Source organism: Pseudomonas sp. TE3728 (assembly GCF_056279145.1).
In genome coordinates this window covers 515,128-572,798 of record NZ_JBWBQT010000001.1, presented here as the reverse complement: position 1 = coordinate 572,798, position 57,671 = coordinate 515,128, and the positions used below count along the sequence as shown (strand labels likewise).

Genomic DNA, 57,671 nt, shown 5'->3' with positions numbered 1-57,671 from the left:
TCGCCTACCTGGGCCGCCAGCGAAACCCGCGCATCATGCCAATCATCCACGCGCGCCTCGACCCGCGAACTCGCCGCTTCGTTGTTGCGTCGCAACTTGCCGAACAGATCGACCTCCCACGCAGTATCGAACTGGGCAGAAGAGCCTGAACCCGTCAGGTGTTTATTGCCGGTTTGTTGTCCGCCACGGCCCTTGGACAACTTACCGTCAAGACTCGGCAAGGTATCCGCGACATTCCCGGCGAGCGTCGCGCGGGCCAGGGCGATGTTGGCCCAGGCCTGATCCATTGATGGGCTATCGGCTTCGGCCAGACGCAACAACTCGGCCAGCGCCGGATCGTCGAACTGTTGCCACCAATCGGTCAAGGCTGCCACGGACGCACCATGGGGTAACGGCGCCTGCCATTTGACGTCGACCGGGACCGTTGGCACCTGATAGTCAGGCCCGAGGACGCAACTGCTCAGGGCCATTGCACACAGTGTCACCAGTAATACTCCACCTGGAGGCTTGAAGACATGCATAGCGTTCTCTTGGTGCCTGACAAAAAAGTGGAAAAACAGCGAGGCACCCGATACAGGCACGGCTCGGGGAGACGGAAGGTTGATAGTGATGGGTTTGATGAAGCTCGTGTGTCAGCTATTTAAACCTGCGTCTCATTCTGTGTCTGGCATGGAAAACAGGGACAGGTGCCGGTAGAAAAATTAGCGGTTCATGCGGGGCCCTGTTGAAATGACTGGAACATGTAACTCGCCTGCCAAATAAGGCAACACGTCCTGCTGAGCGTGAGGCACAACACCGCTCGACTCTCTTTCCTAGGGCCAATGGGTGATCGAATATGGAAGAACTAAGCTATCTCAAGAAAGTCGAGTCGAACGCACGAACCTATGCGCAGACATTCCAGCGGCTGTTCGTCAGCGGCAAGGGAATGCGCATCAAAGATGCCAGCGGCCAGGAGTTTCTCGATTGTCTGTCGAACGCCGGCACCCTGGCCCTGGGTCACAATCCGCCTGCCGTCAAAGACGCGGTAATGGACTTTCTCGGCGGCGATCACCTGCAGCAAGCGCTCGACCTGGCCACCCCGGCCAAGCACGCTTTCGTGCAGGAATTGTTCTCCATGCTGCCGGCGAAAATGCGCGACACGAGCAAGATTTTATTCTGTGGCCCCAGCGGCTCGGATGCGGTCGAGGCGGCCATCAAACTGGCGCGCCACTACACCAAACGCTCGACACTGATGGCCTTCCACGGTGGCTATCACGGGATGACGGCCGGGGCATTGTCCGCAATGGGCAACCTGTCCCCCAAGGCCGGTAACGGCCTGATAGCCCAGGGCACTCACTTTCTCCCGTTCCCCTATCGCTTTCGTTGCCCGTTCGGTACCGACGGCGAACATACCGACCAGTTGTCCATCGACTATATCCGTACCGTCCTGTCGGACCCTGAAGGTGGCGTCACCAAACCCGCTGCCGTGATCGTCGAAGTCGTGCAAGGCGAAGGGGGTTGTATTCCCGCCTCGGCACACTGGCTGAGGGCTTTACGTGAAATCACCCTTGAGCAAGACATTCTGCTGATCGTCGACGAGGTCCAGACCGGTCTGGGGCGCACCGGCACCACCTTCGCCATCGAGCATGCCGGCATCGTGCCCGACGTTCTGGTGCTGTCCAAAGCCATCGGTGGTGGCTATCCATTGTCGGTGATCATGTATGCCGATCACCTGGATACCTGGAGCCCGGGCATGCACGCGGGCACTTTCCGTGGCAACCAGGTGGCGATGATCGCCGGTGCGGCAACCATGCGCCAAATCAGGCAAGACAACCTCGTTGCCCATGCCGCCCATATGGGCAAACGGCTGGAGAGCGGTCTTCATGAAATTGCGCGACGCTTTCAGTTCATAAGTGATATTCGCGGTCGCGGGCTGATGATTGGGGTAGAGATTACCAAGCCTGGCGCGAATCAACGTGCCGGCCAGGCGGACGGTGCCCGTGCACGCGCCATCAAACTCAACTGCTTCGACAACGGACTGATGATGGAAACCGGCGGACGCCATGGCGCGGTGCTCAGGTTCTTGCCGCCATTGACCATTACCGAAGCCGAGGTCGGCATGGTGCTGGATCGCTTCGAACAGGCAGTCAGGAAGGCCGGCGAAACACGTCCACACTATGCGCGCGAGGCGGTATGAAGAGCAGTAGATACCGAGCCTGACGACTCGGTTTCGTTGGTTATTTCCCGCCGCACTCGGGCGGCGGGACTTGAGGTTAGTCAATCGCGCGCCAGCGCATCGATCGGATCGAGTCGCGCGGCATTGCGTGCAGGCACGAAGCCAAACACTATACCGATCAGCGTCGAACAGATGAAAGCCGTGATGATCGATCCCATCGAGAACACCATCTGCCATTCCTTGACGAAGATCGAAAACACGTAGCCAATACCAAACGACAGCGCGATGCCAATCGTCCCCCCCACGAGGCATACCATCACCGCCTCGACCAGGAACTGCTGGCGGATATCCGACTGACGTGCGCCGACCGCCATGCGGATACCGATTTCACGCGTACGCTCGGTCACGGAGACCAGCATGATGTTCATCACGCCAATGCCACCCACCACAAGCGATATGACAGCGATCAACGAGAGCAGCAACGCCAGCGACTGGCTGGTCTTCTGCACCGTTTGCAGCACGCTGTCGAGGTTGTAGGTGAAGAAGTCCTTGGTGCCATGGCGCTGTTCCATGAACTTGACGACGTTGTCTTCGACCACTTTGCTCGGTTGCCCGTCCTTCACCCGCACCGTGATGCTGTCGAGGTAGCGCTGGCCCAGCAACCTCCCGGCTGCGGTTTCATAAGGCATCCACACGTTCAGGTTCTTGCTGGTGTTGAATACGCTTTTCTTGTCTTCGGTCACGCCAATGATGGTGCACGGCAAGTTGTCGACCAGAATCACCTGGCCCAACGGGTCTGCGGTGGGGCCAAACAGCCTCAGACGCGTATTGTGGTCGATCACCACCACCTGCGACTGCCGCCGGGCATCATCTTTGCCAAACGATACACCCGCGCCCATTTTGATCCCGCGGACCTGGAAGTAACTCTCGCTCACACCGTTGACGGTCGCTGTCACATCAATGTTTTCATAACGCAGCAACAGGTTGCGGCCCACATTAGGTGTGGCGCTGTCGATGTAATACTGCTCGCTCAAGGCTGTGACGTCGGGCATCACCAGTGTTTCGATAGCGGCGGAGCGGCTGTCCCCCCAGTCGCTGCCCGGATAGATCTCGATGGTATTGCTGCCGATCGCTTCGATGTCCTTGAGCACGTAGCGCTTGGCCCCTTCGCCGATGGCCACGATCGAGACAACAGACGTGATGCCGATGATGATGCCCAGCATGGTCAGCAGGGTTCGCATCCGGTGCGAGACCAGCGCAACCCAGGCCATGTTGAACGCTTCGCTGAACAGCCCGAAGCTGGCCAGCAAACGGTTCGTCTGCTTGACCTTGGCCGGGCGTGCTCCCTGCGCCGGTTGATCCTCCACGGGACGCTCTGGATTGACCCGGTCGCTGACGATCTCGCCGTCACGGATCTCAATGATGCGCTTGGCATTGGCCGCCACTTTCTCATCGTGGGTGACAATGATAACGGTATGCCCTGCCGCATTGAGCTCGAGCAGAATCTTCATCACCTCCTTGCCGCTGGTGGTGTCCAGTGCACCGGTCGGTTCGTCGGCCAGAATGACCTCGCCGCCGTTCATCAATGCCCGGGCGATACTCACCCGCTGCTGCTGACCACCGGAAAGCTGGCTCGGCCGATTGCGCAAGTGACCCGCCAACCCCAGGCGAGTCAACAGTTCCCCGGCACGGCTATGCCGTTGCGACTCGCCGGTACCGGCATAGATGGCCGGCATTTCGACGTTGTGCAAGGCGCTCAGATGCGGCAACAGATGGTAGCGCTGGAAAATGAAGCCAAAATGGTCACGACGCAGCACCGCCAATTCATGGTCGTCCATGGCGCTGGTTTCGCGCCCGTCCACTTTGTAGCTACCGGCGCTCGCATGATCGAGGCAGCCGAGCACGTTCATCAACGTGGATTTGCCTGAGCCGGAAGCGCCGGTGATCGCAACGATCTCGCCAGCGTTGATCGTCAGATCAATGTCCTTGAGCGCGGTGAAATCCTTCTCGCCGGCGAGAAAGCTGCGGGTAATACCCTTGAGCTCCAACAGTGGTCGCGTCATCGTCAGGCACCCGCCACGGCTGGAGCCGGTTCACCAATGATGACCTTGTCACCTTCTGCCAGGCCTTCTTTGATCTCGGCCCTGACGTTGTTGTTGATACCGGTTTGCACATTGCGCATCTGCGCCTTGCCTTCGGCGTCCACCACACGGACCACGACGCTGCCATCCTTGTTTTTCGCGCCCAGCGCGGCGACGGGAATCGTCAATACGTCCTTGGCTTTATCCAGGACGATACGTACCTGGGCGGTCATTGAAATACGCAGGCGATGGTCGGGGTTCGGCACGTCGAACAGACCGTTGTAAAACACCGCGGTGTTCTGCTTGGTTGTCCCGGCGGCCTGTGTTTCGAGGAAGTTTTGCGGCGCGGGCTCAGTACCCCGCAGCTTGGCGTAGTAGCGTTTGTCCGATTCGCCCAGGATGGTGAAGTACACCTCCTGCCCGGGGATGATGTGAATGACGTCGGCCTCCGACACCTGTGCCTTGACTGTCATGGTGTCCAGGTCGGCCAATTTGAGCAGTACCGGCGCCAGTTGCTCGGCGATCACGGTCTGGCCCTCCTGCGTCACGACCCCCACGACATAGCCGTCGATCGGCGCGACGATGTGCGTGTAGGCCAGGTTGACCCGCGCCGTTTCCACCTGGATACGGGCATCCTTTATCTGCGCATCAAGCGAAAGCAGATTGGCCGCCTGCACCTTGTAGTTCGACTCGGCGGTCTCGTACTCCTGCTTGGAAATCGCGTCGTCCGGTTGCAGTTTTCTGTAGCGATCGTAGGTGGCTTTCGCGTCCTTGAGTTGCGCCGCCGTGGCCTGTTTTTTCGCCACCAGGTTTTCTTCATTGACCTGAGCCTGACGCAGTGAATTCTGCGCCAGCATGGGATCGATTTCCGCCAGCCACTGGCCCTTCTTGACCTTGTCGCCCAATTTTACCTTGAGCGATTTCAGCTGGCCTGAAACCTGAGCACCGACATCGACCTGTTTGACGCCCTGCAGAATCCCGGCCGCCAGCACCGCGTTCTCGATGTCCGTGCGCTCGACCGTGGCGGTCAGGTACTCCGGCGGTTTGCCCGGGGACTGAGCGCTGTAAAAAACCAGACCGGCCACCACGACCAGAACGAGCACGATAGCAATTTTGCGAAACTTCGACTTTTCCATAAATAACCATGAGTGCGTTGATTTCAGGCCCGGCCGATATGGCGCCGGGCTCCATGGATTCGCGCGAAGGGAGGACGGCTATACGCAATCACTGGCGGCCTCCTCATCGAGCATGGGAAGGCTGTCCTGCCACCAGGCTGCCAGGTTATGTACGTGAGGTGCCTTGAGGATCGTGAAGTGGTTACCCGGACCGTACCAGATACTGAGGTCAGGCACGTGCTTACGCCATCCTTCGATCATTTCTTGCTGCTCGCGTTTGTTACCGGCCGTGTCCAGGGTCGGATCGTTGGCCAGCACCAGGCGCACCGGACCGGTGTATTGATGTTGAGGTTGGTAAACCGTGCGCAGTGCCGTGCCGAAGGCCCGCGCCGGGCCACGCATCGAGTCGACAGCCGAGCGCTGCGGCAGCATGCCGGCGCGGACCATGCCCGCATGCAGCAAGCGCATCTGTGCGGCATCGTCCTGCGTGCCGAATACCGTGGCATCGATGCCGAGCGACTTGCCAGAGGCTAACTGCATCGCTTCAATCAAGCGTTTCAATACCCCCGTCGCGGTATAAGGTTTGCCCACCACACCGTTGCCACCCGGCGACTCGCTGTCGATCAACGTCAGCGACGCCACTTTGCGGCCACGCGCATTCAAACGAGCCGCCATCTCGAACACGATCCAGCCGCCGAAGGAGTGCCCGAGTAAATGCACCGGGCCATCGGGTTGCACCTTGTCAATCGCGTCGAGGTACGCCTCGGCGGCGGTTTCCACAAGGCTGAAAGGCTCGGTGCTGCCATCCAGTCCACGGGGTTGCAGCCCATGGATCGGCCAGTCCGGGCCGAAGGCATCGGTCAGCCCGATGAAACCGGTCACACTGTCTCCGGCGCCAGGCACACAGAAGATCGGAGCCCGATCGGCGCGCCCGCCCTGGATCGTCAGCAGCGGTTGATAGCCAGTCTTCGATGGCATCGGCGCCGGACGTGACGCGACGGCGCGAAGTGCATCGTTGATGGCTTGACCCAGTGTCTGGATATGCGGGGTCTGCATCATCGTCTGGTGATCACCCGGTACGCTGATGCAGTGCATCTGTGTTTTGGGCAGGACAGCGTCCCACCCCAGATAGCCGGAATGTTCGGACGCGTCTTCCTTGCGCTCGTCGGCCATCAACAAGTGCACTGGGGCGGAAATCGGATACACCGTGTAATGGGCCAGTGCATGGCCATGCGCGACTTCGCGGTCAAGGTAGTGCCAGAGCTGGGCTGCGCTATAGACAGCCAGCTCTTGATGCAGCACCCCTTCGTCGCGACACCGCTGTACCAGGCCTTCGAAGTCGAATTGGCTCATCTGCGTCTGCAAGCACGTCAGTTTTGCGAGGATCGACGCGACGTCCACGTCATCGGGTGCCTGGGCCTTCCAGAAGACATCGCAGCGGTCCAGCAAGTGGAGTTTGTGAGCTTCGTCCGGCGTCCAGCGCGCCCGGCCCTGATCCACCAATCGCGGCAGGTAGCTATCGATCAGGCCGACGAACTCGACCTCCTCGTCCAGGCCAATAAGCTGGATGGCGATCTCGTAAGCCAGCACACCGCCGAACGACCAGCCGGCAAGCCGGTAAGGCCCTTTGGGCTGCACTGAACGCACGATGCCCACCAGGCGCGAGGCCAGGCACTCCATTGTCTGCAACTGCTGCTCTCCCCACGCAATGGCAGGCAAGCCATAGACAGGGATATCCGGATCGATATGTTTGCCCAACGCGGGGAAGTAGAGGTCCAGCCCACTGAATTCATGCACCAGGAACAGCGGGTTTTGCGTGCCGGTCTTGCGCACCGGGACAATCGAGCCGAGCAGCTGAACATCAGTGGTGCGGGCCTGCAGCATCGACGCCATCGACACCACGCTTTCATGCTGGAACAACTCGGACAGCGATACCGTCAGGTTGGCCTGCGCCAGCAGTCCGACCAGTCGGATCGCCAGCAGCGAATGCCCGCCCATTTCAAAGAAATTGTCATGACGGCCAATCCGTTCCAGCTTCAATACCTCGGCCCACAGACTTGCCAGCGTCGTTTCCAGTGCGCCCTGCGGTGCTTCGTAGTCGCGGGTCACATAGGCACCGGTTTCCGGTGCCGGCAGCGCGCCGACATCGACCTTGCCGTTCAGCGTCAGGGGCAACGCCACCAATTGCACATAAGCCGCCGGAATCATGTACTCCGGCAATAGTGAATGCAGGTGCATGCGCAAGGTTTCGGCATCGGGTATTTCACCGCTCGCCTGCACGGTGTAGTACGCCACCAGACGCTTATCGCCAGGGCCGTCTTCTCGCGCCACCACCAAGGCTTCGCGCACCCCGTGGCATTCGTGCAAGCGCGCCTCGATCTCACCGAGTTCGATGCGGAAACCGCGGATTTTTACCTGCCCGTCATTGCGATCCAGATACTCGATGGTGCCGTTCGGCAACCAGCGCCCCAGATCACCGCTGCGGTACAGGCGTGCATCCGGCCGATCGCTGAACGGGTCGACGATAAAGCGCTCTTCGGTCAAGTCCGCACGGTTCAAGTAACCGAGGGCCACCCCCGCGCCGCCGATATGAATCTCGCCCGTGACCCCGACCGGTACCGGTTGCTGTGCAGCATTGAGGATATAGATCCGGGTGTTGGCAATGGGACGGCCGATCGGAATACTCATCGCGCCGTCAGGCACGGCTGTCACCGCATGGGTCGTGGCGAAGGTCGTGGTTTCGGTGGGGCCATAGCAATGCACCAGCCGCAGTGACGGAGCATGCGCCAACAGACGCCGGAACGAGGCCGGATCACCCCGCTCGCCACCACACAGCAAGATGCGAAGACGTGCCAGGGCATCCGGGATCAACATCAGGTACTGGTTGAACACGGCGGTGGTCACGAACAGCACCGAAACGCCCGTCCCTGTCAGCACCTGAGCGAATTGCGTCGGGCTGAGCAGCGCTTCGTGATCAATGATCACGATCCGTCCACCGTTGAGCAACGCGCCCCATACTTCCATCGTACTGGCGTCAAAGGCCGGGTTAGAAGCGAAGGCCACACGGTCGTGTGCGCCAAAATCTGCATAGCCGTTGTTGATCACCAATCGGCCGATGGCCCGATGCGGCACGATCACGCCCTTCGGTTGGCCCGTGGAGCCGGAGGTATACATGATGTACGCCGGCGTATCGCTCGCTTGGGTGGACATTACGGCAGGCCGTTCATCGCGGGCCAGCCGCAAAGTATCCAGGTCCACTCGCAGGATGCCTTCAGGCACCACCCTATCGCTCGTCGTCAGAACCAGTGCCGCCGCGCTGTCTTGCAGCATGAAGCGCTGGCGTTCCTGCGGCGCATGGTGATCCAGCGGCACATAGACGGCGGCGCACTTGAGGATCGCCAGTTCGCTCACGATAAGATCGAACGAGCGATTCAGCACAATCGCCACCCGTGCCTGGGGCGTGACGCCTTGCTCGCGCAAGTAATGCGCCAGGTCATTCGCCCGGGCATTCAGTTCCCGATAGGTGAGTTGTTGCCCCGCCTGTTCGACGGCAATCGCGTCGGGCCGGGCCCTGGTCTGAGCGTCAAACAGGTCCTGAACTGTCCGTTCGTGAGGGTAGACCGTGTCAGTCGCATTGAAGTCGAGCAGCAGTTGCCGACGTTCTGCCAGCGGCAATATCGCCAGGTCGCGCAGCGGTGCTTCGGGGGTACGCTCAAGCGCATCAACCAGGCTTTCCAGTGCGGCATTCATATAACCGCAGACACGCTTCGCCCCGACCCGAGATACCACCAAGGCCGTCAGCACGAACGGTTCGCCGAGATCGTCGACGTTCAGCGACAGCGGATAGTTGCTCCACTCTTCACCACCCAGCCCTTCGATCCCGCTCCACGCCGACAGCGCGTCACCGGTGACCTGCGTTGCACTGTGCCGGTAGTTCAGCAACGCGCTAAACAGCGGCGCGGGCGCCGCCACACCACTGCAACGTTGCGCCAGGGCCAGCGACGCGTGTTCGTGCCCGAGCAGTGCGGTGAGGCTCGCATGGGTCGCCTTCACTCCCGCACGAGCCCCCGTTGCTCCGACATCAACCCGCAACGGTAAGGTATTGATGAACAGTCCCAATGCCCGATCGGCACCTTCGCCACCCTGCATCCGTCCCATCAATACCGTGCCGAACACCACATCCTCGCGACCGGACACGCCTGCCACCACTTGCGCCCATGCCAGGTGATGCAGACTCGCCGCACTCACGCCGAGCAAACGTGCCTGCGTGCGCAGGCGGCGACTCAAGGCTTCGTCAACCACCCACTGTGCTTGCTCGATGCCGGTACCGTCGCCCTGCACATCGTGCAGACCGAACGGTAACGTCGGCTCCTTGATGTCCTTGAGCATGTCGCTGAAGAAGGCCTCATGGGCGCTTTCACTCACCCCAAGTCGCGCCTGCGCCACATAGTTGCGATACGGCACGGCATCGCCCAATTGCGCTTGTTGCCCCAGCAAGTAAGCCTGCATTTCGTGCTGGATCACTTCCAGCGCGGTGTGATCGAGAGCGATGTGATGAAACAGCAGTAAGGCCACCCAGCGCTGGTGTTCGCCGTCATAGGCACAGGCAAGACGCAGCAGCGGTGCCTGGCGTACATCGAGCCGGTAGTGTCGCGGATCGAAACGCTCGCGAAGTTGTGCGGCGACATTACCCGGCTCGCAAACACATTCCTGAACAAGCAGTTGTACTTCGCGCAAGACCACTTGCACCGGCTCGCGTAGCCCTTCCCATAGCACTGCAGTGCGCAGGATATCGTGCCGACCGATCACACCCTGCAACGCGTCCACGAAGGCATCCAGCCGGGCACGATCCTTGAGATTGAACAGAGCCTGCTGCACATAGGGATCGCCCTGCTGCGAAGCGAGGTGGTGATACAAAATCCCTTCCTGCAGCGGCGCCAGTGCGTAGATGTCCTGCACATTGCCAACCCCACCGGGGATGAGCGCGACAACACGTTCGATCTCTTCCGCCAACAGCGTTGTCAGCGGCAACATGTCGGGCGTGATCCGCTGGCAGTCATGCGCAATGCCGTTGTCCGGCACCACGATTTCCGTACCGTTCCCCACGGCCGCCGCCAGTGCCGCCAGCGTTGGCTGGCCGAACAGCACCCGCACATCCGCGCTCAAACCGACCTCACGCATGCGTTGGATCAGCGTGACCGCCAGCAGCGAGTGACCGCCCAATTCGAAGAAATGATCGTGGCGCCCGACCCGCTCGACCTTGAGCAACTCGGCCCACAGCTGTGCCAGTGTGGTTTCGATTGCTCCTTGCGGCGCCTCGTAATCACGGGTGATCACCGAGTCCGGATCCGGCGCGGGCAACGCCTTGCGATCCAGTTTTCCGTTCGGCGTCAGCGGCAGCGCGTCGAGCGCCACGTAGGCGGCCGGCACCATGTACTCCGGCAGGCGAACCTGAAGATGACCACGCAAGGCCTGGATGTCGAGCATTTCGCCCTGCCTGCGCGGCGTATAGTAAGCCACCAATCGTTTGTTGCCGGGTTCGTCTTCGCTCACCAGCACCACCGTTTCCAGTACCGCCGGGTGCTCGGCCAGACGCGCCTCGATCTCGCCCAACTCGATACGGAAACCGCGAATCTTGACCTGATCGTCATTGCGCCCCAGGTACAGAATGTTGCCGTCCTGCACGTAACGCCCCAGATCGCCGGTGCGGTACATCCGGGCATTCGGAGCATCGCTGAACGGGTCTTTCAGGAAGCGCTCGGCCGTCAGTTCCAGACGGTGCAGATAACCTCGTGCGACTTGGACCCCGCCGATGTAAATCTCGCCTGCCGCCCCCATGGGCACCGGCTGCTGGCAGCCATCGAGCAGGTAGATACGCGTGTTGGCGATCGGTTTGCCGATTGGCGTGCTATCGGGTGTGTCAGCACCCGCGCAGTCCCAGGCAGTCACGTCGACAGCCGCTTCGGTCGGCCCGTACAGGTTGTGCAACGATGTCGCCGGCAGTTGCGTTTTGAAGCGCCGCACCAGGTGACCCGGCAACGCCTCGCCGCTGCACATCACACGCACCAGCCCTTCGCACTCGCTGACATCGCCATGGGCCAGGAACACGTCCAGCATCGAGGGCACGAAGTGCATCGTGGTGATACCTTTGGCTTGAATCACCTCGCGCAGATACGCAGGATCCCGATGACCGCCCGGACGGGCCATCACCAGACGCGCGCCGCAGAACAGTGGCCAGAAAAACTCCCACACCGATACGTCGAAGCTGAACGGAGTCTTTTGCAGCACCGCGTCCGCAGGGGTCAAGCAATACTCGTCCTGCATCCACAACAGACGGTTGACTATCGCGCCGTGCTCGTTGATCACGCCTTTGGGCAGCCCGGTCGAACCCGAGGTATAGATCACGTAGGCCAGGTGTTCCGCACACAAGCCGTCCACCACAGGATCGATGGTTGGCTGCGCCGAGAAATCGTCCTCGTCGGTGGCATCCAGCAGCAACACCCTCGCCGTCGTCGCTGGCAGGCTGGCCTGCAAGGCACGCTGGGTGAGGACCACTGCCGGGGCGCTGTTTTCCAGCATGTAGGCCAAACGGTCGGCCGGATAATCCGGGTCGAGTGGCACATAACCGGCACCGGACTTGAGAATGCCCAGCAGGCCCGCGAGCATTTCGAGACTGCGGTCCACGCAGATCGCCACGCGGTCGTCCGGGCGGATGCCCAGCGCGATCAAACCATGGGCGACCTGGTTGGAGCGGCGGTTCAGCGTGTCGTACGTCCAGTGACTGTTTTCGTATGTCACCGCGATTGCGTCGGGACGCGTAGCGACTTGCGCTTCGAACAGCCCATGCAACGTCAGGCCCTGCGGATACGCGACCGCGGTGGCATTAAAGGTTTCCAGCAAATGATGGCGCTCGTGATCGCCCAGCAGCGGGATGTGCGCCACCCTTGCGTGCTCGTCGGCAACCATGGCTCGCAGTACGCACTCGAGGTAACCGAGGTAACGTTCCATCGTCGCTTGGTCGAACAGCGACGTGGCGTATTCCAGCGACCCGTACAAGCGGCCGCCGATTTCCGCCATGTCCAGCAACACATCGAACTTCGCGGTACGGCTGGTCACACCCAGCCCTTGCAGCGCTATGTCGCCCAATTCCAGGCCGACGTTTTCGTTGTTCTGCCATGACAGCATGGCCTGGAACACCGGGCTGTGGGACAGGCTGCGTACCGGCCGAACCACCTCCACCACCTGTTCGAATGGCAAGTCCTGATGCGCCTGAGCGTTCAGGAGTTGAGCCTTCACGCGTTGCAGCAAGGCTTCGACCGTCAGTTCGTCCGACACGTCGACGCGCAGTGCCAGCGTGTTGACGAAGAAGCCAATCATGCCTTCGACTTCAGAACGCAAGCGGTTCGCCACAGGGGTACCGATGACGACATCGCTCTGCCCCGACAGACGACTGAGCACGGTGGCCCAGGCGGCCGTCACGGTCATGAACAGCGTGGTGCCATGGCGGTGACTCAGCGCCTTGAGGTCGTCGGTCAGGGTTTCATCGAGTGCGAGGCCGACGGCGTTGCCTGAATAGTTTTGCTGCGCGGGACGTGGCCGGTCAGTGGGCAACGTCAACAGCCCCGGTGCACCGGCGAGTGCCTGCTGCCAGTAGCTCTCCTGTTGTTGTAACACCTCGCCCGTGAGCCAGCAGCGTTGCCAAATGGCATAGTCGGCATACTGAACCGGCAAGGCCGGCAGCGGATCTTCCTGCCCTTGGCGGAACGCCTCATACAGCACGCCCAGCTCACGTGTCAGAACGTCAGCGGACCAGCCATCCGACACGATGTGGTGCATGGTCACCAGCAACACATGATCGTCATCGGCCATGCGAACCAGTCGGCCACGCACCAGCGGACCGCGCACCAGATCGAAGGCTTCGCGAGCCTCCTCCTCGGCCATGATCAGCAGTTCAGCTTCCGCGTCCGGGTGGTCGGCCAGTACGTGCAGTTGCAGCATGAACCCTATATCGACGGAGGCAATGCGTTGCTCGGCCTCCTCCCCTTGTTCCTGCACAAAGGTGGTACGCAGGACTTCATGACGGGCCACGATACGATCCAGCGCACGGGTGAGCGCGATGGCATCCAGCTCGCCACGCAGACGCAGGCCCGTGGGAATGTGATATGCCGCGCTGCCGCCTTCCAGTTGCGCCAGGAACCACAGACGCTGTTGGGCAAATGACAGCGGCAAGGCCTGCTCGCGCGACACCGGCACAATGTGCGGCTGGGTGCTGCGTGCCGCCCGAGAAAGAACCTGCGCCAGCGCACTCAGATCGGGATGTGCAAAGACATCGTTCAGGCTCAACTCCACGCCCAGGTGCTCACGCACCTGCGAGATCAAACGCATGACCAGCAATGAATGCCCGCCCAACTCAAAGAAGTGGTCGTGACGCCCCACCGATTCGATTTTGAGCAAGGCCTGCCAGATCTGCGCCAGTGCGATTTCGGTGGCTCCTTGCGGCGCTTCGCGGGTGCGGCTGGCATAGGCCTCGGCGTCCGGTGCCGGCAGCGCCTGACGGTCGAGTTTGCGATTGGGTGTCAGCGGCAACGCTGTCAGGCTGACGAACGCACTGGGCAGCATGTATTCGGCCAACAGGGTCGACAGCTGCGTGCGCAAGGCCGCCGCGTTCAGGGTTACTTCTTTCTGCGGCACCACGTAGGCCACCAGACGTTTGTCGCCCGGGGTGTCTTCGCGCACGATCACCGCCGCCTCCTTGACCCCGGCGCAGTGGCCCAGCTTCGCTTCGATCTCGCCCAGTTCGATACGGAAACCCCGTACCTTGACCTGGAAGTCGTTGCGGCCCAGGTATTCGAGGCGCCCGTCCGGGCGATAGCGCGCCAGGTCGCCGGTCTTGTACATACGGCCATCGGGCTGCTCGCTGAACGGGTCGGCGAGGAACCGTTCGGCGCTGATCCCGTCGAGGTTCAGGTAACCGCGAGCGACGCCGTCGCCGCCGATGAAAATCTCGCCCGTCACCCCGAACGGCACCGGCTGGCGGTGCGCATCGAGCAGGTAGATGCGGGTGTTGGCCATCGGCGTGCCGATGCTGGCAATGCCACTGGCGTCATGATTGGCGTCGTGCGTCACGTAGGCCGCAGTACAAGACACCGTCGCCTCGGTCGGGCCATAAGTGTTGATCAGTTGCGTGTGCGCCGGGCGTACCTCATCCCACATTTGAAGCTTGTGCGTCGACAAGGCATCGCCAGTGACGTTGATCAGACGCACGTCGCGCAAGTGTTCCCGGGCCAGCGCCGGTGTGTAGTGCCATTCGGCGGCCAAGGTGTGCCAGTGCGCCGCCGTCAAGTGCAGGAACGTCGGCCGGATGTCGGCGTCGTGTGGCGTGCCGACGGTACCGAAGATATGCCGGCTGGGCATCAGAGTGGCGCCGGCGATCAGCGCCGGGAAGATCTCTTCCACCGACAGGTCGAAGTTCAGGGTGTTCTGTTGCAGCACCGTGTCGGCCGGTGTCAGGCCGAACAGGCGGACCGCGTCGACGCTGTAATTGACCAGGCCGCGGTGTTCGATCATCACCCCTTTGGGGGTGCCGGTCGAACCCGAGGTGTAGATCACGTAGGCCAGGTGACGCACGCCCAGGGACGCAATGACCGGGTTGTCCTCGCGGCCGACGGTGACGCCGCTGCGCACGCGTTCCGAGTGATCGAGCAGCACCCTTGGCGCCGCCAGTGTTGGCAGACGATCTTGCAGCGCGCGCTGGGTCAGCACCACCACCGGGCTACTGTCAGCGAGCATGTAGGCCAGCCGTTCGGTCGGGTACGCCGGGTCGAGCGGCACATAACCGCCGCCAGCCTTGAGGATCGCCAGCAGGCCGACCAGCATTTCGGCACCACGCTCGACACAGATCGCTACCCGATCGTCCGGGCGGATACCCAGCCCAATCAGATGGTGCGCCAACTGGTTGGCCTGGCGGTTCAGCTCGGCATAACTCATGCGCTCACCCTCGAACACCACCGCGATGGCATCCGGCCTGACGGCGACTTGCGCTTCGAACAACTGGTGGATCGTCTGTTCGTGGGGATACGCCGCCTGCGTGGCATTGAGGCCCACCAGCAAGCGTTGAAGCTCGACCTCGTCAAGCAGTGCAATCCGCTCGACCTGGGCCTGGTCGTCGGCCACCATCGCCCGCAGCAGCCGCTCGAAATAACCGAGAAAACGCTGCACCGTGGCCTCGTCGAACAACGCCGTGGCGTATTCCAGAGTGCCAAGCATTTGCCCCTGCACCTCGCCCAGTTCCAGCGACAAGTCGAACTTGGCGACGCTGTTCGTCACGCCCAGGCCTTCGAGTTTCAGATCGCCCAGCACCATTTCGGCGCTGTCCAGGTTCTGCCACGACAGCATGGCCTGGAACAGCGGGCTGTGGGCCAGGCTGCGTACTGGCTTGAGCACTTCCACCACTTGCTCGAACGGCAGGTCCTGATGCGCCTGCGCCCCAAGGGTCTGGGTCTTGACCCGCGCCAGCAAGGCTTCGACGTTTGGCGCGCCCGAGACATCAACGCGCACCGCCAGGGTGTTGACGAAGAAGCCGATCAACCCTTCGACTTCCGAACACATGCGATTGGCCACGGGTGAACCAATCACCACTTCGTCCTGGCCCGAGAGTCGGCTCAATAACGCCGCCCAGCCGGCCATCAGCGTCATGTACAGCGTGGTGCCGTGGCGTTGGCTCAGGGCTTTGAGGTCCGCGGTCAGGCCTGCATCGAAGACCACCGACAGCGCGGCCCCGGCGTAGTCCTGCTGTGCCGGGCGCACCCGGTCGGTCGGTAGCATCAACAGCGCCGGCGCCTCGACCAGGGTTTGCCGCCAGTAGGTGCTCTGGGTTTCCAGCACCTCGCCGCTCAACCAGCGGCGTTGCCACACTGCGTAGTCGGCGTATTGCACCGTCAGCGCCGGCAGTGGATCGTCCAGGCCATGACGGTAAGCCTCATACAGCGCCGCCAGTTCCCCGGTGAGGACGCCAATCGACCAGCCGTCCGAGACGATGTGGTGCATGGTCACCAGCAACACATGGTCCTGGGGATTCAGACGGATCAGTCGACCCCGGATCAATGGGCCATGTTCCAGGTCGAAGGTGTCTGTCGCTTCCTGAGCGGCCAATACGTTCAATTCACGTTCGGCGTCGACCTGATCGGACAGATCGTGCTGAAGCAGGGTGAAACCGATGTTGGCGGGTGCAATACGTTGCCGCGCTTCCTGACCTTGGTCTTGCACGAAGGTGGTGCGCAGAGCCTCGTGGCGGGCGACGATGCGATCCAGTGCGCGCTGCAGGGCGATGCTGTCCAGGGTGCCGCACAAGCGCAAGCCGGCGGGCATGTGGTAGGCCGCGCTGGCGCCTTCCATCTGCGCCAGAAACCACAGGCGCTGTTGGGCAAACGACATCGGCAAGTCTTCATCGCGGGAGACCGTGACGATCTCCGGCAAGGCGCTTCGACTCGCCCCGGCCACGGCTTGTGCCAGTGCTGCAAGCTCGGGATGAGCGAACAGTTCGGTCAGGCTCAATTCCACGCCCAGGCGCAGACGCACCTGGGAAATCAATTGAATCGCCAGCAACGAGTGGCCGCCCAGTTCGAAGAACTGGTCATGGCGACCGACCTGTGGCAGACCGAGCAGGGTCTGCCATATCTGCGCCAGGGTGATTTCGACCTCGCCTTGCGGGGCTTCGTAACCACGGGTGATCAGCGCATCGAGGTCCGGTGCCGGCAGTGCCTTGCGGTCAAGTTTGCCGTTGGGGGTCAGCGGCAGTGCGTCGAGTCGCACGTAGGCGACGGGCACCATGTAGTCGGGTAACTGCGTTTGCAGGTGCGCGCGCAGGGCTTCAGGGTCCAGCGCAACACCCGGTGTCTGTGGCGTGTAATACGCCACCAGACGCTTCTCGCCCGGGATGTCTTCGCGGGCCAGGACCACGGCTTCCTTCACCGCCTCGTGTTGCGCGAGTTTGGCTTCGATCTCGCCCAGTTCGATACGGAAACCACGGATCTTCACCTGATCGTCATTACGCCCCAGGTATTCGATATTGCCGTCCGGCCGGTAACGACCGAGGTCGCCCGTGCGGTACATGCGCACATGCGGGACGCAGCTGAACGGATCGCGGAGAAAACGCTCGGCGGTGAGGTCGTCGCGATTGAGGTAACCCCGCGCCACGCCCGCACCGCCGATGTAGATTTCCCCCGGCACGCCCAGCGGCACCGGTTGTCCGTGCTCATCCAGCAAATAGAACTGGGTGTTGGCCACCGGTTTGCCGATGTGTGCGGCGAAGCCGTCTTCACGGGCCATCGATACCCAGCTCGAGTAGGTCGTGGTTTCCGAGGGGCCGTAGAGGTTGCACAGGCGCTTGACGTTGGTCTGCTGGAACAGGCTGTCCACCAGGCTGCGCTTGAGCGCTTCGCCGGCGACGTTGACCGTGTCGACACCATCGCTCAGCCCGCCGGATTCCAGCAGCGCCTTGAGCGCCGAGGGCACGGTGTTGATCAGGCTGATGTCGTGCTCGCCTTGTTGCAGTTCCAGCACATTGCTCACCACCTCGATGCGGCCACCGCAGGTCAGCGGCGCGAAGCATTCGTACACCGCCAGGTCGAAGTTCAGCGAGGTGGAGAACAGGGTTTTCGCCAGGGTTGCTGCATCGAACGAACGGTGCGCCCAGGTGAGGAAGTTCACCGTGTTGCGGTGTTCGATCATCACGCCCTTGGGCAAACCGGTGGAACCGGAGGTGTAGATCAGGTAGGCCAGGTGCGATGAGGTCAGCCCCTCGATCTCCAGATTCAAGACGGATTCGTCCTGCCAGACATCGCTGTCGAGGTCGATCACCGGCACCGATGTCTCGGCCAGCAAGCCACGCGTGGCCGCTTGCGCCAGGATCGCCGTCGGGGCGCTGTCCGCCAGCATGTAGGCAATCCGGTCGGCCGGATAAGCCGGATCCAGCGGCACATAACCGCCACCGGCCTTGAGAATCGCCAGCAATCCCACGACCATATCAACGCCGCGTTCGACGCAGATCACCACCCGCGAATCCGGCTGTACGCCCTGCTTGCGCAGGTAATGCGCCAACCGGTTGGCGCGTTCATTCAGCTCGCGATAGCTCAGGCACTGTTTGCCATGCAGCATCGCCGCAGCGTCCGGCGTGCGTTGCACCTGGGCCTCGAACAGCCCGTGGATGGTCTGTTCCTGCGGGTAATCCGCTTCGGTGGCGTTGAACGTCACCAGCAACTGTTCACGTTCCGCTGCCGGCACAATCGACAACTCACGCAATGACGCGTCAGGCGCCTGTTCCAGCGCCTCCACCAGGGTTTCCAGCGCCGTGTGCATGTAATCGCAGACACGTCGGGCGCCGACCTCGACCACGGCCTGCGCCGTGAGCATGAAGTCCTCGCCAAGGTCGTCCACATTCAGGCACAGCGGGTAGTTGGTGCGCTCTTCCATGCTCAGCGTGTGAATCCCGTGCCAGGCCGAGACTGCCTGGTCGGATGCGGTTTCAGCTGCGCTGTGCCGGTAATTCAACAAGGTGCTGAACAGTGGCAGCGAGGCCGGCACACCACTGCAACGCTGGGCCAGGGACAACGAGGCATGCTCGTGCCCCAACAAGGCCGATAGCCGCGCATGGGTCGCCCTGACCCCGGCGCGCGCCCCTTGCGCACCCACGCTGATGCGCAACGGCAAAGTATTGATGAACATCCCCAGCGCACGGTCGGCCCCTTCGCCGCCTTGCATCCGGCCCATCAGTACGGTGCCGAATACCACTTCTTCGCGGCCCGACACACGGCCGACCACTTGTGCCCAGGCCAGATGGACCAGACTTGCCGCGCTGACACCGAGCTGACGCGCCTGCGCGCGCAGGCGTTGGCCGAGCTTGACCGCCACACGTTGTTGCACTTCCTCGACACCACTGCCGTCGCCCTGCACATCCTGCAGACCGAAGGGCAGCGTCGGCTCATCGATATCACCGAGCATGTCGCGGAAAAACGCTTCGTGTTGCTCACGACTCACGCCCAACCGCGCCTGCGCCACGTGGTTACGGTACGGCACGGCGGGAGCAAGCTGCTCCGCCTGGCCCAACAGGCTGGCCTGCATTTCGTGCACCACGACTTCAAGGGCGGTGTGGTCCAGCGCCATGTGGTGGAACAACAAGATGCCGACCCAACGCTGATTCGCCGTGTCTTGTGCATAGGCCATCCGCATCAACGGTGCCTGAGCGATATCCAGACGGTAATGACGCGGATCGAAACGATGGTGCAGTTGCCGCACGACATCGCCCGCCGCCGGATCCGTCTCGATTTCCTCAAGCGCCAACGTCGCATGGCGCCATACCACTTGCACGGGTGCGTCCAGGCCTTGCCACACTATGCTGGTGCGCAGGATATCGTTACGTGATACCACGCTCTGCAAGGCATGGGTGAAGGCTTCCACCCGTTCACGACTGTCAAAGCCGAACAACACCTGCAGCACGTACGGGTCACCCTGCGTCGCTGCAAGGTGATGGTAAAGAATGCCTTCCTGCAACGGCGCCAGCGCATAGATATCCTGCACATTGACAACCCCGCCCGGTACCGTCGAGACGATCCGGTCGATGGCGTTCTGATCCAGATCGGCCAGCGGCAACATGTCCGGAGTGATTCGCGTGCAGCCGTGCGGGATGGCGTTGACCGGTACCACGATTTCAGCACCGCCGCCGACTGCGGCGGCCAGCGCCGCCAGTGTGGGCTGGCCGAACAAGACGCGTACATCGGCGCTCAGCTCGACCTGACGCATGCGCTCGATCAGCTTCACCGCCAGCAGCGAGTGGCCACCCAGTTCAAAGAAATTGTCATGTCGACCGACCTGCTCGACCTTCAGCAAGTCCTGCCAGATCCGGGCGATGGCAGTCTCGACCTCGCCTTGCGGGGCTTCGTATTCACGGCTCGCTACCGACGATTGGTCCGGCGCCGGCAGTGCCTTGCGGTCGAGCTTGCCGTTGGCAGTCAGCGGGAACGTTTCAAGCACCACGAACGCGCTTGGCACCATGTACTCGGCCAGCGAGCCCAGCAGTTGAACGCGCAGGTCGGCGGCCGACAGTTGCGCGCCTTCTTCGGCAATCACATAGGCCACCAGACGCTTGTCGCCCGGTTCGTCTTCCCGAGCGATCACCACGGCTTCACGCACACTTTCACAAGCCGTCAGCTTCGCCTCGATCTCGCCCAGCTCGATGCGAAAACCACGGATCTTCACTTGCTCGTCGTTACGACCGAGGTATTCGAGTTCACCGTTCTCCAGCCAGCGGCCGAGGTCACCGGTCCTGTATAACCGTGCCTCCGCACGCCCGCTGAAGGTGTCGGTAATAAAGCGCTCCCGGTTCAGTTCGGGACGATTCAGGTAACCCCGGGCCACACCCGCGCCGCCCACATACATTTCACCGACCACACCCACCGGCACCGGCTCACGCTGGGCGTCCAGCACATACAGTTGCAGATCGGGAATGCGCCCACCGATCGGACACACGCCTAGCTGCGCATCGGCCGCTTGCAGCGCACGATAAGTCACATGCACCGTCGTTTCGGTGATGCCGTACATGTTGACCAGTTGCGTCTGCGCATTGGCCTCACGGGCATACCAGGGTTTGAGCATCCCGGTCTCCAGCGCTTCACCGCCGAAGATCACCTGTCGCAGGTTGTGACTCAGGTCGCTTTCGCCCTGGGCCGCAATCAACTGGCGGAAGGCGCTCGGCGTCTGGTTGAGGACAGTGACACCAGCCTCACAGAACAGCGCGTAGCAGTCTTGCGGCGAACGGCTGACCAGCTGCGGCACCACCAGCAAGCGGCCGCCGTGGGTCAGCGCGCCCCAGATTTCCCAGACCGAGAAATCGAAAGCGAAGGAATGGAACAACGCCCACACGTCTTGCGGGTTGAAGTCGAACCAGGGCTGCGTCGCCGAAAACAGCCGTGCGACGTTGCGGTGCTCGACCATCACGCCCTTGGGCAGGCCGGTCGAACCCGAGGTGTAGATCACGTAGGCCAGATGACTGGAGTCCAGACCTGGCACTTGCGGGTTGGCAACGGATTGGCTGTGCAACGCATCGCTGTCGAGGTCGATAACTCGCACCGACTCTTCGGCCAACCGCTCCCGTGTGGCGGCGTGCACCAATATCACTACGGGCGTGCTGTCCTCAAGCATGTAGGCGATGCGTTCTGGCGGATAGACCGGATCAAGCGGCACATAGCCTGCGCCGGACTTCAGGATCCCCAGCAGGCCGACAATCATGTTCAGGCCGCGCTCGACACAGATCGCCACCCGATCATCCGGACAAACCCCAAGGGCCAACAGACGATGGGCGACCTGATTGGCACGGGCGTTGAGTGCGCCGTAGGTCAGTGTCCGGTCCTCATACACCACGGCCACCGCGTCAGGTTGCGCCGCTGCCCGGGCTTCGAACTGTCGATGGATCAACGCGTCGTGGGCATACACCGCGTCCGTGCTGTTCCAGGTCTCGATCAACTGCCGGCGCTCGGCCTGTGGCAGGATTTTCAACCCATGCAACGGTGCTTGCGGCGCTTGCTCCAGCGCCTCCACCAGATGTTCCAGGACGCTCTGCATATAGCCGCAAACGCGCCCGGCCCCTATCGGTGCCTGAGCCATGACGGTCAGGTTGAAACCTTCACCCAGGTCATCCACCGACAACGTCAGCGGGTAGTTGGTGCGCTCTTCGCCCTCCAGCGCCTGGATACCTTCCCAGGCGGCAAGCGCTTCGTTCGACACCGTCGGCGTACCGAGATGGCGGTAGTTGAGCAGCGCACTGAACAGCGGCGTCGGCGCGGCCACACCGCTGCAACGCTGCGCCAGCACCAGAGAAGCATGCTCGTGGCCGAGCAATGCGGTCAGCCGCGCATGAGTCGCCTTGACCCCGGCGCGCACACTTTGCGCCCCCACGTTCACGCGCAGAGGCAAGGTGTTGATGAACATGCCCAGCGCACGGTCAGCTCCTGCGCCGCCCTGCATCCGCCCCAGCAATACGGTGCCGAAGACCACATCGTCCTGGCCCGACACGCGACCCAGCACCTGGGCCCATGCCAAGTGATACACGCTTGCCGCGCTCACCCCGAGCTGACGGGCCTGGGCCCGCAGACGCTTGCTCAGTAGCGCATCGACCCCTTGTCGAACTTCTTCGATGCCGTGCCCCTCGCCCTGCACATCCTGCAAGCCGAAGGGCAACGTCGGCTCGGCGACATCACCGAGCATGTCGCGGAAAAACACTTCGTGTTCCTCACGGCTGACACCCAGCCGTGCCTGGGCCACATAGTTGCGATACGGCACCGAAGCCGCCAGATGCTGCGCCTGCCCCAACATGTGCGCTTCGATTTCCGCGGTGAGCATGCCCAGCGAGGTGGCATCGTCGACCATGTGATGGAACAGCAGCATGCCGACCCAGCGATTGTTCGCCACGTCTTCGGCATAGCCGATACGCATCATCGGCGCCTGGCGAATGTCCAGGCGGTAATGGCGCGGATCAAGGCGTTCGCGCAATTGCTGCGCGATATCGCCCGCCGAAGGGTCCAGTACCAGCTCATCAAGCCCGAGCTGCGCCTCGCGCCAAACCACTTGCACCGGTTCGTCCAGGTTTTCCCAGACCACCCCGGTGCGCAGAATATCGTGTCTCGACACCACGTCTTGCAACGCCTTGGCGAACGTTTCCAACCGTGCGCGACTGTCAAAGGCAAACGTTGCATATTGCAGGTACGGGTCACCTTTGGCCGCCGCGAGGTGGTGATACAAAATCCCTTCCTGCAGCGGCGCCAAAGCGTAGATGTCCTGCACATTGGCAACCCCGCCCGGTACCGTTGCGACGATCCGGTCGATGGCGTTCTGATCCAGATCAGCCAGCGGCAACATGTCCGGAGTGATTCGCGTGCAGCCGTCCGGGATGGCGTTGACCGGCACTACGATTTCGCTACCACCGCCCACCGCAGCAGCCAGCGCCGCCAGCGTCGGCTGACCAAACAACACGCGCACATCGGCGGCCAGGTCGACCTGACGCATGCGCTCGATCAACTTCACCGCCAACAACGAGTGGCCGCCCAGTTCAAAGAAGTGATCATGGCGGCCAACCTGCTCGATCTTCAGCAAGTCCTGCCAGATCCGGGCGATGGCGGTTTCGACCTCACCTTGCGGGGCTTCGTATTCACGGGTCACCACTGACGACTGGTCCGGCACCGGCAACGCCTTGCGGTCGAGCTTGCCATTGGTGGTCAGCGGGAATGTGCTCAGCATCACGAATGCACTGGGCACCATGTACTCGGCCAGCGAGCCCAGCAGTTGGGTGCGCAGGTCGGCAACCGACAGTTGCTCGCCGTCTTCGGCAATCACATAGGCCACCAGGCGCTGGTCGCCCGGCGTGTCCTGGCGTGCCATTACCACGGCCTCACGCACACCGTTGCACGCGGCCAGTTTCGCCTCGATCTCGCCCAGTTCGATACGGAAACCACGAATCTTCACCTGGTCGTCATTGCGCCCCAGGTATTCGATGCTGCCGTCCGCCAGCCAACGCCCGAGGTCACCGGTCTTGTACATCCGGGCGCTCGGGTCCGGGCTGAATGGATTGTTCAGGAAACGCTCTGCGGTCAACTCGTCGCGGTTCAAATAGCCACGGGTGACACCCGCGCCGCCCACATACATTTCACCGACTACACCCACCGGCACCGGCTCACGCTGGGCATCCAGCACATACAGTTGCAGATCGGGAATGCGCTTGCCGATCGGACTGACACCGGCCAATTGTGCATCGACCGCCTCCAGCGCACGGTAGGTCACGTGTACCGTCGTTTCGGTGATGCCGTACATGTTGACCAGTTGCGTCTGCGCGTTTACCTCACGGGCATACCAGGGTTTGAGCATCCCGGTCTCCAGCGCTTCACCGCCGAAGATCACCTGCCGCAGGCTGTGGCTCAGGTCGCTTTCGCCCTGGGCCGCAATCAACTGGCGGAAGGCGCTCGGCGTCTGGTTGAGAATGGTCACTCCGGCCTCACACAACAGTGCGTAGCAGTATTGCGGCGAACGACTGACCAGTTGCGGGACCACCAGCAAGCGGCCGCCATGGATCAGCGCACCCCAGATTTCCCAGACCGAGAAATCGAAAGCAAAGGAATGGAACAACGCCCACACGTCTTGCGGGTTGAAATCGAACCAGGGCTGCGTCGCCGAAAACAGCCGCGCGACATTGCGGTGCTCGACCATCACGCCCTTGGGCAGGCCGGTCGAGCCCGAGGTGTAAATCACGTAGGCCAGATGGCTGGCGTTCAGTCCCGGCACGTCGGGGTTGTGCTGAGGTTGTGAGCTGATTTCGTCGGCTTCGAGCGGGTCGAGCGCTATCATCGGCACTATCAATGGCGGCAGGTTGTCACGTAACTGCAACTGAGTCACAAGCGCGACAGGGCTGCTGTCATGCAGCATGTAAGCGATACGCTCCGCCGGATAGGCCGGGTCCAGCGGCACATAGCCTGCACCGGACTTCAGGATCCCCAGCAGGCCGATGATCATGTCCAGGCCACGCTCGACACAGATCGCCACCCGATCATCCGGGCAAACCCCAAGGGCCACCAGGCGGTGCGCCACCTGGTTGGCACGGGCGTTGAGTGCGCCGTAGGTCAGTGTCCGGTCCTCATATACCACGGCCACCGCGTCAGGTTGCGTCGCTGCCCGGGCTTCGAACTGTCGATGGATCAAGTCATCGTGGGCATACACCGCGTCCGTGCTGTTCCAAGTCTCGAGCAACTGCAGACGCTCGGCCTGTGGCAGGATCGTCAACGCTTGCAGCGGGGTTTGCGGTGCTTGCTCCAGCGCCATGACCAGGTTGTCCAGCGCTACCTGCATATAGGCGCAAATGCGCTCCGCACCGATCGGCGTGGCGACCAGGGCGGTGAGATAAAAGCCTTCACCCAAGTCGTCCACATTGAGTGTCAGCGGGTAATTGGTTCGTTCGTCGCCGCCCAGCGCCTCGATGCCTTCCCACGCTGACAGAGCGTCCTGCGTGACTTCTCCTGCACTGTGCCGATAATTGAGCAAGGCGCTGAACAGCGGCGTCGGCGCCGTCACACCACTGCAGCGCTGCGCCAGAGCCAGTGAGGCGTGCTCATGGCCGAGCAAGGCGGTCAACCGTGCATGGGTGGCTTTGACCCCGGCACGCACGCCTTGGGTGCCAACGTCGACCCGCAACGGCAAGGTATTGATGAACATCCCCAAGGCCCGGTCGGCACCGTCGCCGGATTGCAGGCGGCCTAACAGCACGGTGCCGAACACCACGTCCTGCTTGCCGGAAACCTTGCCCAGCACCTGGGCCCATGCCAGGTGCACCAGGCTTGCGGCGCTAACCCCCAGCTGACGCGCCTGGGCCCGCAGGCGCTTGGACAGCACAAGATCGACAGGCTGGCGGACTTCATCGATACCATGCCCGTCGCCCTGTACATCCTGCAGGCCGAAGGGCAGTGTTGGCTCGTCGACATCGCCGAGCATCTCGCAGAAAAACGCCTCGTGATCGTCTGCACTCAGACCGAGTCGTGCCTGTGCCACATAATTGCGGTACGGCATCGCTTCGCCCAGTTGCTCGCCCTGCCCCAGCAGCTGCATTTGCATTTCATGCTGCATCACTTCCAGTGCGGTATGGTCCAGCGCCATGTGGTGGAACAGCAATATCGCCACCCAGCGCTCCTGGGCCACGTCGTGTGCGTAAGCGAGGTGCAGAAGCGGCGCATGTCGCAGGTCCAGGCGGTAATGCCGAGCGTCAAACCGGGTGCCCAGTTGCGTCGCGATATCACCGGCCGTGATGTCCGGAACAATACACTCCGGTTCCAGCACAACCTCGCGCCAGACCACTTGAACCGGCTCGTCGAGTCCTTCCCAAACCACACTGGTGCGCAAAATGTCGTGGCGATCGATCACCACCTGCAGCGCCAGAACGAACGCGTCGAGGCGTTCACGGCTGTCAAAGGCAAACTGCGTCTGCAACACATACGGATCGCCCTGCTCGGCGGCAAGGTGGTGATAAAGGATGCCTTCCTGCAACGGCGCCAGCGGATAGATGTCCTGCACGTTGCGTGCGCCACCCGGTACCGTCGCCACGAGGCGGTCGATCGTCTCCTGGGTCAGGCTGGCCAGCGGCAGCATCTCCGGGGTGATGCGTTCGCAGTCCGAAGGAATCAGGTTCGCCGGAACGTTCACTTCCCTGCCGCTGCCGACGGCCGCCGCCAGCGCGGCCAGGGTCGGCTGGCTGAACAGCACTCGCACGTCGGCGCTCAAACCCGCCTGACGCATGCGTTCGATCAACGTGACCGCCAGCAACGAATGGCCGCCCAGTTCGAAGAAGTGATCGTGGCGGCCGACCCGATCGACCTTGAGCACCTCGGCCCAAAACTGTGCCAGTACTTGCTCGACTTCACCCTGAGGGGCTGCGTATTCGCGACTGGCGTAGGCTTCGGCGTCGGGCGCAGGGAGTGCACGACGGTCCAGCTTGCCGTTGGCGGTCAGCGGGAACGTATCCAGCACCACGAAAGCACTCGGCACCATGTACTCGGCCAGCGATGCGGCCAATTCGGTGCGCAAATCCTGCACCGACAAGGTGATGCCCTGCCGAGGGATCACATAGCCGACCAGGCGTTTTGCCCCGGGCTCGTCCTGTCGCGCCAGCACCACGGCGTCTTGCACGCCCGCGCACTGGCCCAACCGGGCTTCGATCTCGCCCAACTCGATACGGAAACCACGGATCTTCACCTGATCGTCGTTGCGGCCCAGGTAGTCGATAGAGCCGTCCGCCAGCCAGCGCGCCAGGTCGCCAGTGCGATACAGCAAGGCCTGCGGGTCGGCGTTGAACGGGTCGCTCACAAACTTCTCGACGGTCAACCCGGGACGGTTCAGATACCCCTTGGCCACGCCGTCGCCACCGATGTACAGCTCGCCCGCCACGCCCATTGGTACGGGTTGCAAGTAAGCGTCCAGCACGTAGACCCGGGTGTTGCCGATCGGGCGACCGATCGGAATGCTGCCCTCGCCCACGGCCTTGATCTCATGCGTCGTGGTGAAGGTGGTCGCCTCTGTCGGGCCGTAACCGTTGAGCAGGTGGGCTGGCGCGCCCTCTTGCAGCACCCGGCTGATCACTGCGGGATCGAGCACATCGCCACCGACGATCAGGTAGCGCAACTGGCCGAACACGGTCATCAGGCCCGAGGCGTATTGATGGAACAAGCCTGCGGTCATCCACAGCACGCTGATCGACTGCTCGAGCAACAGCGTGCGAAAACGCTCTTGCGACAACAGTACGTCCTGCTCGACCACCACCACGCAACCGCCGTTGAGCAACGGTGCCCAGACGTCGAGGGTGCTGGCGTCGAACGCCGGGTTCGAAGCAAAGGCTACCCGGTCCTGCGCGTTGAACTCCGCGTAACCGTTGTTGATCACCAACCGGCTCACGGCCCGGTGCGGAACCAACACGCCTTTCGGCGTACCGGTGGAGCCCGAGGTGTACATGACGTAAGCGACCGACTCGGCGCTCTGCACCAAGGCCAGATCATCGGCCGCTTCAGCATCCAACGCTAGGGTGTCGAGGTCCACGCGCAGGGTGTCTTCAGGTGCGGTGCTGGTACTCAGTGTCAGCACGACCCGCGCCCCACTGTCCTGCACCATAAAGTCCTGACGTTCGAGCGGCGCGTTGACATCCAGCGGCACGTAGGCAGCGGCACATTTGAGGATTGCCAACTGACTGACCAGCAGCTCGAGCGAGCGCTCCAGCAGCATCGCCACGCGATCGCCCGGCTGTACGCCGAGACCGATCAAGTGACGGGCCAGACGATTGGCTCTGCTGTTCAGCTCGACGTAGGTCAGGCCGTGCCCGTTGTGCGCGGCCGCCGGTGCATCCGGGCTCGCCTGGGCCTGTGCTTCGAACAGCGCATGAACGGTTTTGTCCTGCGGATAGCGACGTGTGGTGGCGTTGAAATCCATCAGCAGTTGCCGACGCTCGGCGGACGGTAGAATCGATACACTGTGCAGCGGCGTCTGTGGCGCCTGCTCCAGCGCCTCGACCAGATGCTCCAATGCAGTATTCATATAGGCGCAGATGCGTTGCGCACCGATCTGCGGCAAGGCCAGCGCCGTCAGGCTGAAGCCTTCGCCAAGATCGTCCACCGACAGCGTCAGCGGATAGTTGGTGCGTTCTTCATTGCTCAGGGTTTCAATACCTTCCCAGGCCACCAATGCTTCGCCCGAGGCGATATTCGCGGCGCTGTGCCGATAATTGAGCAAGGCGCTGAACAACGGTAACGGCGCGGTCACGCCGCTGCAGCGTTGAGCCAATGCCAGCGACGCATGTTCGTGGCCCAGCAACCCGGTCAACCGGGCATGGGTGGCCTTCACGCCGCTGCGCACGCCTTGTTCACCCAAGCTCACCCGTAGCGGCAGCGTGTTGATAAACATGCCCAGCGCACGTTCGGCACCTTCGCCGCCTTGCAGACGGCCCATCAGCACGGTACCGAACACCACATCTTGCTTGCCCGAAACACCGCCCACTACCTGCGCCCAGGCCAGATGGTGCAAGCTTGCCGCGCTCACGCCCAACTGGCGGGCCTGCGCCCGCAGACGGCGACTGAGGTCGGCGGCGATATCCAGCCGGGCTTCCTCGATGTGGCTTCCGTCACCTTGTACATCCTGTAGACCGAACGGCAGCGTCGGCTCGTCGATGTCACCGAGCATCTCGCGAAAGAACGCTTCGTGCTCCTCACGGCTGACGCCCAATCGTGCCTGCGCCACGTAGTTGCGGTACGGCAGGGCTTCGCCGAGTTGACTTTCCTGGCCCAACAGATGCGCCTGCATCTCGTGCTGCACCACTTCCAGCGCCATATGGTCGAGTGCCATGTGATGGAACAGCAACATCGCCACCCAACACTGGTTGGGTGCGTCATGGGCGAACGCGATGCGCATCAGCGGCGCCTGGTGCATATCCAGACGGTAATGCAGCGTGTCGAATCGCTCGCGCAACTGCTCGGCGATATCGCCGGCGCCGGCTATCAGCGCAACCTCTTCCACCGCCAATTGCGCCTTGCGCCAAACCACCTGCACCGGCTCGTCCAGGCCTTCCCACACCACCGAGGTGCGCAAGATGTCATGGCGGTCGATCACGCCCTGCAGGGCATGGGCGAACGCCTCCAGCCGCTCGCGATCCGAGACGGTGAACGTGGCCTGCAGCACATAGGGATCACCCGTTTGCGCAGCGATGTGGTGGTAGAGAATGCCCTCTTGCAATGGCGCCAATGGGTAGATGTCCTGCACGTTGCGTGCGCCACCCGGCACCGTCGCCATAATGCGGTCGATGGCTTGCTGGTCCAGATTGACCAGTGCCAGCATGTCCGGCGTGATGTGGGTGCACCCCAGAAGAATTGCGTTGGCCGGCACCACGACTTCATTGCCACCGCCGACCGCGGCAGCCAGTGCCGCCAGGGTCGGCTGGCCGAACAGCACGCGAATGTCCGCCGACAAACCGAGCTGGCGCATCCGCCCGATCAGGCTGACCGCCAGCAACGAATGCCCGCCCAGCTCGAAGAAGTGATCGTGACGACCGACGCGCTCGATCTTGAGCAGGTCTTGCCAGATCTGCGCCAGGGTGGTTTCGATTTCGCCTTGCGGGGCTTCGTAACCACGGGTGATCAGCGCATCTAAGTCCGGCACCGGCAGAGCCTTGCGGTCGAGTTTGCCGTTGGGGGTCAGCGGCAGTGCGTCGAGTCGCACGTAGGCGGCCGGCACCATGAACTCCGGCAATTGCGCTTGCAGGTGCGCGCGCAGGGTTTCGATATCTGCGGCCTCGTCCGCCGAATGCTGGGTGAAGTAAGCGACCAGCCGCTTCTCCCCCGGGATGTCTTCGCGAGCCAGGACCACGGCTTCCCTCACCGCCTCGTGTTGCGCGAGTTTGGCTTCGATCTCGCCCAGTTCGATGCGGAAACCACGGATCTTCACCTGATCGTCGTTGCGCCCCAGGTATTCGATATTGCCGTCCGGCCGGTAACGGCCGAGGTCGCCTGTTTTGTACATCCGGGCGTTCTGTTCGGTGCTGAACGGATCGCGAAGGAAACGCTCAGCGGTCAGATCGTCGCGATTGAGGTAACCCCGTGCCACCCCGGCACCGCCGATGTAGATTTCCCCCGGCACGCCCAGCGGCACTGGTTGCCCGTGTTCGTCCAGCAAATAGAGCTGGGTGTTGGCCACCGGTTTGCCGATGTGCGCGGCGAAGCCGTCTTCACGGGCCATCGATACCCAGCTTGAATAAGTCGTGGTTTCCGAGGGGCCATACAAATTGCACAGACGTTTGACGTTGGTCTGCTGGAACAGGCTGTCCACCAGGCTGCGCTTGAGCGCTTCGCCGGCGACGTTGACCGTGTCGACGCCATCGCTCAGCCCGCCGGATTCCAGCAGCGCCTTGAGCGCCGAGGGCACGGTGTTGATCAGGCTGATGTCGTGGGTGCCTTGTTGCAGTTCCAGCACATTGCTCACCACCTCGATGCGGCCACCGCAGGTCAGCGGCGCGAAGCATTCGTACACCGCCAGGTCGAAGTTCAGCGAGGTGGAGAACAGGGTTTTCGCCAGGGTTGCTGCATCGAACGAACGGTGCGCCCAAGTGAGGAAGTTCACCGTGTTGCGGTGCTCGATCATCACGCCCTTGGGCAAACCGGTGGAGCCGGAGGTGTAGATCAGGTAGGCCAGGTGCGATGAGGTCAGGTCGACAATGTCCGGATTCAAGACGGATTCGTCCTGCCAGATGCCGCTGTCGAGGTCGATCACCGGCACCGATGTCTCGGCCAGCAAGCCGCGCGTGGCCGTTTGCGCCAACACCGCCGCCGGGGCGCTGTCCGTCAGCATGTAGGCAATCCGGTCGGCCGGATAAACCGGATCCAGCGGCACATAACCGCCACCGGCCTTGAGAATCCCGAGCAACCCCACGACCATATCAACGCCGCGTTCGACGCAGATCGCCACCCGCGCATCCGGTTGTACGCCCTGCTTGCGCAGGTAATGCGCCAACCGGTTGGCGCGTTGATTCAGCTCGCGATAGCTCAGGCACTGTTTGCCATGCAGCACCGCCGCAGCGTCCGGCGTGCGTTGCACCTGGGCCTCGAACAGCCCGTGGATAGTCTGTTCCTGCGGGTAATCCGCTTCGGTGGCGTTGAACGTCACCAGCAACTGTTCACGTTCCGCTGCCGGCACAATCGGCAGACGATACAACGCCGCCTGAGGTGTCTGTTCCAGTGCTTGCACCAGCGTTTCCAGCGCCGTGTGCATGTAGGCGCAAACACGCTGCGCGCCCACCTGCGGTGCAACCAATACCGTCAGGCTAAAGCCGCTGCCCAGGTCATCGACGTTCAGCGTCAAGGGGTAGTTGGTGCGTTCTTCACCGCCAAGGACATCAATGCCGCGCCACGCCTCCAACGCTTGCGCCGAAGCCGCGCTCGTGGCGCTGTGTCTATAGTTGAGCAAGGCACTGAACAGCGGCAATGGCGCCGCCACTCCGCTGCAACGTTGGGCCAATGCCAGCGAGGCATGTTCGTGGCCGAGCAAGGCCGTCAGTCGTGCATGGGTCGTCTTGACCCCGGCGCGCACGCCTTGAAGGCCCACGTCCACCCGCAATGGCAAGGTGTTGATGAACATCCCCAGCGCGCGGTCAGCCCCCTCACCGCCCTGCATCCGGCCCATCAGCACGGTGCCGAACACCACCTCCTGCTTGCCGCAAACCTTGCCCAGCACTTGCGCCCATGCCAGGTGCACCAGGCTTGCGGCACTCACCCCCAGCTGACGCGCCTGGGCCCGCAGACGCAGGTCCAGCGGTGCTGCTACAGACTGGGTGTGTTCTTCAATGTCACGTCCATCGCCCTGCACATCCTGCAAACCGAACGGCAGCGTCGGCGCGTCAATATCGCCGAGCATGTCGCAAAAGAACGCCTCATGCTCCTCACGGCGGACGCCCAATCGTGCCTGCGCCACGTAGTTGCGATACGGCACGGCCTCGGACAGTTGCGCGGCCTCGCCCAACAGGTGCGCCTGCATCTCGTGCTGCACCACTTCCATGGCCGTGTGGTCCAGCGCCATGTGGTGAAACAACAGCGTCGCGACCAGCCGATGATTGGCATCGTCCTGCCCATAGGCCAGGCGCATCATCGGTGCCTGACTGACATCCAGACGGTGATGTCGCGGGTCAAAGCGATTGCGCAACTGCTCGGCGGCGTCACCTGCGGCGGGGTCGAGATCGACCGCTTCAAGGTGCAGTTTCGCCTCGCGCCAGACCACCTGCGCGGGTGATTCCAGCCCATCCCACACGATACCGGTGCGTAGAATGTCGTGGCGATCGATCACCACCTGCAGCGCCTGAACGAACGCGTCGAGGCGTTCACGGCTGTCAAAGGCAAACTGCGTCTGCAACACATACGGATCGCCCTGCTCGGCGGCAAGGTGGTGATAGAGGATGCCTTCCTGCAACGGCGCCAGTGGATAGATGTCCTGCACATTGCGTGTGCCACCCGGTACCGTCGCCACGAGGCGGTCGATCGTCTCCTGGGTCAGGCTGGCCAGCGGCAGCATGTCCGGGGTGATGCGTTCGCAGTCCGAAGGAATCAGGTTCGCCGGAACGTTCACTTCCCTGCCGCTGCCGACGGCCGCCGCCAGCGCGGCCAGGGTCGGTTGGCTGAACAGCACTCGCACGTCGGCGCTCAAACCCGCCTGACGCATGCGTTCGATCAACGTGACCGCCAGCAGCGAATGGCCGCCCAGTTCGAAGAAGTGATCGTGGCGGCCGACCCGATCAACCTTGAGCACCTCGGCCCATAGTTGCGCCAATGTCTGCTCGACCTTGCCCAGCGGCGCCTCATAGGCACGGCTGGCGTAGGCTTCGTCGTTCGGCACCGGCAGCGCACGACGGTCCAGCTTGCCGTTGGCGGTCAGCGAGAACGTATCCAGCACCACGAAAGCACTCGGCACCATGTACTCGGCCAACACGCTCGATAATTGCCCGCGCAGGTCATGCACCGACAAGGTGATGCCCTGCCGAGGGATCACATAGCCGACCAGGCGTTTTGCCCCGGGCTCGTCCTGTCGCGCCAGCACCACGGCGTCTTGCACGCCCGCGCACTGGCCCAACCGGGCTTCGATCTCGCCCAACTCGATACGGAAACCACGGATCTTCACCTGATCGTCGTTGCGGCCCAGGTAGTCGATAGAGCCGTCCGCCAGCCAGCGCGCCAGGTCGCCAGTGCGATACAGCAAGGCCTGCGGGTCGGCGTTGAACGGGTCGCTCACAAACTTCTCGACGGTCAACCCGGGACGGTTCAGATACCCCTTGGCCACGCCGTCGCCACCGATGTACAGCTCGCCCGCTACGCCCATTGGTACGGGTTGCAAGTAAGCGTCCAGCACGTAGACCCGGGTGTTGCCGATCGGGCGACCGATCGGAATGCTGCCCTCGCCCACGGCCTTGATCTCATGGGTGGTGGTGAAGGTGGTCGCCTCCGTCGGGCCGTAGCCGTTGAGCAGGTGGGCTGGCGCGCCCTCTTGCAGCACCCGGCTGATCACTGCGGGATCGAGCACATCGCCACCGACGATCAGGTAGCGCAACTGGCCGAACACGGTCATCAGGCCCGAGGCGTATTGATGGAACAAGCCTGCGGTCATCCACAGCACGCTGATCGATTGCTCAAGCAGCAGCATGCGAAAACGCTCTTGCGACAGCAGTACGTCCTGCTCGACCACCACCACGCACCCGCCGTTGAGTAACGGTGCCCAGACGTCGAGGGTGCTGGCGTCGAACGCCGGATTGGAGGCGAAGGCCACCCGGTCCTGCGCGTTGAGCTCGGCATAACCGTTGTTGATCACCAACCGGCTGATCGCCCGGTGCGGGACCAATACGCCTTTCGGCGTACCGGTGGAACCCGAGGTGTACATGACGTAAGCGACCGACTCGGCGCTCTGCACCAAGGCCAGATCATCGGCCGCTTCAGCATCCAACGCTAGGGTGTCGAGGTCCACACGCAGGGTGTCTTCAGGTGCGGTGCTGGTACTCAGTGTCAGCACGACCCGCGCCCCACTGTCCTGCACCATAAAGTCCTGACGTTCGAGCGGCGCGTTGACATCCAGCGGCACGTAGGCAGCGGCACATTTGAGGATTGCCAACTGACTGACCAACAGCTCGAGCGAGCGCTCCAGCAGCATCGCCACGCGATCGCCCGGCTGTACGCCGAGACCGATCAAGTGACGGGCCAGACGATTGGCCCTGCTGTTCAGCTCGGCGTAGGTCAGGCCGTGCCCGTTGTGCGCGGCCGCCGGTGCATCCGGGCTCGCCTGGGCCTGTGCTTCGAACAGCGCATGAACGGTTTTGTCCTGCGGATAGCGACGGGTGGTGGCGTTGAAATCCATCAGCAGTTGCCGACGCTCGGCGGACGACAGGATATCAAGCTGGGGCAGCAGCATTTCCGGTGTCTGCTCCAATGCCTGGACCAGGCTTTCAAGCGCCGTCAGCATGTAGTCGCCAATGCGCTGCGCGCCAATCTCGGACAGGGCCAGGACGCTCAGGCTGAAGCCTTCGCCCAAGTCATCCACCGATAAGGTCAGCGGGTAGTTGGTCCCCTCTGCGCCTCCCAGGGTGTGCAGACCATCCCACGCTTCAAGCGCTTGCGCCGTAGCGACCTGCGCCGTACCACTGTGGCGGTAGTTGAGCAGCGAACCAAACAGCGGCGTGGGCGCTGGCACACCGCTACAGCGCTGCGCTAATGCCAGTGATGCGTGCTCATGACCGAGCAAAGCCGTCAGGCCGGCGTGGGTGGTTTTTACCCCCTCGCGCACGCCCTGCCCGCTCAGTTTTACCCGCAGCGGCAGCGTGTTGATGAACATGCCCAACGCTCGGTCGGCACCGTCGCCGCCCTGCATCCGGCCCATCAGCACGGTGCCGAACACCACGTCTTGCTTGCCCGAAACACCGCCCACCACCCGCGCCCAGGCCAAGTGGTGCAGGCTTGCCGCGCTCACGCCCAACTGACGGGCTTGCGCGCGCAAACGCCGACTCAATGACGCCTCGACCGGCAGTTGTACTTCCTCGATCGCCGGTTCGCGTTTCGGCACCTCGGCAAAACCGAGTGGCAGTGTCGGCTCATCGACGTCGGCCAGCATCTCGCGGAAAAACGCTTCATGGGCGTCACCGCTGACGCCCAACCGGACCTGCGCCACGTAGTTGCGGTAAGGCACCGCTTCAGGCAAGGCGTCGGCCTGTCCGAGCAGGAACGCCTGCATCTCATGCTGCACCACTTCCAGCGCCGCATGGTCCAGCGCCATGTGATGGAACAGCAGAATCGCCACCCAACGATCGTTATCACGATCCTGCGCGCAAACCAGGCGCATCAGCGGCGCCTGCCGCACATCCAGACGGTGATGCTGCGTGTCGAAGCGTTGCTGCAATTGCCACTCGATGTCGCCGTCGACCGAGTCGAGCACCACTTCTTCCAACGCCAGCGTGGCCTCCTGCCAGACGACCTGCATCGGCTCGTCCAACCCTTCCCACACCACCGAAGTGCGCAGGATGTCGTGGCGATCGATCACCCCTTGCAGCGCCTGGGTAAAGTCATCCAGACGGGTCCGCCGATCCGCCCCGAACAGGGCCTGCAGCACATAGGGATCGCCCTGCTCGGCGGCGAGGTGATGGTAAAGAATGCCTTCTTGCAGCGGGGCCAGGGGATAGATGTCCTGCACATTGCCAGCGCCGCCGGGCACGCTGTCGATAATCCGGTCGATCTCTTCCTGAGTGAGGCTGGCCAGAGGCAGCATGTCCGGTGTGATGCGGAATGCCGGACTCAGCCAGTCGCCACCATTTCTCTGCACCAGATCGAGCAGTTCGTTCTTATGGACAACAAGACTGTCCAACAGCGCGCTGTCCAGTCCTTCGTCGTCGCCCAGGATCACAAGGTTGTCGTCGTCTTGCTGAAGACGGATCGGGTGCTTGGAAAGAGCTGCCATCAAATCGCTGAATTGCATCGAAGAACCTGCTTTTTTAAATTCGGAGTGGTTGACGATAAAAAATGTGGTTTTCGGATACGGCATGGCGCCTGAACGCGGGAATCGGCAGCGCTTGGAGGGCCGATGGCGGCGTATGGGTCAGGGGCGGTGGATGAATTATCGTGTTCAAGAGCAATAGCTGATCGGAGGATGGCCGCCTGCAGCCATGCCCCCTTTCAGGTCGAAAAAATTAGAACATTCGGTGGGCGATGTCTGTCATGGGAAGCAGGGACAAACCCTGAGTCGGTCAGTCAGGATTCGCAGGGCGGGATCAATCCGATGGGGATTGCCCCCATCGGACTGACGCTGAATGTGGCTCAGATACGGCGTTTGCGCGTGAGCGCGGGGATCTTCGTCCTGGGCACTTCGATACGCTGCACATGCCCCACTGCCGCCGCCACCAGGGCCAGTGTTGCCTGGCCGAACAGCACACGTACATCGGCCTCCATGCCATCCTTGCGCATGCGTTCGATCAGCGTCACCGCCAGCAATGAATGCCCGCCCAGTTCAAAGAAATGATCGTGGCGGCCGACACGTTCGACCTTCAGCAACTCTGCCCACAGCGACGCAAGCCTGATCTCCATTTCCCCCACGGGGGCTTCATAGAGACCTGTGACAAACGCGCCGCTGTCCGGCACCGGCAGAGCCTTGCGGTCGAGTTTGCCATTGGGGGTCAGCGGCAACGCGTCGAGTCGCACGTAGGCCGCCGGCACCATGAACTCCGGCAGTTGCGCTTGCAAATGCGCACGCAGGCCGCCAGTGTCCGGCGAGGTATCCGGCGTGTGCGTTGTGTAGTACGCCACCAGACGCTTCTCGCCCGGGATGTCTTCGCGAGCCAGGACCACGGCTTCCCTCACCGCCTCGTGTTGCGCGAGTTTGGCTTCGATCTCGCCCAGTTCGATGCGGAAACCACGGATCTTCACCTGATCGTCGTTGCGCCCCAGGTATTCGATATTGCCGTCCGGCCGGTAACGACCGAGGTCGCCTGTTTTGTACATCCGGGCGTTCTGTTCGGTGCTGAACGGGTCGCGGAGGAAGCGTTCGGCGGTCAGATCGTCGCGATTGAGGTAACCCCGCGCCACCCCGGCACCACCGATGTAGATTTCCCCCGGCACGCCCAGCGGCACCGGTTGCCCGTGTTCGTCCAGCAAATAGAACTGGGTGTTGGCCACCGGTTTGCCGATGTGCGCGGCGAAGCCGTCTTCGCGGGCCATCGATACCCAGCTTGAATAAGTCGTGGTTTCCGAGGGGCCGTAGAGGTTGCACAGGCGCTTGACCCGGGTCTGTGCGAACAGGCTGTCCACCAGGCTGCGCTTGAGCGCTTCGCCGGCGACGTTGACCGTGTCGACGCCATCGCTCAGCCCGCCGGATTCCAGCAGCGCCTTGAGCGCCGAGGGCACCGTGTTGATCAGGCTGATGTCGTGGGTGCCTTGTTGCAGTTCCAGCACATTGGTGACCACCTCGATGCGGCCACCGCAGGTCAGCGGCGCGAAGCATTCGTACACCGCCAGGTCGAAGTTCAGCGAAGTGGAGAACAGGGTTTTTGCCAGGGTTGCTGCATCGAACGAACGGTGCGCCCAGGTGAGGAAGTTCACCGTGTTGCGGTGCTCGATCATCACGCCCTTGGGCAAACCGGTGGAGCCGGAGGTGTAGATCAGGTAGGCCAGGTGCGATGAGGTCAGCCCCTCGATCTCCAGATTCAAGACGGATTCGTCCTGCCAGACATCGCTGTCGAGGTCGATTACCGGCACCGATGTCTCGGCCAGCAAGCCGCGCGTGGCCGTTTGCGCCAACACCGCCGCCGGGACGCTGTCCGCCAGCATGTAGGCAATCCGGTCGGCCGGATAAGCCGGATCCAGCGGCACATAACCGCCACCGGCCTTGAGAATCGCCAACAGCCCCACGACCATGTCGAGGCCGCGTTCGACGCAGATCACCACCCGCGCATCCGGCTGTACGCCCTGCTTGCGCAGGTAATGCGCCAACCGGTTGGCGCGCTCATTCAGCTCGCGATAGCTCAGGCACTGTTTGCCATGCAGCACCGCCGCAGCGTCCGGCGTGCGCCGCACCTGGGCCTCGAACAGCCCGTGGATGGTCTGTTCCAGCGGATAATCCGCTTCGGTGGCGTTGAACCCGTGCAGTCGTTGGTGCTCGGCATCCCCCAGCAAGGCAATCTCGCTCACGACCATACGCGCATCCGCGACCATCGCCCGCAGCATCCGCTCCAAGTAACCGAGGTAGCGTTCCATCGTCGTCTTGTCGAACAATGCCGTGGCATATTCCAGCGAACCCTGAATACAACCATCAACTTCTCCCAGATCGAGCGACACATCGAACTTCGCCGTCCACCCCGCAGATCCCAGCCCTTCGATTGTCAGGTCGCCCAATGTGAGTTCGACGCCTTCCGTGTTCTGCCACGAGAGCATGGCCTGGAACACCGCACTGTGAGACAGGCTGCGCACCGGCTTGACCAGTTCCACGACTTGCTCGAACGGCAGATCCTGATGGGCCTGCGCACTCAGCGTCTGTGCCTTGACCCGTTGCAGCAGCGTTTCGACGCTCGGCTGGCCCGACACATCAATCGGCAGGGCCAGGGTGTTGACGAAGAAACCGATCAACCCCTCGACTTCAACGCGCGTGCGGTTGGCCACCGGCGAGCCGATGATGACTGTCTCCTGCCCCGAGAGGCGGCCGAGCACCGCGGCCCAGCCGGCCAGCACTGTCATATACAAGGTGGTGCCATGACGCTGACTCAACGCTTTGAGGTTCGCCGTGAGGGCTTCATCGAAGGCCACCGGGATGGCGGCGCCGGCATAGTTCTGTTGCGCCGGCCGTGGTCGGTCGACGGGGAGCATCAGCACCGCTGGCGCATCTGCCAGCGCCACTTTCCAATAGGCACTTTGGGTCTTCAGCACCTCACCGCTCAGCCAGCGACGTTGCCACACGGCATAGTCCGCATACTGCACCGGCAGTACCGGTAACGGGTCGTCTTGCCCACTTCGGTACGCCTCGTAAAGAGCCACCAGTTCCCGTGTCAGAACGCCCATCGACCAGCCGTCCGACACAATGTGATGCATCGTCACCAACAACACGTGCTCGCGCTCGCCCAAACGGATCAGCCGGCCGCGAATCAACGGGCCGCATTCGACGTCGAAGGCCTCGGTGGCTTCTTGTGCGACCAGTGTGTTCAGCGCGTCTTGCGCCTCGGCATGAGCGGACAGATCGATGATCTGCAGGGCAAAACCGCTGTCTTCGGTGCCGATACGTTGCAGGGCCGGCTGCTCCGGGACCTGCACGAAGGTGGTGCGCAATGCCTCGTGGCGGGCCACGATCCGGTCCAGTGCATGCTGCAATGCGTTCCGATCCAGATCACCCGTGAGGCGCAGACCGGCCGGTAGATGGTAGGCCGCACTGGCGCCTTCGATCCGCGTCAGAAACAGCAAGCGTTGTTGCGCGAAGGACAGCGGCAACGGCTCATCGCGCGTCACCGCGACGATCTCCGGCAAGCTGCTGCGCACCGAACGCGATACCGCCTGCGCCAATGTACTCAATTGCGAATGGGTAAACAGTTCACTCAACGCCAGCTCCACGCCCAGACGCAGACGCACCTGGGAGATCAGCCGCATCGCCAGCAACGAATGGCCGCCCAACTCAAAGAAGCGGTCATGCCGACCGACCCGGTCCAGGCCCAGCAGCGCTTGCCAGATCTGCGCCAGCACCGATTCGACATCCCCCTGCGGTGCTTCATAGCCGTAAACGTTCATCGAACCCGACTCCGGTGCAGGCAGAGCCTTGCGGTCCAGCTTGCCATTGGGCGTCTGCGGCATCGTTTCCAGCCGCACATACGCCACGGGCACCATGTACTCGGGCAACTGCGCGAGCATAAACCCGCGCAACGCTTCGATCGATGGTTCGTCTTGCTCAGCCTGCACTCTGTAATACGCCACCAGGCGCTTCTCACAAGGGGAGTCTTCACGCACGACCACTACCGCCTCACTCACCCCCTGACAGGCGCCAAGGACGACTTCTATTTCACCCAGCTCAATGCGCAAACCGCGAATCTTGACCTGACCATCGTTGCGGCTCAGGTAGTCGATCCTGCCGTCGGGCCAGTAGCGGGCAATGTCGCCCGTGCGATACATCCGCGCATCGGTTTGCGCGCTGAAAGGGTCCTTCAGGAAACGTTCGGCCGTCAGGTCGTCGCGGTTCATGTAGCCCCGGGCCACGCCGGCACCGCCGATGTAAATCTCACCCGCGACACCGATGGGCACGGGCTTGCCGTGCGGGTCGAGCAAGTAGAACCGGGTATTGGCGATGGGGCGGCCGATACTGATCTGACTGCCGTCTGCCGCTTGGTCCACTACCGGGGTGGCCGAGGACCAAATCGTGGTTTCGGTCGGACCGTAGACGTTAAACAATGTCTTGACCTGTCCCGCTACGCGCAGGGCAAGGTCAGCGGGCAACGCTTCACCACCGCACAGCGCGGTCAATGCCGGAGCGCCCTGCCAACCCGATTCGAGCAACATACGCCAGCTCGCCGGGGTGGCCTGCGCCAAGGTGGCGCCGCTGCTGGCAATCACTTCGGCCAGCAACTGGCCGTCGCGCCCCTGGTCTCGGGACACCAACACAACACGGGCGCCGCAAATCAGCGGCAGGTACAGCTCCAGGCCGGCAATATCAAAACCCAGGGTCGTCAGCGCCAGCATGCGATCGGCCGGCTCCACGCCCACCGTGTCGCGCATGGCGCACAACAGGTTGACCACATTGCGGTGCTCGACCATCACGCCCTTCGGCTTGCCGGTCGACCCGGAGGTGTAAATCACATAGGCCAGGTGCGACGATGTCAAACCCGACACTGATGGATTGGCAATGGACTGGTCCTGCCAGGTGTCATTGTCGAGGTTGATGACCGGCATCGTCGTATCGCCCAGCAGATCGCGTGTGCCGGTATGCACCAGCAATGCCACCGGCGCGCTGTCTTCCAACATATAGGCCAGGCGATCGTTCGGGTAAGCCGGGTCCAGCGGAACATAAGCGGCGCCCGCTTTCAAAATACCCAGCAATCCCACCAGCATGGCGAGGCCACGCTCCACGCAGATGGCCACGCGATCATCCGGGTCGATGCCAAGCGCCAGCAGGTGATGCGCGACCTGATTGGCCTGCCCGTTCAGTTCGGCGTAGCTCAACTGTTGATCACCGAACATCACCGCGACGGCGTCGGGAGAGGTCTCGACCCGGTCCTGGAACAACTGCTGGATCGTCTGTTCTTGCGGGTAGGCGACCTGCGTGGCATTCCAGGTGTCGAGCAGTTGCCGGCGTTCGGCGCTCGGTACACTGTCGAGTTCGTACAGTGGCGTGTGTGGTGCGCATTCCAGCGCGGCGACCAGAGTTTCGAGGGCGGCCTGCATGTACTCGCCGATGCGCTGTGCATCGATCCCGCTAACCGCCTGTACCGCCAGGCTGAAACCTTCGCCTTCATCATCCACGGCCAGCGACAGTGGGTAGTTGGTCCGCTCTTCGCCGCCCAACCCCTCAATCCCTTGCCAGCCCGCCAGCATTTGCGGAGTGGCCTCGCTGGCGCTATGCCGATAGTTGAGCAAGGCGCTGAACAGCGGCGTCGGCGCGGCCACCCCGCTGCAGCGCTGCGCCAGTGCCAGCGAGGCATGCTCATGGCCCAGCAACGCGGTCAACCTCCCATGAGTGGCCTGCACCGCCGCACACGCACTTTGTTCACCCAGGCTCACACGCAACGGCAAGGTATTGATAAACATACCCAGAGCGCGGTCTGCCCCCTCGCCTCCCTGCATCCGGCCCAGCAGCACCGTGCCAAAGACCACATCGTCGCGAGCGGAAACACAACCCAACACCTGCGCCCACGCCAGATGCACCACGCTCGCCGGGCTCACGCCAAGCGTACGCGCCTGCACCCGCAGTCGTCGGCTCAGCCCGGCCTCCACCGCCAGCGTCACCTCCTCGATGTTGTTGCCGTCACCCTGCACATCCTGTCGGCCAAACGGCAGCGTCGGCTCGTCGATATCGCCCAGCATCTCGCGGAAAAACGCTTCATGTTCCTGCTCGCTGACGCCCAACCGTGCCTGGGCCACATAGTTGCGGTAAGGCACCGCTTCACCCAACCGGTGCGCCTGCCCGAGCAGGTGCGCCTGCATCTCGTGCTGTACCACTTCCATCGCCGTGTGGTCCAGGGCCATATGGTGGAACAGCAGCATCGCCACCCAACGCTGATTGGCCACATCCTCGGCGAATGCCAGACGCAGCATCGGTGCCTGACGCACATCAAGCCGGTAATGCCTGGCATCGAAATGCTCATGCAACTGAGCCGCGATATCTCCGGCGCCAGGGCCCGGTTCGAACGCTTCGCAAACCAGCCGTGCCTTGCGCCATACGATCTGCAACGGCTCATCGAGGCCTTCCCATGCCAGCGATGTTCTCAGGATGTCGTGGCGGTCGATCACATGGTGCAGCGCCCGGGTGAAGTCTTCCAGGCGCTCGCGGCTATCAAAGGCAAACTGCGTCTGCAGCACATAAGGATCGCCTTTTTCAGCCATGAGATGGTGATACAGAATGCCTGCCTGCAACGGTGCCAGCGGATAGATGTCTTGCACATTGCCCGCGCCGCCCGGCACGTTCGCCACGACCCTATCGATGGTTTGCTGACTCAATACCGCCAGTGGCAGCATCGCGGGGGTGATTCGATCGCAGCCTTCGACGATAGCGTTGGCCGGCACCACTACGTCCCGGTGTCCGCCCACGGCGGCGGCCAGTGCCAGCAGCGTCGGCTGGCTGAACAGGACCCGCACATCCACCGACAGACCGACCTGACGCATCCGTTCGATCAGCCTCATCGCCAACAACGAATGACCACCCAGTTCAAAGAAATGATCGTGACGGCCGACCTGCTCCACCTTCAACAAGTCGGCCCACAAACGCGCCAGCGTCTGCTCGATCTCACCTTGCGGTGCCTCATACGCCTCACTCGCGTAGGCCTGCGCTTGCGGTGCGGGCAATGCCTTGCGGTCCACCTTGCCATTGAGCGTCAGGGCAAAGGCCGGCAGCATCACGAATGCGGTCGGCACCATGTACTCGGCCAGGGTGGCGGACAACTGCTCTCGCAGCCAGGCAACCGACAGCGTGGCATCCTGCCGGGCGACGACGTAGGCCACTAGACGCTTTTCACCCGGCTCGTCGGTCCTTACCAGCACTACCGCGTCCTTCACACCCGCGCAGGCGACGAGTTTTGCCTCGATCTCGCCCGGTTCGATGCGAAAGCCTCGAATCTTCACCTGGTCGTCATTGCGGCCCAGGCACTCCAGATCGCCCTCTGGCAACCAGCGACCCAAGTCACCCGTGCGGTACAGCAATGCAGCGGATTCGGGGCTGAACGGGTCGGCGATAAACTTTTCCGCTGTCAGCTCTGGCCGGTTCAGGTAACCCTTGGCTACCCCGCTGCCTCCGATATAAATCTCGCCGACTACGCCCAATGGCAGGAGTTGTTGTCGTGCATCGAGCACATAGACTCGGGTGTTGGAAATCGGCCCGCCGATGGGCACGCTTTCGGCGTCTGGCGCCACGGCCTTCACCTCATGAGTCGTGGCGTAGGTGGTGGTCTCGGTCGGACCATAGCAGTGCACCAACCGCAAGCCTGGTGCCAGGCTCAGTAAGCGCCGAAATGAAGCCACGTCAGCCCGTTCGCCGCCGCACAGCAGGATGCGCAGGCCGCCAATGGCGTGTGGAATCAGTTGCACATACTGGTTGAAGATCGCCGTCGTCACAAACAGCACCGTCGCCCCCGACTCGCTCAGTACCCGGGCAAAGCGGGAAGGTTCAAGCAGGGTTTCATGGTCAATCACCACCACTTGCCCGCCATTGAGCAAAGCGCCCCACACATCCATGGTGCTGGCGTCGAACGCCGGGTTCGAGGCAAAGGCGATGCGGTCGTGCTCGTTAAAGTCGGCGTAACCGTTGTTGATCACCAGACGGTTGATTGCCCGATGCGGTACCCGTACACCCTTGGGCTGACCGGTGGAACCCGAGGTGTACATGATGTAGGCAATCGTCTCACTGGACTGCGCGAGGGCCGGGTCATGAGTGGCCTCGCTTTCCGTATCCAGTGTGTCCAGGTCAACGCGGCGCACGCCATCGGGCGCAACCTCTGTGCTGAACGTCAGCACGATAGACGCCTGGCAATCCTTGAGCATGAAGCCTTGGCGTTCCAGCGAGGCGTTGCGATCCAGCGGCACATACGTCGCCGCGCATTTAAGGATCGCCAATTGGCTTGTCACCAGGTCAATCGAGCGTGGCAGCAGGATCGCGACGAAATCGTCTGGCTGCACACCAAGGCCGATCAAATGATGTGCCAGACGGTTCGCCCGCCGATTCAACGCCCCATAGGTGATTTGCTGATGCTCATGCACCACCGCGACCGCTTGCGGCGTACGTGCCACCTGCGCTTCGAACAGCGCGAGGACTGTTTCGTCCTGCAGGCAATCGGTATTGGTGGCATTGAATTCGACCAGCAATTGTTGTTGCTCCGCCGCCGGCAGGATTTGCAGGCGGTACAACGGCGCTGCGGGGCTACATTCCAGTGCCTCGGCGAGGCTTTCCAGCGCAGCGTTCATATATCCGCAGACACGTTGCGCACCGACGCCCGCCAGGACCAGCACGGTCAGGGCGAAGTCTTCGCCGAGGTCGTCCACCGACAGCGCCAGCGGATAGTTGGTGCGTTCTTCGCCCCCCAGCACCTCGATGCCCTGCCAGGCTGAATGCGGATCTGCTGCGTCGGGTTGTGCGCCGGAGTGACGGTAGTTGAGCAAGGCGCTGAACAGCGGCGTCGGCGCGATCACCCCGCTGCAACGCTGGGCCAATGCCAGCGATGCATGCTCATGCCCCAACAGTGCCGTCAGTCGCGCATGGATCGCTTGCAGACCTTCCTTGACCCCCTGATCGCCGACGCTCACGCGCAGCGGCAAGGTATTGATGAACATGCCCAGCGCACGATCTGCCCCCGCGCCGCCCTGCATCCGGCCCATCAGCACCGTGCCGAACACCACCTCGTCGTGGCCCGATACCCGACTGAGCACTTGAGCCCAGGCCAGATGGTGCAGACTGGCCGCGCTCACGCCCGACTGGCGCGCCAGTCGGCGCAAACGCCGACTCAGGCCACGGTCGAGCAGCAACCTGGCTTCCTCGATGTCGCTGCCGTCGGCTTGCACGTCTTGCAGGCCGAACGGCAGCGTCGATTCGCCGATGTCACCGAGCATCTCGCGGAAGAACGTTTCATGCTGCTCGCGACTGACACCCAGCCGCGCCTGGGCCACGTAGTTGCGATAGGGCACCGCGTCGCCGAGCAGGTCTGCCTGCCCCAGCAGATGCGCCTGCATTTCGCGCTGCACCACGTCCAGCGCCGTATGATCGAGCGCCATGTGGTGAAACAGCAGCATGGCCACCCAACGCTGGTTGGGCGCGTCATGGGCAAATGCGATGCGCATCAACGGCGCCTGAGTGACGTCCAGGCGATAGTGCCGGGCATCGAAACGGCTGTGCAATTGCGTGGCGATATCCCCGGCTTGCGGGTCCAGCACCAGTTCTTCCAGGCCCAGCCGTGCTTCACGCCAGACCACTTGCAGCGGTTCGTCGAAACCTTCCCACAGGACGGCGGTGCGCAGGATGTCGTGGCGGTCGATGACACTCTGCAACGCTTGGGCAAAACCCTCCAGCCGCCCGCGACTGTCGAAGCCGAACTGCGCTTGCAGCACATAGGGATCACCCGTTTGCGCAGCCATGTGGTGGTAGAGAATGCCTTCCTGCAACGGCGCCAGCGGGTAAATGTCCTGCACGTTGCGCGCGCCATCCGGCACCGTCGCGACAATGCGCTCGATGGCTGCCTGGTCCAGATTGACCAGGGGCAACATAGTTGGAGTGATGTGTTCGCAGTCCGAAGGAATCAGGTTCACCGGAACGCTTATTTCCTTGCCGCTGCCGACGGCTGCCGCCAGCGCGGCCAGGGTCGGCTGGCTGAACAGGACGCGCACGTCGGCACTCAGTCCCGCCTGGCGCATCCGCTCGATCAGGCTGACCGCCAGCAACGAATGCCCGCCCAGCTCGAAGAAGTGATCGTGACGACCGACGCGCTCGACCTTGAGCAGGTCTTGCCAGATCTGCGCCAGGGTGATTTCGACTTCACCGATGGGGGCTTCATAGCCACGGGTGATCAGTGCATTGAGGTCCGGTGCCGGCAGTGCCTTGCGGTCAAGTTTGCCGTTGGGAGTCAGCGGCAGTGCGTCCAGACGCACGTAAGCCGCCGGCACCATGTAGTCGGGCAACTGCGTTTGCAGGTGTGCGCGCAGGGCGTCGATATCTGGGGTTTCGTCCGCCGAATGCTGGGTGAAGTAAGCAACCAGACGCTTCTCGCCCGGGATGTCTTCGCGGGCCAGGACCACGGTTTCCTTCACCGCCTCGTGTTGCGCAAGTTTGGCTTCGATCTCGCCCAGTTCGATGCGGAAACCACGGATCTTCACCTGATCGTCGTTGCGCCCCAGGTATTCGATATTGCCGTCCGGCCGGTAACGGCCGAGGTCGCCTGTTTTGTACATCCGGGCGTTCTGTTCGGTACTGAACGGATCGCGGAGGAAACGCTCAGCGGTCAGATCGTCGCGATTGAGGTAACCCCGCGCCACCCCGGCACCGCCGATGTAGATTTCCCCCGGCACGCCCAGCGGCACCGGTTGCCCGTGCTCATCCAGCAAATAGAACTGGGTGTTGGCCACCGGTTTGCCGATGTGTGCGGCGAAGCCGTCTTCGCGGGCCATCGATACCCAGCTCGAATAGGTCGTGGTTTCCGAGGGGCCATACAAATTGCACAGACGTTTGACGTTGGTCTGCTGGAACAGGCTGTCCACCAGGCTGCGCTTGAGCGCTTCGCCGGCGACGTTGACCGTGTCGACACCATCGCTCAGCCCGCCGGATTCCAGCAGTGCCTTGAGCGCCGAGGGCACGGTGTTGATCAGGCTGATGTCGTGCTCGCCTTGTTGCAGTTCCAGCACATTGCTCACCACCTCGATGCGGCCACCGCAGGTCAGCGGCGCGAAGCATTCGTAGACCGCCAGGTCGAAGTTCAGCGAAGTGGAGAACAGGGTTTTCGCCAGGGTTGCTGCATCGAACGAACGGTGCGCCCAGGTGAGGAAGTTCACCGTGTTGCGGTGTTCGATCATCACGCCCTTGGGCAAACCGGTGGAACCGGAGGTGTAGATCAGGTAGGCCAGGTGCGATGAGGTCAGCCCCTCGATCTCCAGATTCAAGACGGATTCGTCCTGCCAGACACCGCTGTCGAGGTCGATTACCGGCACCGAAGCTTCGGCCAGCAAGCCGCGCGTGGCCGTTTGCGCCAACACCGCCGCCGGGGCGCTGTCCGCCAGCATGTAGGCAATCCGGTCGGCCGGATAAGCCGGATCGAGTGGCACATAACCGCCACCGGCCTTGAGAATCCCGAGCAACCCCACGACCATATCAACGCCGCGTTCGACGCAGATCGCCACCCGCGCATCCGGTTGTACGCCCTGCTTGCGCAGGTAATGCGCCAACCGGTTGGCGCGTTGATTCAGCTCGCGATAGCTCAGGCACTGTTTGCCATGCAGCACCGCCGCAGCGTCCGGCGTGCGTTGCACCTGGGCCTCGAACAGCCCGTGGATGGTCTGTTCCTGCGGGTAATCCGCTTCGGTGGCGTTGAACGTCACCAGCAACTGTTCACGTTCCGCTGCCGGCACAATCGACAACTCGCGCAATGACGCGTCAGGCGCCTGTTCCAGCGCCGTCACCAGATTCTCCAGCGCCATGTGCATGTAACCGCAAATGCGTTGCGCGCCAATGCCCGGCACAGCCTGCACACTCAGGCTGAACCCTTCACCAAGATCGTCCACCGACAAGGTCAGTGGGTAGTTGGTGCGCTCTTCACTGGCCAGGACCTCAAGTCCATTCCAGGCGATCTGCGCCTCTTTCGACAGCGATGGTGCGGCGCTATGGCGGTAGTTGAGCAAGGCGCTGAACAACGGCAATGGCGCGGCCACACCGCTGCAACGTTGGGCCAGTGCCAGCGAGGCATGTTCGTGGCCGAGCAAGGCCGTCAGTCGTGCATGGGTCGTCTTGACTCCGGCGCGCACGCCTTGAAGGCCAACGCCCACCCGCAACGGCAAGGTGTTGATGAACATGCCCAACGCCCGATCGGCACCCTCACCGCCCTGCATCCGGCCCATCAGCACCGTACCGAACACCACCTCCTGCTTGCCGCAAACCTTGCCCAGCACTTGCGCCCATGCCAGGTGCACCAGGCTCGCGGCGCTCACGCCCAGCTGACGCGCCTGTGCCCGCAGACGGCGACTGAGGTCGGCGGCGATATCCAGCCGGGCTTCCTCGATGTGGCTTCCGTCACCTTGTACATCCTGCACCCCGAACGGCAGCGTCGGCTCATCGATGTCACCAAGCATCTCGCGGAAGAACGCTTCGTGCTCCTCGCGGCTGACGCCCAATCGTGCCTGCGCCACGTAGTTGCGGTACGGCAGGGCTTCGCCGAGCTGACTTTCCTGGCCCAGCAGATGCGCCTGCATCTCGTGCTGCACCACGTCCAGCGCCATATGGTCGAGTGCCATGTGATGAAACAGCAGCATCCCCACCCAACGCTGATTGGACGCGTCATGGGCGAACGCGATGCGCATCAGCGGTGCCTGCGTGACGTCCAGGCGATAGTTCCGGGCATCGAAACGGCTGTGCAATTGCGTGGCGACATCCCCGGCTTGCGGGTCCAGTACCAGCTCTTCCAGCCCCAACTGCGCGTGGCGCCAGACCACCTGCACCGGTTCGTCCAGACCTTCCCACACCACCGAAGTACGCAGGATATCGTGGCGATCGATGACGCTTTGCAACGCCCGGGAAAAATCATCCAGCCGCGTACGGTTCGAGGCCACGAACAAGGCTTGCAGCACATAGGGGTCGCCCTGTTCTGCCGCAATATGGTGATAGAGGATGCCCTCTTGCAGCGGCGCCAGCGGGTAGATGTCCTGCACGTTGCACGCGCCATCCGGCACCGTCGCGACAATGCGTTCGATGGCTGCCTGGTCCAGATTGACCAGGGGCAACATGGTTGGAGTGATGTGTTCGCAGTCCGAAGGAATCAGGTTCACCGGAACGCTTATTTCCTTGCCGCTGCCGACGGCTGCGGCCAGCGCGGCCAGGGTCGGCTGGCTGAACAGGACGCGCACGTCGGCACTCAGTCCCGCCTGGCGCATTCGGCCGATCAGGCTGACCGCCAGCAGTGAGTGGCCGCCCAGCTCGAAGAACTGATCGTGACGACCGACGCGCTCGACCTTGAGCAGGTCTTGCCAGATCTGCGCCAGGGTGGTTTCGATTTCGCCTTGCGGCGCTTCGTAATCGCGATAGATCAGCGCATCGAGGTCCGGTGCCGGCAGTGCCTTGCGGTCAAGTTTGCCGTTGGGGGTCAGCGGCAGTGCGTCGAGTCGCACGTAGGCGACGGGCACCATGTAGTCGGGTAACTGCGTTTGCAGGTGCGCGCGCAGGGCTTCAGGGTCCAGCGCAACACCCGGTGTCTGTGGCGTGTAATACGCCACCAGACGCTTCTCGCCCGGGATGTCTTCGCGGGCCAGGACCACGGCTTCCTTCACCGCCTCGTGTTGCGCGAGTTTGGCTTCGATCTCGCCCAGTTCGATACGGAAACCGCGAATCTTCACCTGATCGTCGTTGCGCCCCAGGTATTCGATATTGCCGTCCGGCCGGTAGCGGCCGAGGTCGCCTGTTTTGTACATCCGGGCGTTCTGTTCGGTGCTGAACGGATCGCGGAGGAAACGCTCGGTGGTGAGGTCGTCGCGATTGAGGTAACCCCGTGCCACCCCGGCACCACCGATGTAGATTTCCCCCGGCACGCCCAGCGGCACCGGTTGCCCATGTTCGTCCAGCAAATAGAACTGGGTGTTGGCCACCGGTTTGCCGATGTGCGCGGCGAAGCCGTCTTCACGGGCCATCGATACCCAGCTTGAATAAGTCGTGGTTTCCGAGGGGCCATACAAATTGCACAGACGTTTGACGTTGGTCTGCTGGAACAGGCTGTCCACCAGGCTGCGCTTGAGCGCTTCGCCGGCGACGTTGACCGTGTCGACGCCATCGCTCAGCCCGCCGGATTCCAGCAGTGCCTTGAGCGCCGAGGGCACGGTGTTGATCAGGCTGATGTCGTGCTCGCCTTGTTGCAGTTCCAGCACATTGCTCACCACCTCGATGCGGCCACCGCAGGTCAGCGGCGCGAAGCATTCGTAGACCGCCAGGTCGAAGTTCAGCGAAGTGGAGAACAGGGTTTTCGCCAGGGTTGCTGCATCGAACGAACGGTGCGCCCAGGTGAGGAAGTTCACCGTGTTGCGGTGCTCGATCATCACGCCCTTGGGCAAACCGGTGGAGCCGGAGGTGTAGATCAGGTAGGCCAGGTGCGATGAGGTCAGGTCGACAATCTCCGGATTCAAGACGGATTCGTCCTGCCAGACACCGCTGTCGAGGTCGATTACCGGCACCGAAGCTTCGGCCAGCAGCCCAAGTGTCGCGGCCTGGGCCAACACTACAGCCGGGACGCTGTCCGCCAGCATGTAGGCAATCCGGTCGGCCGGATAAGCCGGATCCAGCGGCACATAACCGCCACCGGCCTTGAGAATCGCCAGCAACCCCACGACCATATCAACGCCGCGTTCGACGCAGATCGCCACCCGTGAATCCGGCTGTACGCCCTGCTTGCGCAGGTAATGCGCCAACCGGTTGGCGCGTTGATTCAGCTCGCGATAGCTCAGGCACTGTTTGCCATGCAGCACCGCCGCAGCGTCCGGCGTGCGTTGCACCTGGGCCTCGAACAGCCCGTGGATGGTCTGTTCCTGCGGGTAATCCGCCTTGGTGGCGTTGAATGTCACCAGTAACTGTTCACGTTCCGCCGCCGGCACAATCGACAACTCGCGCAATGACGCGTCAGGCGCCTGTTCCAGCGCCTCCACCAGGGTTCCCAACGCCGTGTGCATGTAACCGCAAATGCGTTGCGCGCCAATGCCCGGCACAGCCTGCACACTCAGGCTGAACCCTTCACCAAGATCGTCCAGCGACAGGATCAACGGATAGTTGGTGCGCTCTTCACCGCTGAGGACTTCAATCCCTTCCCACAACTGCACCGCCTGGCCGGACACAGCTTGCGCGGCACTGTGCCGATAGTTCAGCAAAGCGCTGAACAGCGGCGTCGGCGCCGCCACACCGCTGCAACGCTGGGCCAATGCCAGCGAGGCATGTTCGTGACCGAGCAATGCCGTCAGTCGTGCATGGGTGGCTTTCACGCCGGCACGCACGTTCTGGCCGCGCATATCGACTCGCAATGGCAAGGTGTTGATGAACATCCCCAACGCACGGTCGACGCCTTCGCCGCCCTGCATCCGGCCCAGCATCACCGTGCCAAACACCACATCCTCTCGGCCTGAAATGCGCCCCAGCACCTGGGCCCACGCCAAGTGGTGCAGGCTCGCGGCGCTCACGCCCAACTGGCGAGCCTGCGCGCGCAGGCGTTGGCACAGGTTGATTTCCACCGCCTGCATCGCTTCTTCAATGTCCTGGCCGTCACTGCGCACATCCTGCACACCGAACGGCAGCGTCGGCTCGTTGATGTCACCGAGCATCTCGCGGAAGAACGTTTCGTGCTGCTCGCGGCTCACACCGAGTCGGGCCTGGGCTACATAGTTGCGGTACGGCAACGCTTTGCCCAGCTGATCCGCCTGACCGAACAAATACGCCTGTACCTCGTGCTGCACCACGTCCAGCGCCGCATGATCGATGGCGATGTGATGGAACAGCAGCATCGCCACCCAGCGCTGGTTGGCAGTGTCCCTGGCGTATGCCAGACGCAGCAACGGTGCCTCGCCGACATCCAGACGGTATTTTCTCGGGTCGAAGCGCTCATGCAATTGTTGCGTGGCTTCGCCATGGCCAGGGTCGATGCTGATTTCCGTCAGCACCAGTCGGGCGTCACGCCAGACCACCTGTACCGGCTCGTCCAGCCCTTCCCAGACCACGCTCGTGCGCAGGATGTCATGACGGTCGATCACGCTCTGCAACGCCTGGGCAAAATCCTCCAGGCGCTCGCGACTCGCGAAGCCAAACTGCGCTTGCAGCACATAAGGATCACCCTGCCCGGCCGCGAGGTGGTGATAGAGAATGCCTTCCTGCAACGGTGCCAGAGAGTAGATGTCCTGCACGTTACGGGCACCGCCGGGCACCATGGCCACCACCCGATCGATCGTCGGTTGGTCCAGATCTGACAGCGGCAGCATCGGCGGCGTGATCCGGGTACATCCATCGGGGATGCCATTGGCCGGAACCTCGATCTCGCCGGCCTTGCTCGCGCGATAGTCTCCAGCAGTGATCAGCTCGATCAGCGCGGCCTTGTGTTCGCGCAGCAAGGCGATGATCGCCGGTTCGCTGAGCGACTGTTTCCTGCCGCTCACCACAAGCCGATCGTCCTTGACCGAAAGCTGCACGTCCTTTTCTTTCAGTGTTGCCAATAGCTCAATCACGCTCACAGCATAATCTCCATTCTTTCCGTGGTTGCTGCATATCCCGAGAGCGTGGGCTGCTCGAATAAGGTTCTGACATCCGCTTCCAGACCCGCCTGACGCAAACGCTCCATCAAGCTGACCGCCAGCAACGAATGCCCGCCCAGCTCGAAGAAGTGATCGTGACGACCGACGCGGTCCACATTGAGAACTTCTGCCCATAGCTGGGCCAGGGTGATTTCGACTTCACCGATGGGGGCTTCATAGCCACGGGTGATCAGTGCATTGAGGTCCGGTGCCGGCAGTGCCTTGCGGTCAAGTTTGCCGTTGGGGGTCAGCGGCAGTGCGTCCAGTCGCACGTAGGCCGCCGGCACCATGTACTCCGGCAATTGTGCTTGCAGGTGTACGCGCAGGGCGTCGATATCCGCGGTTTCGTCCGCCGAATGCCGGGTGAAGTAAGCGACCAGACGCTTCTCGCCCGGGATGTCTTCGCGGGCCAGGACCACGGCTTCCTTCACCGCCTCGTGTTGCGCGAGTTTGGCTTCGATCTCGCCCAGTTCGATACGGAAACCACGGATCTTCACCTGATCGTCGTTGCGCCCCAGGTATTCGATATTGCCGTCCGGCCGGTAACGGCCCAGGTCGCCGGTGCGATACATGCGCGCATGCGGGGCGCGGCTGAACGGATCGCTGAGGAAACGCTCGGTGGTGAGGTCGTCGCGGTTCAAATAGCCGCGCGCCACCCCGGCACCGCCGATGTAGATTTCCCCCGGCACGCCCAGCGGCACCGGTTGCCCGTGCTCATCCAGCAAATAGAACTGGGTGTTGGCCACCGGTTTGCCGATGTGTGCGGCGAAGCCGTCTTCGCGGGCCATCGATACCCAGCTCGAATAGGTCGTGGTTTCCGAGGGGCCATACAAATTGCACAGACGTTTGACGTTGGTCTGCTGGAACAGGCTGTCCACCAGGCTGCGCTTGAGCGCTTCGCCGGCGACGTTGACCGTGTCGACACCATCGCTCAGCCCGCCGGATTCCAGCAGCGCCTTGAGCGCCGAAGGCACCGTGTTGATCAGGCTGATGTCGTGCTCGCCTTGTTGCAGTTCCAGCACATTGCTCACCACCTCGATGCGGCCACCGCAGGTCAGCGGCGCGAAACATTCGTACACCGCCAGGTCGAAGTTCAGCGAAGTGGAGAACAGGGTTTTCGCCAGGGTTGCTGCATCGAACGAACGGTGCGCCCAGGTGAGGAAGTTCACCGTGTTACGGTGTTCGATCATCACGCCCTTGGGCAAACCGGTGGAGCCCGAGGTGTAGATCAGGTAGGCCAGGTGCGATGAAGTCAGCCCCTCGATCTCCAGATTCAAGACGGATTCGTCCTGCCAGACACCGCTGTCGAGGTCGATTACCGGCACCGAAGCTTCGGCCAGCAAGCCGCGCGTGGCCGTTTGCGCCAACACCGCCGCCGGGGCGCTGTCCGCCAGCATGTAGGCAATCCGGTCGGCCGGATAAGCCGGATCGAGTGGCACATAACCGCCACCGGCCTTGAGAATCCCGAGCAACCCCACGACCATATCAACGCCGCGTTCGACGCAGATCGCCACCCGCGCATCCGGTTGTACGCCCTGCTTGCGCAGGTAATGCGCCAACCGGTTGGCGCGCTGATTCAGCTCGCGATAGCTCAGGCACTGTTCACCCCGCAGCACCGCCGCAGCGTCCGGCGTGCGTTGCACCTGGGCCTCGAACAACCCGTGAATGGTCTGTTCCTGCGGATAGTCGGCTTCGGTGGCGTTGAATTCGACAAGCAGTTTGAGACGTTCATCCCGCGGCAAGATCGACAAGCTGTGCAGCGATGCCTGCTGTGAAGACTCCAGAGCCTCCACCAGATGCTCCAGCGCTGTGTACATGTACGCACAAACACGCTGCGCGCCGACCTGCGATGTCACCAGCACCGACAGGTTGAAACCGTTACCCAGGTCATCGACATTCAACGTCAGTGGATAGTTGGTGCGCTCTTCACCACTGAGCGCCTCGATACCGCGCCAGGCGGCCGACGTGTTTACCGAAGCAGCGGCGACAGCACTGTGCCGGTAGTTGAGCAATGAACTGAACAGTGGCGTCGGCGCCGCCACACCGCTGCAACGTTGCGCCAGTGCCAGCGAGGCATGTTCGTGGCCGAGCAAAGCCGTCAGTCGTGCATGGGTCGCCTTGACCCCGGCGCGTACGCCTTGTGCGCCGACGTCCACCCGTAGTGGCAAGGTGTTGATGAACATCCCCAGCGCGCGGTCGGCCCCCTCGCCGCCCTGCATCCGGCCCATCAGCACCGTGCCGAACACCACGTCCTGCTTGCCGCAAACCTTGCCCAGCACTTGCGCCCATGCCAGGTGCACCAGGCTCGCAGCGCTTACCCCCAGCTGACGCGCCTGGGCCCGCAGACGCGAATCCAGCGCCGGTTCTATAGATTGTCTGGCTTCTTCAATGTCACGTCCGTCGCCCTGCACATCCTGCAGGCCGAAGGGCAGTGTTGGTTCGTCGACATCGCCGAGCATCTCGCGGAAAAACGCCTCGTGCTCGCCTGCACTCAGACCGAGTCGTGCCTGTGCCACATAGTTGCGATACGGCACGGCCTCGGTCAGTCGCGCAGCCTCGCCGAGCAGATGCGCCTGCATATCGTGCTGCACCACTTCCATGGCCGTGTGGTCCAGCGCCATGTGGTGAAACAGCAACACCGCGACCCAACGCTGATTGACCGCATCCTCGGCAAATGCAAGGCGCATCAGGGGGGCGTGGGTGATGTCCAGGCGATAATGCCGCGGGTCGAAGCGCTGCTGCAGTTGCGCCGCGACATCGCCTGCGGCGGGGTCGAGGTCGACCGCTTCAAGGTGCAGTCTCGCCTCACGCCACACCACTTGCATGGGTGTGTCCAGCCCTTGCCACACCACTGAAGTACGCAGGATGTCGTGGCGCTCGTTCACGCTTTGCAACGCCTGAACGAACGCGTCGAGGCGTTCACGGCCCTGCAGATTGAATAGTGTCTGCAACACATACGGATCGCCCTGCTCGGCGGCAAGGTGGTGATAGAGGATGCCTTCCTGCAACGGCGCCAGTGGATAGATGTCCTGCACATTGCGGGCGCCACCCGGCACCGTCGCCACGAGGCGGTCGATCGCCTCCTGGGTCAGGCTGGCCAGCGGCAGCATGCCCGGGGTGATGCGTTCGCAGTCCGAAGGAATCAGGTTCGCCGGAACGTTCACTTCCCTGCCGCTACCGACCGCCGCCGCCAGCGCGGCCAGGGTCGGTTGGCTGAACAGCACCCGCACGTCGGCGCTCAAACCCGCCTGACGCATGCGTTCGATCAGCGTGACCGCCAGCAGCGAATGCCCCCCCAGTTCGAAGAAGTGATCGTGGCGGCCGACCCGATCGACCTTGAGCACCTCGGCCCATAGTTGCGCCAATGTCTGCTCGACCTTGCCCAGCGGCGCCTCATAGGCACGGCTGGCGTAGGCTTCGTCGTTCGGCACCGGCAGCGCACGACGGTCCAGCTTGCCGTTGGCGGTCAGCGGGAACGTATCCAGCACCACGAAAGCACTCGGCACCATGTACTCGGCCAACACGCTCGATAATTGCCCGCGCAGGTCATGCACCGACAAGGTGATGCCCTGCCGAGGGATCACATAGCCGACCAGGCGTTTTGCCCCGGGCTCGTCCTGTCGCGCCAGCACCACGGCGTCTTGCACGCCCGCGCACTGGCCCAACCGGGCTTCGATCTCGCCCAACTCGATACGGAAACCACGGATCTTCACCTGATCGTCGTTGCGGCCCAGGTAGTCGATAGAGCCATCCGCCAGCCAGCGCGCCAGGTCGCCGGTGCGATACAGCAAGGCCTGCGGGTCGGCGTTGAACGGGTCGCTCACAAACTTCTCGACGGTCAACTCGGGACGGTTCAGATACCCCTTGGCCACGCCGTCGCCACCGATGTACAGCTCGCCCGCCACGCCCATTGGTACGGGTTGCAAGTAAGCGTCCAGCACGTAGACCCGGGTATTGCCGATCGGGCGACCGATCGGAATGCTGCCCTCGCCCACGGCCTTGATCTCATGGGTGGTGGTGAAGGTGGTCGCCTCTGTCGGGCCGTAACCGTTGAGCAGATAGGCTGGCGCGCCCTCTTGCAGCACCCGGCTGATCACTGCGGGGTCGAGCACGTCACCGCCGACGATCAGGTAACGCAACTGGCCGAACACGGTCATCAGGCCTTGGGCGTACTGATGGAACAAGCCTGCGGTCATCCACAGCACGCTGATCGATTGCTCAAGCAACAGCGTGCGAAAACGCTCTTGCGACAACAGTACGTCCTGCTCGACCACCACCACGCACCCGCCGTTGAGCAACGGTGCCCAGACGTCGAGGGTGCTGGCGTCGAACGCCGGGTTCGAAGCAAAGGCCACCCGGTCCTGCGCATTGAACTCGGCATAACCGTTGTTGATCACCAACCGGCTGATCGCCCGGTGCGGGACCAATACGCCTTTCGGCGTACCGGTGGAACCCGAGGTGTACATGACGTAGGCAACCGACTCGGCGTTCTGTATCAGGCTCAGGTCATCGGCCGCTTCAGCGTCCAATCCGACAATATCCAGGTCCACACGCCGCGCGCCCTGCGCCA

General features: G+C 62.6%; 7 protein-coding genes (2 of these 7 only partly in view). 1 reads left to right on the top strand and 6 read right to left on the bottom strand.

Features of this window, described 5'->3' with window-relative positions:
* Window positions 1-521, bottom strand: partial view of an efflux transporter outer membrane subunit gene (locus ACZ89R_RS02130; protein ID WP_429546872.1) — the start only. 910 nt of this gene lie to the left of the window's left edge; the window shows 521 of its 1,431 coding nt (coding positions 1-521); its start codon is at window positions 519-521; its stop codon lies off the left edge, out of view.
* Window positions 522-835: 314 nt separating this feature from the next.
* Between ACZ89R_RS02130 and ACZ89R_RS02125 the strand changes: the two genes are divergently transcribed.
* A complete protein-coding gene (locus ACZ89R_RS02125; protein ID WP_429546873.1) occupies window positions 836-2,176 on the top strand; it encodes a diaminobutyrate--2-oxoglutarate transaminase family protein in 1,341 nt (446 codons plus the stop codon).
* Window positions 2,177-2,256: 80 nt separating this feature from the next.
* On the opposite strand, the gene ACZ89R_RS02120 is transcribed toward ACZ89R_RS02125, so the two are convergent.
* From ACZ89R_RS02120 to ACZ89R_RS02100, 5 genes are all read right to left on the bottom strand, one after another.
* Entirely contained in the window at window positions 2,257-4,218 is a 1,962-nt protein-coding gene (locus ACZ89R_RS02120) for a MacB family efflux pump subunit (protein ID WP_429546874.1), read from the bottom strand.
* Window positions 4,219-4,220: 2 nt separating this feature from the next.
* Entirely contained in the window at window positions 4,221-5,372 is a 1,152-nt protein-coding gene (macA, locus tag ACZ89R_RS02115; RefSeq protein ID WP_429546875.1) for a macrolide transporter subunit MacA, read from the bottom strand.
* Window positions 5,373-5,450: 78 nt separating this feature from the next.
* Window positions 5,451-36,404: a non-ribosomal peptide synthase/polyketide synthase gene (locus ACZ89R_RS02110; protein ID WP_429546876.1), complete on the bottom strand. Its 30,954-nt coding sequence runs from the start codon at window positions 36,402-36,404 to the stop codon at window positions 5,451-5,453.
* A 338-nt stretch (window positions 36,405-36,742) separates the two neighbouring features.
* On the bottom strand, window positions 36,743-53,041 hold the full coding sequence (locus tag ACZ89R_RS02105) for an amino acid adenylation domain-containing protein (protein ID WP_429546877.1): 16,299 nt from the start codon (window positions 53,039-53,041) through the stop codon (window positions 36,743-36,745).
* Window positions 53,038-57,671, bottom strand: the final stretch of a protein-coding gene (locus ACZ89R_RS02100; protein ID WP_429546878.1) for a non-ribosomal peptide synthetase. It continues 11,449 nt past the right edge of the window; 4,634 of the gene's 16,083 nt are visible here — the last part of the coding sequence; its start codon lies off the right edge, out of view; its stop codon occupies window positions 53,038-53,040. The genes ACZ89R_RS02105 and ACZ89R_RS02100 overlap by 4 nt, the downstream gene beginning before the upstream one ends.

Excerpts from the sequence above, each read along its gene's own strand:
- ACZ89R_RS02125 (WP_429546873.1), top strand. The coding sequence starts at position 836 with ATGGAAGAACTAAGCTATCTCAAGAAAGTCGAGTCGAACGCACGAACC.
- ACZ89R_RS02120 (WP_429546874.1), bottom strand. The coding sequence starts at position 4,218 with ATGACGCGACCACTGTTGGAGCTCAAGGGTATTACCCGCAGCTTTCTC.
- macA (WP_429546875.1), bottom strand. The coding sequence starts at position 5,372 with ATGGAAAAGTCGAAGTTTCGCAAAATTGCTATCGTGCTCGTTCTGGTC.
- ACZ89R_RS02110 (WP_429546876.1), bottom strand. The coding sequence starts at position 36,404 with ATGCAATTCAGCGATTTGATGGCAGCTCTTTCCAAGCACCCGATCCGT.